At 65.6% G+C, this 57,671-nt stretch carries 51 protein-coding genes (1 of these 51 running past the window's edge); 21 read left to right on the top strand and 30 right to left on the bottom strand.

Annotated elements, in window-relative coordinates:
- The 12 genes from AC1DQR_RS24550 to AC1DQR_RS24495 form a co-directional block, all read right to left on the bottom strand.
- Positions 1 to 662 carry the 5' portion of a glutathione S-transferase family protein gene (locus tag AC1DQR_RS24550; protein ID WP_416048662.1) on the bottom strand. Its footprint begins 274 nt before the window's first position, so 662 of the gene's 936 nt are visible here — the first part of the coding sequence; its start codon is at positions 660 to 662; its stop codon lies beyond the left edge, outside the window.
- Positions 663 to 844: 182 nt separating this feature from the next.
- Positions 845 to 1,666, bottom strand: coding sequence for an SDR family oxidoreductase (locus AC1DQR_RS24545; protein ID WP_150990339.1), 822 nt, complete (start codon positions 1,664 to 1,666; stop codon positions 845 to 847).
- Between the two features lie 4 nt (positions 1,667 to 1,670).
- Positions 1,671 to 2,525 (bottom strand): class II aldolase/adducin family protein, encoded by an 855-nt coding sequence (locus AC1DQR_RS24540; protein WP_477133959.1) that lies wholly within the window; start codon positions 2,523 to 2,525, stop codon positions 1,671 to 1,673.
- 67 nt (positions 2,526 to 2,592) lie between these two features.
- Entirely contained in the window at positions 2,593 to 3,603 is a 1,011-nt protein-coding gene (locus tag AC1DQR_RS24535; protein WP_416048664.1) for an NADP-dependent oxidoreductase, read from the bottom strand.
- A gap of 97 nt (positions 3,604 to 3,700) precedes the next feature.
- A complete protein-coding gene (locus tag AC1DQR_RS24530) occupies positions 3,701 to 5,077 on the bottom strand; it encodes a serine hydrolase domain-containing protein (RefSeq protein ID WP_416048665.1) in 1,377 nt (458 codons plus the stop codon).
- Between the two features lie 97 nt (positions 5,078 to 5,174).
- Positions 5,175 to 5,618, bottom strand: a complete 444-nt coding sequence (locus AC1DQR_RS24525) for a PaaI family thioesterase (RefSeq protein WP_416048666.1) — start codon at positions 5,616 to 5,618, stop codon at positions 5,175 to 5,177.
- A gap of 91 nt (positions 5,619 to 5,709) precedes the next feature.
- Positions 5,710 to 6,492, bottom strand: a complete 783-nt coding sequence (locus tag AC1DQR_RS24520; RefSeq protein WP_174426386.1) for an SDR family oxidoreductase — start codon at positions 6,490 to 6,492, stop codon at positions 5,710 to 5,712.
- 71 nt (positions 6,493 to 6,563) lie between these two features.
- The gene (locus AC1DQR_RS24515) at positions 6,564 to 8,414 is read right to left on the bottom strand and encodes an acyl-CoA dehydrogenase (protein ID WP_477133958.1); all 1,851 of its coding nucleotides are present in this window, start codon (positions 8,412 to 8,414) and stop codon (positions 6,564 to 6,566) included.
- A gap of 200 nt (positions 8,415 to 8,614) precedes the next feature.
- Entirely contained in the window at positions 8,615 to 8,773 is a 159-nt protein-coding gene (locus tag AC1DQR_RS24510) for a hypothetical protein (RefSeq protein WP_416048668.1), read from the bottom strand.
- Positions 8,774 to 8,787: 14 nt separating this feature from the next.
- Complete coding sequence (locus AC1DQR_RS24505) at positions 8,788 to 9,966, bottom strand: acetyl-CoA C-acyltransferase (RefSeq protein ID WP_416048669.1); 1,179 nt, start codon at positions 9,964 to 9,966, stop codon at positions 8,788 to 8,790.
- Positions 9,967 to 10,094: 128 nt separating this feature from the next.
- Positions 10,095 to 10,730, bottom strand: coding sequence for a bifunctional nicotinamidase/pyrazinamidase (gene pncA / locus AC1DQR_RS24500; RefSeq protein WP_416048670.1), 636 nt, complete (start codon positions 10,728 to 10,730; stop codon positions 10,095 to 10,097).
- Between the two features lie 91 nt (positions 10,731 to 10,821).
- A complete protein-coding gene (locus tag AC1DQR_RS24495; RefSeq protein ID WP_174426390.1) occupies positions 10,822 to 12,903 on the bottom strand; it encodes a 3-hydroxyacyl-CoA dehydrogenase NAD-binding domain-containing protein in 2,082 nt (693 codons plus the stop codon).
- Between the two features lie 505 nt (positions 12,904 to 13,408).
- On the opposite strand from AC1DQR_RS24495, the gene AC1DQR_RS24490 reads away from it, so the two are divergent.
- Positions 13,409 to 14,953 (top strand): amino acid permease, encoded by a 1,545-nt coding sequence (locus AC1DQR_RS24490; RefSeq protein WP_416048671.1) that lies wholly within the window; start codon positions 13,409 to 13,411, stop codon positions 14,951 to 14,953.
- On the opposite strand, the gene AC1DQR_RS24485 is transcribed toward AC1DQR_RS24490, so the two are convergent.
- From AC1DQR_RS24485 to AC1DQR_RS24460, 6 genes are all read right to left on the bottom strand, one after another.
- Complete coding sequence (locus AC1DQR_RS24485; protein ID WP_416048672.1) at positions 14,854 to 15,894, bottom strand: threo-3-hydroxy-L-aspartate ammonia-lyase; 1,041 nt, start codon at positions 15,892 to 15,894, stop codon at positions 14,854 to 14,856. The genes AC1DQR_RS24490 and AC1DQR_RS24485 overlap by 100 nt on opposite strands.
- 8 nt (positions 15,895 to 15,902) lie before the next feature.
- Positions 15,903 to 16,808, bottom strand: coding sequence for an amino acid ABC transporter substrate-binding protein (locus tag AC1DQR_RS24480; protein ID WP_416048673.1), 906 nt, complete (start codon positions 16,806 to 16,808; stop codon positions 15,903 to 15,905).
- A gap of 114 nt (positions 16,809 to 16,922) precedes the next feature.
- A complete protein-coding gene (locus tag AC1DQR_RS24475; RefSeq protein WP_416050489.1) occupies positions 16,923 to 18,248 on the bottom strand; it encodes a dicarboxylate/amino acid:cation symporter in 1,326 nt (441 codons plus the stop codon).
- A gap of 465 nt (positions 18,249 to 18,713) precedes the next feature.
- Positions 18,714 to 19,676 (bottom strand): threo-3-hydroxy-L-aspartate ammonia-lyase, encoded by a 963-nt coding sequence (locus AC1DQR_RS24470; RefSeq protein WP_416048674.1) that lies wholly within the window; start codon positions 19,674 to 19,676, stop codon positions 18,714 to 18,716.
- A gap of 28 nt (positions 19,677 to 19,704) precedes the next feature.
- Positions 19,705 to 20,676: an ornithine cyclodeaminase family protein gene (locus AC1DQR_RS24465; RefSeq protein WP_416048675.1), complete on the bottom strand. Its 972-nt coding sequence runs from the start codon at positions 20,674 to 20,676 to the stop codon at positions 19,705 to 19,707.
- Positions 20,666 to 21,307, bottom strand: a complete 642-nt coding sequence (locus AC1DQR_RS24460) for a helix-turn-helix transcriptional regulator (RefSeq protein WP_253931174.1) — start codon at positions 21,305 to 21,307, stop codon at positions 20,666 to 20,668. Before AC1DQR_RS24460 ends, AC1DQR_RS24465 begins: the two co-directional genes overlap by 11 nt.
- A gap of 232 nt (positions 21,308 to 21,539) precedes the next feature.
- Between AC1DQR_RS24460 and AC1DQR_RS24455 the strand changes: the two genes are divergently transcribed.
- Entirely contained in the window at positions 21,540 to 23,039 is a 1,500-nt protein-coding gene (locus AC1DQR_RS24455; protein WP_477133957.1) for a Fic family protein, read from the top strand.
- Positions 23,040 to 23,106: 67 nt separating this feature from the next.
- On the opposite strand, the gene prfH is transcribed toward AC1DQR_RS24455, so the two are convergent.
- Positions 23,107 to 23,721, bottom strand: a complete 615-nt coding sequence (gene prfH / locus AC1DQR_RS24450) for a peptide chain release factor H (protein WP_416048677.1) — start codon at positions 23,719 to 23,721, stop codon at positions 23,107 to 23,109.
- Positions 23,718 to 24,869, bottom strand: a complete 1,152-nt coding sequence (locus AC1DQR_RS24445) for an RNA ligase RtcB family protein (protein WP_416048678.1) — start codon at positions 24,867 to 24,869, stop codon at positions 23,718 to 23,720. Before AC1DQR_RS24445 ends, prfH begins: the two co-directional genes overlap by 4 nt.
- 362 nt (positions 24,870 to 25,231) lie before the next feature.
- On the opposite strand from AC1DQR_RS24445, the gene AC1DQR_RS24440 reads away from it, so the two are divergent.
- Positions 25,232 to 26,605: an esterase-like activity of phytase family protein gene (locus tag AC1DQR_RS24440; RefSeq protein ID WP_477133956.1), complete on the top strand. Its 1,374-nt coding sequence runs from the start codon at positions 25,232 to 25,234 to the stop codon at positions 26,603 to 26,605.
- Between the two features lie 74 nt (positions 26,606 to 26,679).
- On the opposite strand, the gene AC1DQR_RS24435 is transcribed toward AC1DQR_RS24440, so the two are convergent.
- The 6 genes from AC1DQR_RS24435 to AC1DQR_RS24410 form a co-directional block, all read right to left on the bottom strand.
- A complete protein-coding gene (locus tag AC1DQR_RS24435; protein WP_043346656.1) occupies positions 26,680 to 27,393 on the bottom strand; it encodes an ABC transporter ATP-binding protein in 714 nt (237 codons plus the stop codon).
- Positions 27,393 to 28,166, bottom strand: a complete 774-nt coding sequence (locus AC1DQR_RS24430; RefSeq protein ID WP_043346660.1) for an ABC transporter ATP-binding protein — start codon at positions 28,164 to 28,166, stop codon at positions 27,393 to 27,395. The genes AC1DQR_RS24435 and AC1DQR_RS24430 overlap by 1 nt, the downstream gene beginning before the upstream one ends.
- Positions 28,163 to 29,476, bottom strand: coding sequence for a branched-chain amino acid ABC transporter permease (locus AC1DQR_RS24425; RefSeq protein WP_477133955.1), 1,314 nt, complete (start codon positions 29,474 to 29,476; stop codon positions 28,163 to 28,165). The genes AC1DQR_RS24430 and AC1DQR_RS24425 overlap by 4 nt, the downstream gene beginning before the upstream one ends.
- A gap of 10 nt (positions 29,477 to 29,486) precedes the next feature.
- Entirely contained in the window at positions 29,487 to 30,434 is a 948-nt protein-coding gene (locus AC1DQR_RS24420; protein WP_150990296.1) for a branched-chain amino acid ABC transporter permease, read from the bottom strand.
- A 179-nt stretch (positions 30,435 to 30,613) separates the two neighbouring features.
- On the bottom strand, positions 30,614 to 31,852 hold the full coding sequence (locus tag AC1DQR_RS24415; RefSeq protein ID WP_477133954.1) for a branched-chain amino acid ABC transporter substrate-binding protein: 1,239 nt from the start codon (positions 31,850 to 31,852) through the stop codon (positions 30,614 to 30,616).
- A 148-nt stretch (positions 31,853 to 32,000) separates the two neighbouring features.
- Positions 32,001 to 33,626: a 3-(methylthio)propionyl-CoA ligase gene (locus tag AC1DQR_RS24410; RefSeq protein WP_477133953.1), complete on the bottom strand. Its 1,626-nt coding sequence runs from the start codon at positions 33,624 to 33,626 to the stop codon at positions 32,001 to 32,003.
- 316 nt (positions 33,627 to 33,942) lie between these two features.
- Here AC1DQR_RS24410 and AC1DQR_RS24405 point away from each other — a divergent pair, with 316 nt between their 5' ends.
- The 5 genes from AC1DQR_RS24405 to AC1DQR_RS24385 all read left to right on the top strand — a co-directional run bounded on the left by AC1DQR_RS24405 (position 33,943) and on the right by AC1DQR_RS24385 (position 37,975).
- Positions 33,943 to 35,583 carry a protein adenylyltransferase SelO gene (locus tag AC1DQR_RS24405; protein ID WP_477133974.1) on the top strand — a complete coding sequence of 547 codons (1,641 nt, stop codon included), beginning with the start codon at positions 33,943 to 33,945 and terminating at the stop codon, positions 35,581 to 35,583.
- A gap of 137 nt (positions 35,584 to 35,720) precedes the next feature.
- Positions 35,721 to 36,167 (top strand): peptide-methionine (R)-S-oxide reductase MsrB, encoded by a 447-nt coding sequence (msrB, locus tag AC1DQR_RS24400; RefSeq protein ID WP_043346672.1) that lies wholly within the window; start codon positions 35,721 to 35,723, stop codon positions 36,165 to 36,167.
- Between the two features lie 70 nt (positions 36,168 to 36,237).
- Positions 36,238 to 36,777 carry a septation protein A gene (locus AC1DQR_RS24395; RefSeq protein WP_174426400.1) on the top strand — a complete coding sequence of 180 codons (540 nt, stop codon included), beginning with the start codon at positions 36,238 to 36,240 and terminating at the stop codon, positions 36,775 to 36,777.
- 84 nt (positions 36,778 to 36,861) lie between these two features.
- On the top strand, positions 36,862 to 37,176 hold the full coding sequence (locus AC1DQR_RS24390; RefSeq protein WP_416048683.1) for a BolA family protein: 315 nt from the start codon (positions 36,862 to 36,864) through the stop codon (positions 37,174 to 37,176).
- Positions 37,177 to 37,180: 4 nt separating this feature from the next.
- Positions 37,181 to 37,975: a peptidylprolyl isomerase gene (locus AC1DQR_RS24385; protein WP_150990285.1), complete on the top strand. Its 795-nt coding sequence runs from the start codon at positions 37,181 to 37,183 to the stop codon at positions 37,973 to 37,975.
- Positions 37,976 to 38,063: 88 nt separating this feature from the next.
- On the opposite strand, the gene AC1DQR_RS24380 is transcribed toward AC1DQR_RS24385, so the two are convergent.
- Complete coding sequence (locus AC1DQR_RS24380) at positions 38,064 to 38,705, bottom strand: TetR/AcrR family transcriptional regulator (protein ID WP_477133952.1); 642 nt, start codon at positions 38,703 to 38,705, stop codon at positions 38,064 to 38,066.
- A 108-nt stretch (positions 38,706 to 38,813) separates the two neighbouring features.
- On the opposite strand from AC1DQR_RS24380, the gene AC1DQR_RS24375 reads away from it, so the two are divergent.
- Entirely contained in the window at positions 38,814 to 40,481 is a 1,668-nt protein-coding gene (locus AC1DQR_RS24375; protein ID WP_477133951.1) for an acyl-CoA dehydrogenase family protein, read from the top strand.
- A gap of 33 nt (positions 40,482 to 40,514) precedes the next feature.
- Here the strand turns inward: AC1DQR_RS24375 and AC1DQR_RS24370 are convergent, their stop codons facing one another.
- Both AC1DQR_RS24370 and AC1DQR_RS24365 read right to left on the bottom strand, forming a co-directional pair.
- Positions 40,515 to 41,726, bottom strand: a complete 1,212-nt coding sequence (locus AC1DQR_RS24370) for a cyclic di-GMP phosphodiesterase (RefSeq protein ID WP_416048686.1) — start codon at positions 41,724 to 41,726, stop codon at positions 40,515 to 40,517.
- 122 nt (positions 41,727 to 41,848) lie between these two features.
- Positions 41,849 to 42,550, bottom strand: a complete 702-nt coding sequence (locus tag AC1DQR_RS24365) for a helix-turn-helix domain-containing protein (protein WP_416048687.1) — start codon at positions 42,548 to 42,550, stop codon at positions 41,849 to 41,851.
- A gap of 183 nt (positions 42,551 to 42,733) precedes the next feature.
- Between AC1DQR_RS24365 and AC1DQR_RS24360 the strand changes: the two genes are divergently transcribed.
- From AC1DQR_RS24360 to AC1DQR_RS24315, 10 genes are all read left to right on the top strand, one after another.
- Positions 42,734 to 43,900: an NAD(P)/FAD-dependent oxidoreductase gene (locus AC1DQR_RS24360; RefSeq protein WP_416050491.1), complete on the top strand. Its 1,167-nt coding sequence runs from the start codon at positions 42,734 to 42,736 to the stop codon at positions 43,898 to 43,900.
- A 61-nt stretch (positions 43,901 to 43,961) separates the two neighbouring features.
- Complete coding sequence (locus AC1DQR_RS24355) at positions 43,962 to 45,416, top strand: M81 family metallopeptidase (protein WP_416048688.1); 1,455 nt, start codon at positions 43,962 to 43,964, stop codon at positions 45,414 to 45,416.
- Between the two features lie 64 nt (positions 45,417 to 45,480).
- Positions 45,481 to 47,064: an ABC transporter substrate-binding protein gene (locus tag AC1DQR_RS24350; RefSeq protein WP_477133950.1), complete on the top strand. Its 1,584-nt coding sequence runs from the start codon at positions 45,481 to 45,483 to the stop codon at positions 47,062 to 47,064.
- 54 nt (positions 47,065 to 47,118) lie between these two features.
- Positions 47,119 to 48,054 carry an ABC transporter permease gene (locus tag AC1DQR_RS24345; protein WP_174428592.1) on the top strand — a complete coding sequence of 312 codons (936 nt, stop codon included), beginning with the start codon at positions 47,119 to 47,121 and terminating at the stop codon, positions 48,052 to 48,054.
- A gap of 41 nt (positions 48,055 to 48,095) precedes the next feature.
- Entirely contained in the window at positions 48,096 to 48,998 is a 903-nt protein-coding gene (locus AC1DQR_RS24340; protein ID WP_416048690.1) for an ABC transporter permease, read from the top strand.
- A 14-nt stretch (positions 48,999 to 49,012) separates the two neighbouring features.
- On the top strand, positions 49,013 to 50,056 hold the full coding sequence (locus AC1DQR_RS24335) for an ABC transporter ATP-binding protein (protein ID WP_416048691.1): 1,044 nt from the start codon (positions 49,013 to 49,015) through the stop codon (positions 50,054 to 50,056).
- The gene (locus AC1DQR_RS24330; protein ID WP_416048692.1) at positions 50,053 to 51,045 is read left to right on the top strand and encodes an ABC transporter ATP-binding protein; all 993 of its coding nucleotides are present in this window, start codon (positions 50,053 to 50,055) and stop codon (positions 51,043 to 51,045) included. The genes AC1DQR_RS24335 and AC1DQR_RS24330 overlap by 4 nt, the downstream gene beginning before the upstream one ends.
- A 48-nt stretch (positions 51,046 to 51,093) precedes the next feature.
- Positions 51,094 to 52,557, top strand: a complete 1,464-nt coding sequence (locus AC1DQR_RS24325; protein ID WP_416048693.1) for an N-acyl-D-amino-acid deacylase family protein — start codon at positions 51,094 to 51,096, stop codon at positions 52,555 to 52,557.
- A gap of 141 nt (positions 52,558 to 52,698) precedes the next feature.
- Positions 52,699 to 53,022, top strand: coding sequence for a putative quinol monooxygenase (locus AC1DQR_RS24320; RefSeq protein ID WP_253931705.1), 324 nt, complete (start codon positions 52,699 to 52,701; stop codon positions 53,020 to 53,022).
- Between the two features lie 170 nt (positions 53,023 to 53,192).
- Complete coding sequence (locus AC1DQR_RS24315; protein WP_477133949.1) at positions 53,193 to 54,203, top strand: cysteine synthase A; 1,011 nt, start codon at positions 53,193 to 53,195, stop codon at positions 54,201 to 54,203.
- 5 nt (positions 54,204 to 54,208) lie between these two features.
- On the opposite strand, the gene prpR is transcribed toward AC1DQR_RS24315, so the two are convergent.
- Positions 54,209 to 56,242 carry a propionate catabolism operon regulatory protein PrpR gene (gene prpR / locus AC1DQR_RS24310; RefSeq protein ID WP_477133948.1) on the bottom strand — a complete coding sequence of 678 codons (2,034 nt, stop codon included), beginning with the start codon at positions 56,240 to 56,242 and terminating at the stop codon, positions 54,209 to 54,211.
- 287 nt (positions 56,243 to 56,529) lie between these two features.
- Between prpR and prpB the strand changes: the two genes are divergently transcribed.
- Positions 56,530 to 57,438, top strand: a complete 909-nt coding sequence (gene prpB, locus AC1DQR_RS24305; RefSeq protein ID WP_174428721.1) for a methylisocitrate lyase — start codon at positions 56,530 to 56,532, stop codon at positions 57,436 to 57,438.
- A gap of 57 nt (positions 57,439 to 57,495) precedes the next feature.
- A partial coding sequence (locus tag AC1DQR_RS24300; RefSeq protein WP_477133973.1) for a citrate/2-methylcitrate synthase occupies positions 57,496 to 57,671 on the top strand: 176 nt, incomplete at its 3' end.

Genomic DNA, 57,671 nt, shown 5'->3' with positions numbered 1-57,671 from the left:
TGGCCAAAGGCCTTCATACGCGCATACCAGGCTTGCACCGCCGGATACGCATCCAACAGCTTGGCCAGCTCGCTGGCGCGCTGGATGAACCAGACATTGTGGTACAGCGAAAAATCCGCCACCGACAGCTCGGCCCCGGCCACATGCGCCACGCCCGCCTTGAATTGCTGCTCGAGCCGCCCGAAGGTTTCATGCAGCATGGCGATGGCCTCGGGCAGCGGCATGCGCAGCGCATTGGTCTCGCCACGCATGGCCTTGCGATCGGCCGAGAAAGCCTGCATTTGCGTGGGAGTGAGGTGGCCCAGCATGCTTTGCGCGCCGGCCGGCTGGAACAGGTAGGTGACGGCGGCGGTAAACAGCGCGGTATCGAGCCAGCCAGCGACCAGGCGCGCGGTGGCGGCTTGCGCGGCGGGATAAAGCGGGCACGCGGGCGCCGCGCTGTCGATCACCTCGCAGATCAACGCGGTGTCGCAATAGATGTCGGCCCCCACCTGCAGGATCGGGGTGCGGCGGTAGCCGCCGGTCAGCGCCACCACGTCCGGCTTTGGCATGATGGGCGGGATTTCCACCGCTTGCCACGCCAGGCCCTTCGCGCCCATCAGCAGGCGGATCTTCTCGGAGAACGGCGACGTTGCATACTGGTGAAGGATAAGGTCTGCCATGGTGTCGGAATCGCTTGTGTTGCCAGTCTGAAGCCAATCTATTGCCAATCTATAGCCAGATTAAACTCAGCCTGAAATTTCTCTTATGCCTGCTGCCGGTGCGTCGGGCGGATGTCGCCACGGGTATGAGCAAGGCGCGTGCCTGCTATTGCTCGATTTCCTCTGTCACGCTGTCAACCGCACTACCGCCCCGTTTGCTTCAGGGCCTTGAGCGCCATGTTCTCGACCAGGCGCGGCGCCAGCAGCTTAAGCCACAGCCCAAGGCGGCCCTTGCCGGTCATCACCAGTTCGCGCTTGCGCGCGGCCATGGCCGCCAGCATCTGGCGCGCGCATTCCTGTGCGCTCATGGCCCCCTCCTCGCGCAGCCGGCTCTCGCCCAGTGGGCGGCCGTCGGGGCCGAAGCCATTGATGCGCGTATCGGTCGCCACCACGCCGGGGAACACCACGCACACATCCACGCCAGACCCGCGCAGCTCGGCCCGCAGCGCCTCGCAGAATCCCGCCAGCGCGAACTTGCTGGCCGAGTAGGCGGTACGGCCCGGCACGCCGATCTTGCCGGCCAGGCTTGACACCGCCACCATCAGGCCGCCGCGCTCGCGCAGGTGCGGCAGCGCCTCGCGCGTGCACCACATGGCGCCGAAGTAGTTCACGCGCATGACCTGCTCGTAGTAGCTGTAGTCCGATACCTGTTCGAAGTAGCCGTGGGCGGACACGCCGGCATTGTTGACCAGCACGTCGAGCCCGCCATACTGCGCCACCACCGTGGCCACCAGCCGCCGGCAGTCGAACTCATCGGACACGTCGACGCGCCACACGCCGACGTCGGCGGCTGGGTGCTGGCGGCGGATGCGCTCCGCCAGCGCCTGCAGCATGTCGACACGGCGCGCCGCCAGCGCAAGCCGCGCACCCTGCTGCGCCAGCAGCAGGGCCAGTTCGGCGCCAATGCCGTCGGACGCGCCGGTGATCAGCACGACCTTGCCAGTGAATGGAGCAAAGGCGGCCATGACTTCAATCCAGCAGGTCGGGCTGTTCCTTGACGATGCGGGCGTACAGCGGCTGGAACTGGAACCAGCCCGCCTGCGCGGTGCCGACGATCGAGTACGCCTGGCGTGCCGCGGCGTCGGAGATCACCTTCAGCGGCGCATTGGTGCGCGCGGCGGCGGCCTCGGCCAGCAACTGCACCTGGCATGAGCGCTCCATGGTGATGAACCACCAGGCAGCTTCGTCTACCGTCTTGCCCACCGTCAGCAGGCCATGGTTCTGCAGGATCGCGGCCTTGTTGCTGCCCAGCGCGTTGGCGATGCGCTGGCCTTCGTCCAACTCCACCACCACGCCGCCGAAATCGTCATAGAGAGCATGGTCGTTGTAGAAGGCGCACACGTCCTGCGTCAGCGGGTCGAGCGTGCGGCCCAGCGTGGACCAGGCGCGGCCATAGGTGCTATGCGAATGCGCGGCGGCGACCGCGTCTTCACGGGTCTGGTGCACGCGCGAATGGATGGCGAAGGCCGCGGCGTTGACCGGGTAATCGCCCTCCACCACGTCGCCATGGTGATCGCAGCGGATCAGGTTGGACACCTTGACCTGGCTGAAATGCACGCCGAACGGGTTGACCCAGAACGTATCCGGGAACTCGGGATCGCGCGCGGTGATGTGGCCGGCCACGCCTTCGTCGAAGCCGAACTTGGAAAACAAACGGAAGGCCGCGGCCAGCCGCTGCTTGCGGTGCAGGCGCTCCTCTGCCGGCGTATCGAACTTCGGCGGGCGCGGCAGTACGCGGTACTTGGCCTTGACCGCTTCGGACAGGCCGGCGGCCATTTCGTCCTGGTCGGCCTGGGGCTTGGTGCTTTCTGCAGGGGCGTTCATGGAGAATCTCCTTGTTTTTTACCGCTGCCGCGCGCAGGCATCGAAGCGGCGCGCGGCAACTACGGACTTAAACCAGCTTGACCAGTTGCTTGCCGAAATTCTTGCCCTTGAGTAGGCCCATGAACGCTTCCGGCGCGCTCGCCAGGCCTTGCGCAATGCTCTCGCGGAACTTGAGCTTGCCTTGCGCCACCGCGGTGCCCAGCTCTTGCAACGCTTGCGGCCACACGTCCATGTGCTCGGACACGATAAAGCCTTCCACGGTCAGGCGCGACACCAGGATCAGCTGCGGGTTTTTCAGCGGCATCGGCTGGCCATCGTAGCCGGCGATCATGCCGCAGATGGCGATGCGGCCAAAGGCGTTCATGCGGGCCAGCACGGTGTCGAGGATCTCGCCGCCGACGTTCTCGAAGTAGCCATCCACGCCATCCGGGGTGGCTTCCTTGAACATCGTGTACAGCTCCTTGCTGTCCTTGGCCGCCTTGTAGTCAACACAGGCATCGAAGCCGAGTTCATTGACCACGTAGTCGCACTTGTCCTTGCCGCCGGCAAAGCCGACCACGCGGCAGCCCTGGAGCTTGGCCAGCTGGCCCACCACGCTGCCGACCGCGCCGGAGGCCGCGCTCACCACGATGGTCTTGCCGGCCTTCGGCTGGATGATCTTGTTCAGGCCATACCAGGCCGTGACGCCGGGCATGCCGACCGAGCCGAGGTAGGCCGACAGCGGAATATGGGTGGTATCGACCTTCTGGATGCCGAGGCCGTTGGTGACGCCCATTTCCTGCCAGCCGAACATGCCGACCACCTTGTCGCCGACTGCGTACTTGGGGTTCTTCGTCGCCACGATCTCGCCAACCGTGCCGCCGATCATCACGTCGCCCAGCGGCTGCGGGGTAGCGTACGACTTGCCGTCGTTCATGCGGCCGCGCATATACGGATCGAGCGACAGGAAATGATTGCGGACCAGCACCTCGCCTTCGCCGATCTCGGGCACGGGCACCTCTTCCAGGCGGAAGTTGTCAGGGGTCACGGCGCCAGTGGGACGCGATGCCAGGACGATGCGCTTGTAGGTGTTCGACATGATGGCTTCCTTACAGTGAAATGGACAAGGACACTCGCCCTTTGTCGTTCGTTGTGGGTCGTTGCCAGCTAGCGGGTCAGCTTGCCGGCTTGTTTGGTTATTTCATCAATGACAGCGCCAGTGCCCGATACGCGCGATGCGTGACGGGGTCGTTGGCGCCGTTGGCCGCGATGGGATGCGAGGCGTAGCGCACGATGGTGAGTTCCGCCTTGGGATCGACGTAAATACGCTGGCCGTGGATGCCGCGCGCCTCGAACACGCCGTGGTCGTCGTTCGAGACCCACCACATCGAACGGTAGCTCCAGCCGGGCAAGGTGGCATAGCCAGCCTTGGCAAACTTGGCGGGATCGCCGCCGCGGCGGATGTCCGCCACCACTTCGGCCGGGATGACCTGCTGGCCGTTGAAGCGGCCGCCGTTGCGCATGGTCTCGCCAAAGCGGGCCAGGTCGCGCAGCGTGGTGTTCAGGCCACCGCCACCGGACTCGCTGCCGATGCTGTCCACCATGAAGTAGGCATCGTTCTCCGCGCCCATTTTTTGCCAGACGCGCTCGGAAAGCAGCTTGGCCAGCGACTGCCCGGACACGCGCTTGACGATCCAGGCCAGGACTTCGGCATTGACGGTCTTGTAGGCGAAGGCCTGGTCATGCTCGCCTTCCTTCTTCAAGGTGGCCAGGAATTCGTAGAACGTCTTGGGTCCGGCATAGCCGGGCTCGCGCGGCATCATGCCGCCGGCACGGCTGTAGTCCCAGATCTCGGCCTTGGGGTCAGCGTAGTTTTCGGAGTACTTGACGCCCACCGTCATGTCCATGACTTCGCGCACGGTCGCATCGCCGTAGGCGGTGCCCGCCATCTCCGGCAGGTAGCGCGTAACGGGCGCGGCGGGATCTAGCTTGCCGTCCGCCACCAGGATGGCGGCCAGCGTGCCGACGAAGGACTTGGTGACCGACATGGCGATGTGCGGCGTATGGTCGTCCAGCGCGCCGAAGTACTTCTCATAGACGACCCGGCCCTTGTGCATCACCAGGATGCCGTCGGTATAGGTCAGGCCGAGCATGTCGCTGAACGTGCGGCGGGTGCCGTCGGCATCGGTGAACGGCACGCCACCGATATCGCGCTCGGCACGCGGCAGTGCCGAAACCGGGCCGCGCCCGTGCCAGACCGAGGCTGTCGGGACCAGTTCGCGGATATGCGAAAAGCTCCAGCGCGTGCGCGGGAAACCGTTGCTGGCAGGGGTGAAGCTGATGACCTTGGCGGCTGCGGGAGGAAAGCCCTGCATCCAGCCCGCCGCAACGGGATCGGTGGCGGCCGCGTCCGGGAACACCGGCGCGGCAGGTGCCGCAACCGGCGCGCCGGCCGAAGGAACAGGTGCATTCTGGGCTTGGCCCGGCTGATACATGGCAAGGGCTCCTGCGCCGAAGGCGGCGAGCACGGTCAGTTTCAATCGCCGCGTGGCGGCAATCCGTTCAAACAGCATCTTGTCTCCATTTTTTTTGTTTTACAGCTGCTGCGCGCCGCCGGCTCTGGTGACCCTGCCGGTCTTGTGGCTAATATCCCTTCCCTGTCCCGCGGCCTCAGCCGTCCGCGCCGGTATCCGAAGCGCCGCTTGCCGCCCGCTGCGGCGGCAAGCGCTTGACGAACTTGAACGTGCCCGACCCGCGCGACACGGTCTTGCCATCGGCGTCGACGATCTCCGCCTCGCAAAAAGCCATGGTGCTGGTACGGTGCACGCACTGGCCGCGCGCGATGAGCTTGCCGCGGCCAGGTGCCATGAAACTGGTCTTCATCTCGATAGTGACCACCCCGCGGCCATCGGGATCGGCTGCGCGACCGGCGATGGCCATGGCCACGTCGAGCAGCGTCATCAGCACGCCGCCATGAGCCATGTCCCAGCTGTTCTGGTGACGCGTTTCCAGCGCCAGTTCGATCTCGCTGCCCTCCTTGTCCATGCGGGTGCATTGCACGCCGAGATCGGCAAGGAAGGGAATCTTGAGGGGAAATCCGTTGGTTTTGGTCATAGTTGCTAGTGTGGCGAAGACGGTACGGCTGGCCGGCTGGCGAGGCGGAAAGCCCCGCCCTGCATGAGCCAACCGCATTGGAGCATGGACTTTATACCGCGCTCACGCCGCCATCCACCGCCAGCACCTGGCCGGTGATGTGCTTGCCGGCGGCGCTGGCGAACAGCAGCGCAGCGCCCTTCAGGTCTTCGTCGTCACCCAGCCGGTGCAGCGGCACCGACGCGCACATGGCATCCACCCCAAGGCGGTCCAGCGAGCCCTGCGTCATCTTGGAGGGGAAGAAGCCCGGCGCCAGCGCGTTCACCGTGATGTTGTGCTCGCCCCACTCGGCCGCCAGCGTGCGGGTGAAGTTCACCACCGCGCCCTTGGAGGTGTTGTAGGCAATGGTTTCCATCGATCCCGGCGGGTTGCCCGCCAGGCCGGCGATGGAGGCCACGTTGATGATGCGGCCATAGCGGCGCGGAATCATCGACAGCTTGCCGATGCGCTGCGACAGCAGGAACACGCCGCGGATATTCAGGTTCATCACCTTGTCCCACGCTTCCACCGGGTGATCTTCGGCAGGCGCGCCCCAGGTGGCGCCGGCATTGTTGACCAGGATGTCGATATGGCCCAGCTTGGCCAGGGCCTCGTCGGCCAGGCGCACGATATCCGCATCGCGCGCGCCGTCGGCGGCGATCCACTCGGCATCGATGCCAAGCGCCTTGAGGTGGGCTTGCGCCGCTTGCAGCTCATCGGCCTTGCGCGCCGACAGCACGATGCGCGCGCCCTGCTCGCCAAGCGCTTCGGCGATCTGCAGGCCAAGCCCGCGTGAGCCGCCTGTGATCAGCGCCGTCCGGCCCTTCAGGTCGAACAATTGCTGGATGGTGTTCATGGTGTCTCCCGATTTGGTTTGGCGCGCGCGCAGATCGGTACGCGCGCTCGTTCGTCTTGCCTGGATACCGCTCAGAACCAGGCGTCCTGCATGTCCAGCGTGGTGCGGTCCAGCGAGGCCAGCAGGTCTAGCTGCGGGCCCACCTTGGGCAACTCCCAGCGGAAGAAGTACGCCGCCGCAGCCAGCTTGCCGCGATAGAAGTCCTGGTCTTCCTGGCTCTTGGCTCCCGCCAGCGCGGCCTGCGCCACCAGTGCCTGCTCCAGCCACGTCCACGACAGCACGACATGGCCGAAGGCTTCCAGGTAGACCGGGGCGTTGGCCAGCGTCACCGTGGCGTCGCCCGCCGCCCACAACGCCTGCGTGACTTGCGCCACGCGCTTGACGGCGGCGCCCAGCGCCTTGGCGTGGCTGCCCAGCGCTGCATCGCCGCTGGCCAGGGCGCGGCCGATGGTGGCCTGGATCTCTTCGCCCAGCACTTTGAAGGCCGCGCCGTCCTTCATCACCACCTTGCGGCCCAGCAGGTCCAGGCCCTGGATGCCGTGCGTGCCTTCATGGATCGGGTTGAGGCGGTTGTCGCGGTAGAACTGCTCGACGTTGTACTCGCGGGTGTAGCCGTAGCCGCCATGCACCTGGATGGCCAGGTTGTTGGCTTCCAGGCACCACTGCGACGGCCAGCTCTTGGCGATAGGCGTGAGGATATCGAGCAGCAGTGCCAGGCGTTCATGCTCGGCACCCTCCGCAGCACGCTCCTGGTCCACCAGTTGCGCGCAATACAGGTTGAGCGCCAGCCCGCCTTCCACATAGCTCTTCTGCGCCAGCAGCATGCGCCGGATGTCCGCATGCTCCACTAGCCGCACCTGCGGGCTGGCCGGATCCTTGCCGCCGGGGCCGATCGGGCGGCCTTGCGGGCGGTTGCGCGCGTAATCGACCGAATGCAGGTAGCCGGTATAGCCCAGCATGACCGCGCCCAGGCCCACGCCGATACGGGCCTCGTTCATCATATGGAACATGCAGGCCAGGCCCTTGTGGGCCTCGCCCACCAGGTAACCAATGGCCCCCGCCTTGCCGCCCGGTTTGTACTTCATGCCTTCGCCGAAGTTCAGCAGGCAGTTGGTGGTGCCGCGATAGCCCATCTTGTGGTTCAGGCCGGCCAGCACCACGTCGTTGTGCTCGCCCAGGCTGCCGTCGGCGTTGACCAGGTATTTCGGCACGATAAACAGCGAGATGCCCTTCACGCCCGGGATCAGCTTGCCGTCCGGGCCGGGGATCTTGGCCAGCACGAGGTGAACGATATTGTCGGAGAGCTCATGCTCGCCGGCAGAAATCCACATCTTGTTGCCGCGCAGGCGGTATTGCTGGCCGAGCGGCGATTCGCCCTCGTAGTCGGCGCGCGTGGTGATGTCCGACAGGGACGAGCCGGCCTGCGGCTCGGACAGGCACATGGTGCCGAAAAAGCGGCCTTCCATCTCCGGCTTGACGAAGGTCTCCACCTGCGCCGGCGTGCCGTGCGTGAGCAGCAGGTTGGCGTTGCCGATGGTCAAGAAGGGATAGGAACTGGTGCCGACGTTGGCGCCCTTGAAGTAGGCAAAGCCGGCCTTCTCCACCACCACGGGCAGTTGCATGCCCCCGATGTCGTAGTCCTGCCCGGCGGCCATCAGGCCGGCCTCGCAGAAGGCCTTTAGCGCGGTCTTGACCTCGGGGATGATGCTGACAGTCTCACCGTCGAAATGCGGCTCTTGCTGGTCGTTCTTCTTGTTATGTGGCGCGAACAGGTCGGCGGCGATCTTCTCGCAGGTATCGAGCGCGGCGTCGAAGGTCTCGCGGGAATGGTCGGCGTAGCGCGGAATACGGGTCAGCCCTTCGACCTTGAGCCATTCGTACAGCACGAAGTTCAGGTCACGGCGGGAAAGGATCAGCGACATGGCAGGAAACGGCTCCCAGACTGAAAGGGAAAATCAAAGATGCGCGACCCGGCGGCGGCGGCATCAACTGCAAGCCTCGCGGCAAGGATCATCGCTGTCTCCACAACGGCGCGCTCTCATGGCGCACCGCAAATTCTGTATCTCTAAACGGCGCGGGGAAAGAAAAAGGCGCTCGCGCGCCCGTCTCTTACCTGCCGTGCCTAGCTGCCTTCGCCCAGGCGGGCGATCAGCGTGCCGCCGATCGCCGGGCGCAGGTAGTTGATCTTGTACTCGGAGGTCACCACCGCCGCGGCCAGCGCGGCGCCGACCCGCACCGGGAAGGGCTGGCCGGCCAGCACCGGGTCGGCTGAATCGCGCACGGTACCGTGCCGCCTCAGAAGACTTCGAACAGGCCGGCAGCACCCTGGCCGCCGCCGATGCACATGGTCACCACCACGTACTTCGCGCCACGGCGCTTGCCTTCGATCAGCGCATGGCCGACCAGGCGGGCGCCCGACACACCATAGGGATGGCCCACAGCGATGGCGCCGCCATTGACGTTCAGGCGGTCCATGGGGATGCCCAGGGTGTCGGCGCAGTACAGCACCTGCACGGCAAAGGCTTCGTTCAGCTCCCACAGGCCGATGTCGGCAACCGTCAGGCCGGCCTTCTTCAGCAGCTTGGGCACCGCGAACACCGGACCGATGCCCATTTCGTCAGGCTCGCAGCCGGCCACGGCAAAGCCGCGGAACGCGCCCAGCGGCTGCAGGCCGCGGGTCTCGGCCACCTTCGAATCCATGACCACGACCGCCGAAGCACCGTCGGAGAACTGCGATGCATTGCCTGCCGAGACCACGCCGCCGGGCATGGCGGTGCGGATCTTCGACACGGCTTCCAGCGTGGTATCGCCGCGGATGCCTTCGTCGGCCGAGACCGTGACTTCCTTGGTCATCAGCTGGCCGGTCGCCTTGTCGGCCACGCCGGCAAGCACCGTGATCGGCACGATTTCATCGTTGAACTTGCCGGCTTCCAGAGCCGCGAAGGCGCGCTGCTGGCTGCGCACGCCGTATTCGTCCTGGCGCTCGCGCGAGATGTTGTAGCGCTTGGCCACGTTCTCGGCGGTTTGCAGCATGTTCCAGTAGATTTCCGGCTTGTTCTTGGTCAGCCAGTTTTCCTGGATCATGTGGCGGTTCATTTCCTGCTGCACGCAGGAGATGCTCTCCACGCCACCGGCCACGAAGATGTCGCCTTCATCGGCGATCACGCGTTGCGCGGCCATGGCGATGGTYTGCAGGCCGGACGAGCAGAAACGGTTSACGGTGGCGCCGGGCACGGTRACCGGGCAGCCYGCGCGCAGCGCGATCTGGCGCGCGATATTGGCGCCGGTGGCGCCTTCCGGGTTGGCACAGCCCATGAGCACGTCTTCCACTTCGCCGGCGTCGATCTTGGCGCGCGCAATGGCGTGCTGGACCGCATGGCCGCCCAGGGTCGCGCCGTGGGTCATGTTGAAAGCACCCTTCCAGCTTTTGGCCAGGCCGGTACGTGCGGTGGAAACGATGACTGCCTCTTTCATGTCTTGCTCCTCGGTATCTCTGGTATCTGGTGACCTGCGGCGTGCATTCACGTCCGGCAGTGTCATGCAATATGTCGTTGGCTGGGTTCAGCCGTGTCAGCTCGGGTTGGCTTGGCGATTCTTCGGTTTCAGGACAGCAGCGCGGCCGATTGCACGCGTCGCACGCCCGCGGCTTCCAGGTCTTGCCACGCACGCGCCAGCGACCCGTCGAGGTCGATGGCACGGCAGGCATCCTCGACCACGACGGCCTCGAACCCTGCCGCGCGGGCATCCAGCGCGCTCCAGGCAACGCAGTAATCGGTTGCCAGTCCCACGCAAAACACCCGGCGCACGCCACGCTCGCGCAGATAGCCCGCGAGCCCCGTCGGGGTGGCGCGGTCGGCCTCCATGAAGGCCGAGTAGCTATCCACCTCGCGGTGATGGCCCTTGCGGATCACCATCTGCGCATGCTGCATTTCCAGCCCGGCATGCAACGCCGCGCCGTGGGTGCCCTGCACGCAATGCGTGGGCCACAGGACTTGCTGGCCATAGGGCAACGCCACGGTCTGGAACGGCTGCGTGCCGGCATGGTTGGCGGCAAACGAAACGTGATCGGCGGGATGCCAGTCCTGGGTCAGCACCACTCGCGCAAACGCCGTCGCGAGGCGGTTGATCACGGGCACGACTTCATCGCCATGCGCCACGGCAAGCGCGCCGCCCGGCATGAAGTCGTTCTGCACGTCGATGACCAGCAGGCAATCTTCGGGGCCGTCTTGCTTGGCCATGCCGCTACTCCTCGCTTGGTGACCGGTTTGCGATCAGTGATGAGAACCCCGCGCGGCCTGACTGCGCCGCGCGAAATCGCCTTGGCTGTGCTTAGCCGTTGAAGCCCTTGCCTTCGCCAGCCAGCTTGACCAGCAGCGGGGCTGCCTGCCAGGCTTCGCCGTGGTAGCCCTTGGCATAACGCGCCATCGACTGCGCCACATTGAACAGGCCAACCTGGTCTGCGTACAGCATCGGGCCACCGCGGAACAGCGGGAAACCGTAGCCGGTCAGGTAGACCATGTCGATATCCGAGGCCTTGGAGGCAATGCCTTCCTCCAGGATCTTGGCGCCTTCGTTGACCAGCGCGAACACCAGGCGCTCGACGATTTCCTCATCGGAGATCTTGCGGCGGGTAATGCCCAGGTCCTTGGAATGCTGCACGATCATGTCGTTGACCTGCTGGTTCGGGTACGGCTTGCGGTCGCCCGCCTTGTAGTCGTACCAGCCCGCGCCGGTCTTCTGACCATAGCGGCCCAGTTCGCACAGCAGGTCGGCGGTCTTGGAGTACTGGATTTCCGGCTTGTCGATCGCGCGGCGCTTGCGGATCGCCCAGCCGATGTCGTTACCGGCCAGGTCGCCCATGCGGAACGGGCCCATGGCAAAGCCGAACTTCTCGATGGCCTTGTCCACCTGCTCCGGCAGCGCGCCTTCGTCCAGCAGGTAGCCGGCCTGGCGGCTGTACTGCTCGATCATGCGGTTGCCGATAAAGCCGTCGCACACGCCCGATACCACCGCGGTCTTCTTGATCTTCTTGGCGACCTGCATGACGGTTGCCAGCACGTCCTTGCCAGTCTTTTCGCCGCGCACCACTTCCAGCAGCTTCATCACGTTGGCCGGGCTGAAGAAGTGCATGCCGACCACGTCTTGCGGACGTTTGGTGAAGGAGGCAATCTTGTTGACGTCCAGCGTGGAGGTGTTCGAAGCCAGGATCGCGCCCTGCTTCATCACTTCATCCAGTTTCTTGAAGACGATTTCCTTGACGCCCATTTCCTCGAACACAGCCTCGATGACCATATCCGCGTCCTTGATCTCGTCATAGGACAGCGTGGTGGTCAGCAGGCCCATGCGCTGCTCGACCTTCTCTTGCGTGAGCTTGCCCTTCTTGGCGCTGTTTTCGTAGTTCTTGCGGATCGTGGCCACGCCGCGGTCCAGCGCTTCCTGCTTGGTTTCCAGCATGATCACCGGCACGCCGGCGTTCAGGAAGTTCATGGTGATGCCGCCGCCCATGGTGCCGGCGCCGATCACGGCGACCTTCTCGATCTTGCGGGTTGCGGTGCCTTCCGGCACGTCAGGAATCTTGCTGGCGGCGCGTTCGCCAAAGAAGGCGTGGCGCAGCGCGCGCGATTCCGGCGTGGTGATCAGGTACATGAAGCCTTCGCGCTCGGCCTTCAGGCCAGCTTCGAACGGCTTGAGCGAGGCGGCCACGGCATCCACGCACTTCAGCGGCGCCGGGAAGTTCTTGGCGACGGCTGCCACGGTATTGCGCGAGAAAGCGATAAAGCCTTCCGCGTTCTCGTGCTTGACCTTCAGGTCGCGCACCTTGGGATACGGGCCGGGGTTGGCCGCCGCCGTCTTGGCAAAAGCCACGGCCGCGGGCAGCACGTCACCGTCGACGATCTCGTCGAACAGCTTGGTGCCGGCGAATTTCTCGCTGGGGATGGCGTTGCCCGACACGATCATGTTCAGGGCGGCTTCCAGGCCGATCACGCGCGGCAGGCGCTGCGTGCCGCCGGCGCCGGGCAGCAGGCCCAGCTTCACTTCCGGCAGGGCGATCTGCGCGCCCTTCGAAGCCACACGGTAGTTACAACCCAGCGCCAGTTCCAGGCCACCGCCCATGGCGACGGAATGGATCGCCGCCACGACGGGCTTGCTCGARCCTTCCACGACCTTGATCACCGAGTGCAGCGTCGGCTCCTGGGTGGCCTTGGGCGTATTGAATTCGCGGATGTCGGCGCCGCCCGAGAAGGCTTTGCCGGCGCCGGTAATGACGATGGCCTTGACGGCCGCATCGTCCAGCGCACGGGTCATGCCTTCGACGATGCCAAGCCGGGTGCTGAGACCCAGGCCATTGACGGGGGGATTGTCGAGCGTGATGACGGCGACGCCGTCCTGAACCTGATACTGCGCTGTCATGCTGGTTCCTTTGGTAACTAGAACTAGAAGTTGTCTCGGGATTCGAATTCTCGAATTATGTTTTTCCGCGGGGCCCCAAACCACCGCCCGGCCACCAGGGAAGCACTGTGCTAGCCCCCCTCGGCCGATGCCCACCCTATCGCGAGCGGATCAAGCATACACAAAATAGCACGGTCGTTCAATTTCATTTTGGGGCTTCGCTGGCACTCCCATGCGCCTCATTCATGGCGGATCTCGCCGGCGTGCATTCAGGCTGCTAAAAGGTTGCCAAAGGCCATCAAAAAGCTAGGGTAAGCCCGGAGTCTCATGCCCCATGCGGCACATTCGTCCGCCCCTGAGGATTACCTCTAGTCACAGTAGGCGACTTTCCTGACATAAACCGCCGCGACCCTCGGATTTACCCGCATAACCCGGTAAACTCGCGCCCTTTGCCCGCTCGGGCGCCCCATAAGGCGTCGCCCGTGCCGAAGCCGCGGCCCCGCCCGCCGAAGTTCCAGTGACCCTGATGTCTTCTCATCCTCATCCTCACCAGCACCCCGTCGTCGAGCACGACGACCTGCAGCGCAAACTCAAGGCCCGCCACCTGACCATGATCGCCATCGGTGGCGCGGTCGGCACCGGGCTGTTCGTCGCCTCCGGCGCGTCGATCTCCCAGGCGGGGCCCGGTGGCGCACTGCTGATGTACTGCCTGATCGGCCTGATGGTGTACTGCCTGATGACCAGCCTGGGCGAGCTCGCCGTGCATATGCCGGTAGCCGGCTCTTTCGTCACCTACAGCGCGCTGTACGTAGAAGAAGGCTTTGGCTTCGCGCTCGGCTGGAGTTACTGGTTCAGCCTCGCGGTCACGATTGCCGTGGAGCTGGCGGCGGCGCAGCTAGTGATGCAGTACTGGTTTCCGCACGTCTCCGGCGTGGTGTGGAGCGCAGGATTCCTGCTGCTGATGTTTGGCCTCAATGCCTTTTCGGTACGCGGCTTCGGTGAGGCCGAGTACTGGTTCGCCCTGATCAAGGTGGCCACGATCCTGATCTTCCTGGCTGCCGGCCTGATGATGATCTTCGGCATCATGCAGGGCGGCCCTCAGTCCGGCTGGCACAATTTCACGCTGGGCGATGCGCCCTTCGTTGGCGGCATCCCCGCCATGTTCGGCGTGGCCATGATTGCCGGGTTCTCCTTCCAGGGCACGGAAACGGTCGGTGTGGCCGCCGGCGAAGCCGCCGACCCGGCACGCACCATCCCGCGCGCCATCCGCCAGACCTTCTGGCGCATCTTGCTGTTCTACGTGCTGGCGATCCTGATCATCGGCGTGCTGATCCCCTACACCGACCCCAGCTTGCTGCGCAACGACGTCACCGACATCGGCGTCAGCCCCTTCGCGCTGGTGTTCCGCCACGCCGGCCTGGCCTTCGCCGCCGGCCTGATGAATGCCGTGGTGCTGACCGCCCTGCTCTCCGCCGGCACCTCCAGCATGTACGCCTCCACCCGGATCCTTTACGGGCTGGCGGTCAGCGGGCGGGCGCCGCGCGCGCTGGCGCGGCTCTCCGCCAGCGGCGTGCCCTACGTCGCGCTGTTCGCCACCACCGCCGTCGGCGCCCTGTGCTTTCTCAGCTCGCTGTTTGGCGACAAGGCGGTCTACCTGTGGCTGCTGAACACGTCCGGCATGACTGGCTTTATCGCCTGGCTTGGTATCGCCATCAGCCACTACCGCTTTCGCCGGGGGCTGGTGCACCAGGGCTACAAGCCGTCCGACCTGGCTTACCGCTCGCCGCTCTACCCGTTTGGCCCCATCTTTGCCATCGTGCTGTGCGTGGTGATCGTGCTTGGCCAGAACTACCAGGCCTTCTCCGACGTGCGCGGGCGCTGGCTGGAGATTGTCGGCACCTACATCGGCGTGCCGCTGTTCCTGGTTCTCTGGCTTGGCTATCGGCTGGTCAAGAAGACGCGGCTGATCGACTACGAAGATATGCCGTTCAACTGCAAGCGGGCAGCCGAGGCAGGGCCGGCTGTCGCTTCACTGCCAAGGCACGCGTCCACCGACAGCAATGCCGCATAACGCGCCAGATCCACATTGCCACCGCTGATGATGATGCCAACACGCTTGCCCTGCAGCGGTAGCCCCGCATAGCGCGCGGCCGCAAGGCCAAGGCAGCCGGTCGGCTCGGCCACCAGCTTCATGGCCTGCGCGAACATGCGCATGCATTCAAGCAGCGCATGGTCCGGCACGGCGAGGATGTCGGTCACGCCGCGGCGGATCAGCCCGAACGTCAGCGCACCAAGATGCTGGGCGCGCGCGCCGTCGGCAATCGTGTCGGGTGGCTCGATATGCACGATGGCGCCACGGCGAAGCGACTGCTGCCCATGATTGCCGGCCTGCGGCTCGACGCCGTACAGCAGGCAACCGGGCGAGAGCTGTTCTTTCACCAGGGCGGCGCCCCCAAGCAGCCCCCCGCCCCCCTGGCAAACGAACAGGGCATCGAGCGGGCCGGTTTCCTCCAGCAATTCGCGCGTGACCGTGCCTTGCCCGGCAATGACATCGGCATGGTCGTAGGGCGGGATCAGGGTCATCCCACGTTCTTCCGCCAGGCGCCGCGTGATCGCTTCGCGGTCGTCCACCTGGCGATCGTACAAGACCACCTGCGCGCCGCAGGCACGGGTCGCCTCCACCTTGGACGCCGCCGCGTCACGAGGCATCACCACCACCACCGGAATGCCAAGCACCTGCCCGGCAAGCGCAATGCCTTGCGCGTGGTTGCCGCCGGAGAACGCGACCGCACCGCGGCGGCGCTGCCCGGCATCGAAGCGCGCCAGCGCATTGAAGGCGCCGCGAAACTTGAAGGCGCCGGTACGTTGCAGGTTCTCGCACTTGAAGAACAGCTCGGCGCCGACCCAGGCATCCATCGCCGGCGAGCGCAGCACCGGTGTGCGCCACGCGTGCCCGGCCAGCCGGCTCGCGGCGGCCACCACATCGTCATAGGTCGGCAGGGCTACGTGCATCGGCCGACTCACTCCGCCGCCTCGTCGGTGGGACGCTTCCACGCGGCCAGCACCTCGGGCGATGGCGTCAGCGCGAGGTTGATGCCACGCGTGCCGATCGGCTGCTGGAACCAGCGCTTCTGCAATGTCACCACCTCGGGGCCGGCGAAGACCGAGGTCAACGTCTGGTCGACGAGCTGCTTCCATTCCGGATCGGATTTCGGCAGCATCAGCGCGTTGCGCTCCGTGGAAAGCGCCGGCCCGACGACCGTGTATTGCGACGGGGCCTTTGAATTGGCGCGCAGGCCGTACAGCACCACATCATCCAGCACGAAGGCCTGGGCACGGCCGGTCTCCAGCAGCAGGAAGGACTCGTTATGGTCCTTCGCGTACACGTCGTTGTAGGCGTACTGCGTCTTGAGCCGGCGCACGTGGCGATCGCCGGTGGAGCCCGCGCTGGTGACCACGACCTTGCCGCGCAGGTCGTTGAGGGATTGAATGCCGGAATCCTCGCGAACCAGCATGCGGACCACCGACACATAGTGCGATACGCTGAATGCGACCTGCTTCTGGCGCTCGACCGTATTGGTGTTGGGCGCGCAGTCCACGGTCACCAGACCGTTCATCACCGCCGGCACGCGGCTCTGCGCCGTCAGCGGCAGCCAGCGCACCTTCAGGTCCTTCAGGCCGAGCTTCTGGCGCGCGGCCTCGGCCACACGCAGGCACAAATCCACGGCGTAGCCCGAAGGCTGGCCCTTGATGTCGGAGAAAGAAAACGGCAGCGCTCCCTCGCGATAGCCCATCGTGATCGTGCCGGATTCCCGGATCTGCTCCAGGATCGGGCTCTGGGCGCGCGCGGACTGGAGGCTGGCCAAAGCAGCGAGGGCGGTCAGCGCCACGAATGCGCGCGCTGTGAATGAGACAGGAAAGGACATGGCAGGTACTCGGGCAAAGTGCGTAGCGTATTGCGCACTCCGCCCCAGCGAAACAATATCTTTCTCATAAGAGCATGCCCGGCATTCTCATAAGCAAATTGCTTTTCCGTGCGATCAAGCCATGCGCGCCGGGGAAGGTATCGCTGGTGCGACCGGCTCGCCGTGAACGGCGGCCATATCGACGCAGAGCGGGTCGAACTCTTCCTCGGTCCCCAGCTCCCCCTCCCATTTGGCAACGACGGCAGTGGCAATGCTATTGCCCAGGACATTGGTCGCCGTGCGCCCCATATCCAGGAACTGATCGATTCCCATCACCAGCAACAGCCCGGCCTCCGGCAAGCCGAACATCGGCAAGATAGCGGCTACCACCACCAGCGAGCCGCGTGGGACCGCGGCCATGCCCTTGCTGCTGACCATCAGGATCAGCAGCATGGTGATCTGGTGCCCGAGCGACATATGGATATCGAAAGCCTGCGCGATAAAGACCGCCGCGAACGCCTGATACACCATGGAACCGTCGAGGTTGAAGGAGTATCCCAGCGGCAGGACAAAGCCGACCAGGCGCTTCTTCACCCCGAAGCGCTGCAGCCGCTCGATCATCTTCGGGTAAGCCGCCTCGCTGCTGGCGGTGGAAAAGGCAATCATCATGGGTTCGCGGATACCCCTTGCCAGATCGAACATGCGCCCCTTGAGAACCACATATCCCGCGATGAAGAGCACGGCCCACAGGGCCAGCAAAGCGAGATAGAACGCGGCAATGAACTTGCCATAGGTCACCAGTACGTCAAGGCCCTGCACGGTGATGGCCGCGGCAAGCGCCGCAAAGATGCCGACCGGCGCGAACAACATCACCGTATTCGTGATGCGCAGCATCACGTGCATCAGTTCGTCGACGGACCGCTTCAGGAATTGGCCCGAGCCACCGGTCGTCTTGCCCAGCGCAATGCCGAAGAAAAGCGAAAAGATCAGGATCTGCATGATCTCGTTGGTCGCCATGGCCTCGAAGATGCTCTTCGGGAAAATATGCGTGACGAACTCTCTCAAGTTGAGTGCGCTGGTCTTGAGATTCGTGCTTGCGCCGGCGTCCGGCAGAACCATGTTCAGGCTGACACCGGGTTGCGCCAGGTTCACGAACAGCAGTCCGATGCTCAGCGACACGAGTGACGCGAGGATGAACCATGTCAAGGCCTTGGCGCCGATGCGGCCAATCGCCTTGGTGTCGTCCATGCTCGCGATGCCCGAGACCAGGGTCGCAAATACGAGCGGGGCGATGATCATCTTGATCATGCGCAGGAAGATCTCGGTGATGATCGAGAAGTTCCCGGCAATCGTCTTGGCCGCTGCCGCGTCGGCCGCCATGCGGTGACAGGCATAGCCGACGATGACACCCAGGACCATGCTGAGCATGATCCAGCGGGTAAGTTTGTTAGTGGTTTTCAAAGCTTCGCCTCCTGGCCAGTTTCCAATATCGACGCACAGTGCATCCCGCCCATGTCGATAAGACAGATTATCCAACACTAGATAAAACGTCAACACGATGAAAACCCGAAGTGTTTCGGCAAGCTGAGTGCACAGCGCCGGCGACAGGCGCACGCAGGCGCATGCCTTCGGGCAACGGCAGCAAAGCGGAAACAATGGAGGGAATGGCCAGAGCGAGGCCAGGCATGCGATAGCGATACCGAGTGGGGATCCCGGTGAAGGCAAACGCCATCGCGCGCGCAGCCTGATGGACAGGCTCACACGAATGGCGATCGGTAGGAATGGTCGAATCTGTTCCTGGCTGTGATGCCGCCGACCCCGGCAATCACGCCGCCGGGGCCAACGTCACCTGCGCCACGCGGCATGGCCGGGAGGTGCCATGCGCACCGAGCGGCCCGCGCGCGGATCGGGCGCGGATCGGGCCAATCAGCCAGCAAGCAACGCCGCGAACCGGTCGATATCGATGTTCCCGCCGCTGATGAGGACACCCACGCGCTTGCCTTGCAGTTCGGCCTTCATGGCACGCACGGCGGCAAAGCCGAGGCAGCCGGTGGGCTCCACCACCAGCTTCATGCGCGACGCGAAAAAGCGCATACAGTCGACCAGCTCGTCGTCGGTCGCGGTAACGATGTCATCGACATCGCGGCGAATGATCTCGAACGTGTAGTTGCCAAGGTGCTGCGTCTGCGCGCCGTCGGCGATGGTCTTGGGCGTTTCGATATGCACGATCGAGCCAGTGCGGAACGACTGCTGGCCGTCGTTGCCAGCGGCAGGCTCCACGCCGTAGATCTTGCATCGGGGAGACAGCGCGCGCGCGGACAACGCGGACCCGGAAAGCAGCCCGCCGCCGCCAAGGCAGACGAACAGGGCATCCAGCTCGCCGGTTTCCTCGAACAACTCCTTGGCCGCGGTACCCTGCCCGGCGATGACATCCGGGTGGTCATACGGCGGGATCAGCGTCAGGCCCTGTTCCTCGGCCAGCTTGCGGCCGATTGCCTCGCGGTCCTCGGTATAGCGGTCATAGATCACCACCTTGCCGCCGTAGCCCTTGGTCGCGGCAACCTTCGCGGCCGGCGCGTCATGCGGCATGATGATCGTCGCCGGCATGCCGAGCAGGGAGGCCGAGAGCGCGATGGCCTGCGCGTGGTTACCCGAGGAAAAGGCCACCACCCCCGCCCGCCTCTGGCCTTCGTCGAACTTCGACAACGCGTTGAAGGCGCCGCGGAATTTGAAGGCGCCCATGCGCTGCAGGTTCTCGCACTTGAAGAACAGCTCCGCGCCCACTTCCTTGTCCGCGGTGCGCGAGCGCATGACGGGGGTGTGGTGCGCGTAGCCCTCAATCCGCGCAGCGGCGGCTGACACATCATCAAAGGTCGGTAGATTCAGCATGGTCGTAATTCTCGTTTGAGTAAAAAGGCTACCAGGGCCAGTGGATGCTAGTGCCAGCTTGCGCGGTGGCGGCTCGCCGCTGGAGCAGGCGAGCCACGGTCAGGTCCTGCAAGGCCAGGCCTGTCATATCAAAGACGGTGATGTCGGTATCGTGGCGCTCAACTTGCACCTTGCCGCCCAGCACGTCGCCGATTTCCGTGCAAGGCGTATCCGGCGCCCACTGCATTTCGCCGATCTGGCGGGCCTGGGCCCGATCGTCGACGAACAACCGCGCGCGCGCCAGCAGGCCGTCGGGCAACTCGCGCTTGCCACGCGTGTCCGCGCCCACGCAGTTCAGGTGCGTGCCTGGTTGCACGGCTTGCAGGTCGAACAGCGCACCGCCGCCAGGCGTAGCGGTGATGACTACGTCGCTGCCCGCCACTGCCGCATTGCGCTCAGGGGCATGGGAGATCTCACAGCGCTCGGCAAAGGCGCGCTCGAACGCCGCGTCGGGCTGGCCCGTTACCGTAACGTATTGAACCTGCTTGAGCGAGGGCAGCAGCGCAAGGGCAAACGTCAACTGAATCCGCGCCTGCACGCCGGTGCCGAACAGGCACAGGCGCTCGCTGTCCTGGCGTGCCAGCCACTGAAGCCCAAGGCCGCCGGCGGCACCGGTGCGCATCGTGGTGACGGCGTTGCCATCGATCATGCACACTGGCCGCCCGGTTGCCGGATCGATCAGCATGATCGTGGCCTGATGCGGCTCGCCGCCCACCTCGCGGTTGGCCGGCCAGAATCCGGCCGCCTTGAAACCCAGCAGGCCTTGCGACTGGACATCGCCAGACTTGATGCCGAACACGCCACCGGTCGCCAGCGGCTCCCGAACCAGCGGAAAGACACGGCCTTCTCCCTGGCTATGCAGGGCAAAGGCTTCGCTCACCGCCTCCATGGCATCTGCCGGCTGCAGCAGTGACTCGACCTGGTTCTTGTCGAGCAGGAGCAAGCGCGCTTCACTTGGCATAGCTATACACCGTAGCCCGCGACACGCCGAGATGCAGCGCCACGATTTCCATGGCGCGGCGCACCTCCATGAACCCCGCCTCCTTGAGCTCGCGCAGCAATGCACGCCTGTCTTCGGCCTTGAGGGATCGCGGCGTGGTGGCCAGCCGCGCGGCAAACTGGTCGATGCGGGCCCGGATGGCATCTGCGCCTGCCGGGTCGAGCGACTCCTTCATCGCCGCGCCGGCGTCCACGCTGCCAAACTGGCCGAGCACGTTCTGCAAGCTGCGGAACAGCGTCAGGTCGACGTTCATGCACAAGGCTGCCACATAGCCCCCGGCCGAATCCTTGATGCCGATCGACGTGCTCTTGGCCTGCCGCCCGTCGGCGAACTGATTCGCATAATTGGCGATCACCTGCGGATACTCGGGATCGGCGATCCGGGCAAGGCCCAGCTCGGTTGCGGGGTCTCCCACCTGGCGGCCCGACAAGTTGTTATGGATGGCGAGAATGGCGTGCTTGGGGTCCAGCAGATCGTGAACAACCACCTCGCAAAAGGGCGCGAAGGTCTCGCTCAAACCTTGGGCCACCTGCTTGAGTTGCTCAAGCAGCGCTTGCTGCTCGGGCGTGCGTTCTGGTGTGCGTTTTTTCATATAGACAGGTTATCCAAATGTAGACAATTCGTCAATATCAGGTTTGATCACAACACTGACTGGCAAAAATTCGATTCATCATTTAAAAACTGGCAAAAATCATAGTGGACTAAGAAAAAACCTCACCACCACCCTCTGGCCACCATCCAAAAAGTTGCCCATAAGTAACTTCTAACAAAAAAGAAGGTTCTCCATGCAATAATGCGAAAAAACATGGCCCGGTGAGAAAAATATGAGTGCAGTAGGGTATGAGTTTCTTCGTCGAACAGGTGAGTTGACTGCCTTTGCCCTAGCCCAGCCAGCGCGAATACAACCAGTCACGAAGGTGATGCCAGGCAACGGACTGCTCGCCATTCCGGCACAGGTGGCACCACAATCAACGGAGCCACTGGATCACGTTCTGTTCGCCTTGAAGCACGAAGGGGTCAATCTCCAAATCCTGGCTCAAGCGCTCCCAACAATCCCCGCGGCGCAAATGCTTGCAGCGCTGCAACAAACACCTAATGGCCAGTACATCCGGATCGCGGCGTTTCTCTGGGAACACTTCAGTGGCCAGCGGCTTGAGGGTCGGCCGGAGATCACGGTCGGCTATGTGAGCGTATTCGATCCAGCTCGCTATATCACGGGCCCCTCACGGCGCGATGCTCGGTGGCGGGTAGATTTCAACGGACTAGGCTCCCTGGCTTACTGCGCCACGGTCGAGCGCACACCGGCGATCGAGGCGGGGATCGCCTCCGACATCCTGGGGCGTGCCAACGCGTTCCTGAAGAGCCTCGGACCTGCCATGCTTGACCGTGCGCTAGCCTGGGCCTATCTGCATGAAACAGAGGATTCCTATGCGATTGAGCACGAGGCCCCGAGCGAAGACAAGGCTCGTGCCTTTGTCCAACTCCTTCGCCAAGCCCATGAAGGCCAACGCCTTACTGAGGACTACCTGGCAGAATTGCAGTCGTCGACTGTGCTCAACCCGCTCGATCAAGCCGTGCAGTTCCGGGGCGAGCAGAACTGGCTCCGAGGGCCAGGGCGCGGCGCTAGTGGCGTAACGTACGTGCCGCCATGGCCGGAATTGGTCGAGCCACTCATGGACGCGTGGATGGCGTTCGCCAACGACGCACCGAGCCAGACCGACCCCATCGTTGCCGCGAGCATCGCGTCGTTCGGCTTTGTCTTCATTCACCCGTTCATGGATGGTAATGGACGGCTGTCGCGATTCCTCTTTCACAAAGCCCTGTGCACGTCCGGGAAACTGGCGAAGGGACTGCTCCTGCCTGTGTCAGTCGCCATGAAGCGAAATGAGGCGGACTATCTTGTTGCGCTCCAGTCGTACTCACGCCAGGCCCGTGAGCGGGTGAGGGTTACCTGGATCGGCGAAGGCGAATACCAGTTCGAGTTCAAGACGGACGATTCGATCTTTCGCTACTGGGATGCCACGCATTGCGTCGAATTCGGTTTCCGGATGGCGGCGCAGGCACTGGACGTGGAGTTGCGCCAGGAAACGGTCTTCCTTGGGCGCTATGATCAGGTGATGCGGCGGGTGAACGAGCGAATCGACGTCCGCGGCAATGATCTGGCAACGCTGGTGGTCATCTGCCTCGACAACGATGGCGTCATCTCCAAGAAGYGGCGCAAGCGTTTTTCCGATCGCGTTCCGCAAGCCTCGTTCGACGTGATTGAAGCGGCTGTCCGAGAGGTACTGGATGACGCTGGCGACGAGGACACCAACGGCGAATGAAGGCACTGCATCGAGACAGGCACCGGGCGCGGCGTCCGCAATGCAGGCGCCGCGTCATGTGCTTGCCTCAGGCCGGCTCGAAGCGCTCCCCCTTGAATACCCGCACCGGCGTGCCACGCTCCACCTGATGGTGCAGCAAGCGCCGCTGGGCGCGTTGGGCGAGCATGCTCTGGTCCGCCTGCTGCGCCAGCTTGTGCGCAATCAGCAACGTGGCAATGCGCTTGTTGGCATGCTGGCTGCGCTCGGACTGCACCCTGACGCTGATGCCGGTCGCCACATGGATGGCGCGCACAGCCGACTCGGTACGGTTCACGTGCTGCCCGCCTGGCCCGGAGGCCCGGCAGGTCTCAAAGCGGATCTCGCCCGCCAGGGCTGGCGACGGCGCAGCGCAACGCGCCACGCCGATAAACCAGTTCTTGCGCGCATGCCGGGGCCGGTAAGGGCTCTGGCAAGTCCATTGCACCGTGCCCTCCCACTGGCGCGCCAAGTCCGGCGCCGGCTCGCCATCCAGGCTCACCAGCACCGAGCGCAGGGTGCCCGCGCGCTCGCCACCCTCCTCGTCGAGGATCTCGATCTGCACGCCGCAAAGCGTCGCCTCGTGCAGCAGGCGCCGGAGCGCCCGGCTGACTGCCAGGCAGCATTCGGATGGCCCTTGTGCCGCGGAAAGCTGTAGCAGGATCATCGGCAGCACTCCCCGCTGGTCTTGTATGTGAGCACGGGGCGCAGGCGCGCCAGCGGCCTTGCCAGGCCCGCGTCGCAAAGCGCCGCCACCACGCTGTCGATCGGCTTGTAGGCTTGCGGCGCCTCCTCGTAGATCAGTTGCCGGTCGCGGCAGATCACGCGGCTGTCAAAGCGCGTCCGGCTCAGTTGCTCGACGGTAAAGCGCCCCGACAAGCGGCTCTTGCACTCGCCGCGCATCCATTTGCGGCCCGCGCCATGCGCCAGCGACAACAAGCTGCGCGCATCGGCTACCGGCTCGACCAGGTAGCTGTAATCTCCCCGCGAGCCCGGGATCACCACCGGGCCGGCATCGGCCGGCGTGGCGCCCTTGCGGTGCAGCCAGCCGGCAATGCCGTCGATCGTGGCCGCCGCCAGGAAGTTGTGGTCGACATCGAGCACCCGCTCGCCGCCACCATGCAGCCGGTCCAGCATGCGGCGCGCGACCAGCTCGCGGTTGCCCTGGGCGAAACGCAGCGCCTGCGCGTGCCGGGCCAGATAGTCGGCGCCATCCTGGCTGCCGCCGCTCAAGCCACTGTGGCCGAAGCGCTCGATATGGTCTTGCAGGATTGCCTGGCCGAGCCCGCGCGAGCCACTGTGCACCAGCAGCACCAGCCGGCGGCGTTCCAGCCCGAGCGCCGCCACCGCGGCTTGGTCGAGAATCTCGTCGATCTGCTGCACTTCGGCAAAGTGATTGCCCCCGCCGATCGTGCCCAGCGCGTGCTCGTGGCCCACGCCCTGGAGCGACTGGCTGGCCACGACCTGCGCCACGGCCTCGTCCCATGAAGCGTCGAGCGGCCCATCGATATTGCCGAGCCGCTTCTCCAGCTGGTCCGCGCCGATCCTGGTCGCGTCCAGCTCCGTGCGCCACAGCGCCATGCCGCAGCCGATGTCATTGCCGACCAGCGCAGGATAAAACCGGCCGCTGGAGAAAAAGGCCGCGCCCACCGGATATCCCCGGCCAGGATGCAAGTCCGGCATGCCGGCGACTCGCTCCATGCCGGCGAGACTGGCGGTGTGATGAAGTTGTTGGATCGCGTTGCCTTCGATCCACGTGTGGTCCGACGCGATCAGCGATACGCGCTCGGACAGATGCTTGATGCCATTGCCCATATACCATCCAGATAAGAGAAAGAATCTGATGTGGCAGGCCGGAGCCGGGCAATGCAACTCACCGCGCAACGCGATGCCAAGTTGGCAATGCGCTTGCGGGGCGGAACGATTAAACCTGGCGCGGCCTGCAAAGATGCGTCGACGTTTTCATGGTGTGCTCTCCTTTGCAGTGCGGTTGATGAATGAAGGGAAACGATCGTAATGCGCAATGGCGTGCTCTGGCAATGTTGACGATCAGATCAGCGCGTGCGGCTGTTGTCAGACCGAGACACTTATCTGTCACGCGAGCGTCACGCCTTCATCACGCCACCGTCACGTGGCCCATGCATCGTAGCGGTCTTTAGACACCATTCTTCTCCCACATGCGCATCCTCCCGTCCGCGACCGTCATTGCCGTTATCGCCGTCACCGCTGCGGCCTGGGCTTTGCCCGCCGCGGCCCAGGCCACAGCCCCTGCCGCCTACCCCGCCACCCTCGCCGGCCACGCCATCCTGCCCGCGCAGAGCTATATCGCCGCGCCCAAGGACGCGCCGCAGGACCTGCAGGAGAGCGGCAAGTTCACCACCGGCGCGCGCGTGGAAAAGATCGGCGCGGTGGAGGGCCAGTCGAATAACCGGCCGACGGGTGTGTCACTGCCCTTCAAGGGCCAGCCGCTGCAAGGCCATTCCGGCATCAAGCACATGGCGGACGGCAGCTTCTGGGTACTGACCGACAATGGCGCCGGCAGCAAGGCCAACTCGCCGGACTTCATGCTCTACCTGAATCACTACAAGGTGGACTTCAAGAGCGGCAAGCTCCATCGCCTGGGCACTGTGTTCCTGCACGATCCGGACAAGAAGGTGCCCTTCCGCGTCGTCCACGAAGGCACCAGGCAACGCTACCTGACCGGTTCGGACTTCGACACGGAGAGCTTCCAGTTCGCCGGCGGCGCGCTGTGGATCGGCGACGAGTTCGGGCCCTTCCTGATCAAGGCCGACCTGCAAGGCAAGGTGCTGGCCGTGTACGACACGCTGGTCGACGGCAAGGTCGTCCGCTCGCCGGACCATCCCGCCGTGACCACGCCGGGCGTGCCGGGCGGCGCGGTGGACTTCCAGGTCAAGCGCTCCAAGGGCTTCGAAGGCATGGCCTCATCACCGGACGGCAGCAAGCTCTACGCGCTATTGGAAGGCCCCGTGTGGAACGCCGAAGCCAAGGATTTTGAGCGTATCGGCGGCAAGGAAGCCCTGCGGGTGCTGGAGTTCGACACCCAGGCCGGCAAGTGGACGGGCCGCTCATGGAAGTACCCGCTGGAAGCCAATGGCAACGCCATCGGCGACTTCAACATGATCGACGCCAGCACCGGCCTCATCATCGAGCGCGACAACGGCGAAGGCACGGCCGACAAAGCCTGCCCCGAAGGCCAGAAGCGCAACGATTGCTTCTCGGATATCGCCAAGTTCAAGCGCATCTACAAGATCGAACTGAGCGACGCCAACGCGGGCGGCCCGGTGCGCAAGATCGGCTACATCGACCTGCTCAATATCGCCGACCCCGACAAGCTGGCCCGCAAGCCGCTCAACGAAGGCGTGCTCAAGTTCCCGTTCTTCACCATCGAGAACGTGGATGTGGTCGACCCGACCCATATCGTGGTCGGCAACGACAACAACCTGCCCTTCTCCAGCAGCCGCGAGCCTAACAAGGCCGACGACAATGAACTGGTGCTGCTTGAGGTCGGTGAGTTCCTGAGGGCGAAGTAATTGGCCTCAGGGCAGTGCCGGCGCACGAGCCGGCATGGATGGGTGTCCCGGGCTAACGAGGACACCCATCCGGCCTACACTTCCAGCCATTCCTTGCGAATGGCGGCATTGGCCTTGAGGTCCCCGGGGGTGCCCTCGAACACGATATGCCCGTGCCCCATCACATAGACCCGCTGCGAAATATCCAGCGCGATAGCCAGCTTCTGCTCGATCAGCAGCACCGACACGCCACGCTCCTTCAGGACCTTCAGGTAATCGCCCACCAGCGCGACGATCATCGGGGCCAGCCCTTCGGTAGGCTCGTCGATCAGCACCAGGTCGGGGTCGCCCATCAGGGTGCGGCACAGCGTAAGCATCTGCTGCTCGCCGCCGGAGAGCACGCCGGCTGACGTATTCTCACGCTCCTTCAGGCGCGGGAACATGTTGTACATGTCCTGCACCGTCCAGCGAGGCTTTGACTGGCGCGGATTGCGCTTCTCCCCTAGCTGCAGGTTCTGGCGCACCGTGAGCGTGGGAAAGATATCGCGGTTCTCCGGCACGTAGCCCACGCCCAGGTGGGCGATCTCGAAGGTGCGCCGCCCGAGGATCTCTTCGTCGCGAAAGCGCACCGAGCCCTCCGCCTTGACCATGCCGAGGATGGCCTTGGCCATGGTCGAGCGCCCCACCCCGTTGCGGCCCAGCAGCGCGACGATCTCGCCTTCGTCGATATGCGCGTCGACGCCGTGGAGGATATGGCTTTTGCCGTAGTAGGCGTGCAGGCCCTGCACGTCCAGCATGCGCTTGCCCATCAGTGCGCTCCCTCAGTAGCGGGTTCGTCCAGGGTCGTGCCCAGGTAGGCTTCCTTGACCTTGCGGTTGGCGCGGATGGCCTCGGGCGTGTCGGTGGCGATGACCTCGCCGTAGACCAGCACCGAGATCCGGTCGGCCAGCCCGAACACCACGCTCATGTCGTGCTCCACCATCACCAGGGTCTTGCCAACGGTGACGCGGCGGATCAGTTCCACCGCATGGTCGGACTCCGAGCGGCTCATGCCGGCCGTGGGTTCGTCCAGCAGGATCACCTCGGCGCCACCGGCGATGGTGATGCCGATCTCCAGCGCGCGCTGTTCCGCATAGGTCAGCAAGCTGGCCTGGGTGCTATGGCGGTGCTGCAGGCCGATCAGCTCCAGCACTTCGTCCGCCCGCTCGCGCGCGTCGCGCAGCTCGGACAGGCGATGCCAGAACGAGTACTTGTAGCCCAATGACCAGAGCACCGCGCAGCGCAGGTTTTCGAACACCGACAAGCGGTGAAAGATATTGGTGATCTGGAAGCTGCGCGACAGCCCCATGCGGTTGATCACGAATGGCTGCAGCCCGCCGATCTCCTGCCCATTCAGCCTGACCGTGCCCGAGCTTGGCGCGAAGCGCCCCGAGATCAGGTTGAAGGTGGTCGATTTACCGGCGCCGTTGGGGCCGATCAGCGCATGCCGCTCCCCCTTGGGGATGCTCAGGTTAACGCCCCGGATGATCTCGGTCTGGCCGAATTTCTTGCGTACGTCGTTCAGTTCCAGTGCGGCGCTCATGCCGTGCCTCCCGCCATTTCGGCCTGTACCTTGTCCCACGTGGCGCGCACCCGCGCGCGCGCGGCGCGGCAAGCCAGCAGGCCAGCCACCCACAACGCCGCGGCCACCAGCCACGGCTTCACCGTCGCGGCGTCGAAGCCGATGCGCAACAGCGACATCTCCGTCCCGTTGGCGCTGTCCACCTGCACCTTGTAGACCAGCTCCACGGTGAGGATCACCGCGGCGAGCAGCACCAGCCCGGCAGCCGCGGCGCGGCCGTAGTCGGGCAACATGGCGCGCAGCTTGCCGCGCGCGAGCAGCGGCACCTGCATCATCAGCAAGCTGGCGATGCCGCCCGGCACGAACATGACCATCAGCACGAAGAACAGACCAAGGTACAGCAGCCAGGCCTTGGTCAGGTCTGACAGCGCGACCGCGAACAGGATGAACACCACCGCGCCGATCACCGGCCCGAAGAACACGCCCGCACCGCCGATGAAGGCTGCCAGCAGCACCCCGCCGGAGCGCACCGCGCTGACGTTCTCGGCCGACACGATCTCGAAGTTGATGGCCGACAGCGCCCCCGAGATGCCGGCGAAGAACGCCGACAGGATCAGCACCAGGTAACGCACGCGCTGCGTGTTGTAGCCGATGAATTCCACCCGCTCCGGGTTGTCGCGCACCGCGTTGGCAATGCGGCCAAGCGGCGTCTGGGTCCAGGCGTACATGGCGGCCATGGACAGCAGGCACCACACCGCGATCAGGTAGTACACCTGGCGCCCGGGCCCGTAGGTGATGCCGAACACGGGGTCTCCCACCATGCGGTTGGTGGAGATACCGCCCTCGCCGCCAAAGAAATCCGGGAACATCAGCGAGCTGGCAAATACCATTTCCCCGATGCCCATGGTGATCATCGCAAAGGTGGTGCCGGACTTCTTGGTGGTGACGTAGCCGAACAGCACGCCGAAGAAGGCACCGGCCAGGCCGCCAACCACCGGCAGCAGCGAGACCGGCAGCCATACCTTGCCCGCCCCCACCATATTGAGCACGTGGATGGCGATGAAGGCGCCCAGGCCCGCGTACACCGCATGGCCAAACGACAGCATGCCGGTCTGCCCGAGCAGCATGTTGTAGGACAGCGCGAAAATAATCATGATGCCCATCTGGGACATCAGCGTGATGGCGAACCCGCCGGTGAAAAACAGCGGCATCACCAGCATCAGGGCCGCGGTCAGGCCCCAGATCGCCCAGCGTGCCAGGTTCATCGGGCGGTAGCGCATGGTGCTGCCGGTCACAACCGTCTCGCGGCGTTGTTGCATTGTCGTCTCCATGCTCATGCTATCAACCCTCCCTGGTGCCCATCAAACCACGCGGGCGGAAGATCAGCATCACCACCAGCAACAGATACGGCAGTACCGGGGCAACCTGCGCCACCGTGAGCTTCCATAGCGAGGACAGCGGCGTGCTGTCGGTAACCTGCAGGCCGATCGAGCCCAGCAGGCCAGCCAGCGAGGCGTCAAGCGTGACGGCAAAGGTTTGCAGTACGCCGATCAGCAGCGAGGCAATGAACGCCCCCACTAAAGATCCCATGCCGCCCACCACAGCCACCACGAAGATGATCGACCCCACCGCCGCCGCCATCGACGGCTCGGTGATAAAGGCATTGCCGCCGATCACGCCGGCCAGCCCCGCCAGCGCGGCGCCACCACCGAACACCATCATGAACACGCGCGGCACATTGTGTCCCAGCGCCTCGACCATTTCCGGATGCGTCAGCGCGGCCTGGATCACCAGCCCGATGCGGGTGCGGGTGAGCACCAGGTAGATCGCCACCAGCATGGCCAGCGACACCACCATCATGAAGGCGCGGTACTTGGGGAACGAGGAGGTGAATACGGTAAACAGCGGCCCGTCCAGCTCTGCCGGAATGCGGTAGGGTACGGCGGCAAGGCCCCATACCAGCTTCACGCCTTCCTCGATCAGGTAAGCCAGGCCGAAGGTAAACAGCAGTTCTGCCACGTGCCCGTACTTGTGCACGGTGCGCAGCCCGAAGCGCTCCACCAGCGCGCCAGCACCGGCCACCAGCAGCGGCGCGAAGATCAGCGCGGGCCAGAAGCCGATCTTGCTGGCAATGGTGTAGGCAAAGTACGCGCCCAGCATGTAGAAGCTGGCGTGCGCGAAGTTCAGCACGCCCATCATGCTGAAGATCAGCGTAAGCCCGGAAGAGAGCATGAACAGCAACAGCCCGTAGCTGACGCCGTTCAATAGGGAAATGACGAAGAATTCCACAACTTATCCTTCATTCTGACGCACGTGGCCAGTTGGCGGCCACCGATCGGCCGGTCGGAGAACGGGCGCGCGGGTGAGCGCCGCCCACCCGAACGCGGCATGCGCCGCGCCGCGCCGACCGAAGTATGCAGGATCGGGCGGCGCGCCGGAACTGGCCGTGCCATCCGCCGCGCGCAGGCTTAGCCCGGGCGCTTCATCTGGCAGGAAGTCGGCTGCGCTGCCACGTACTGGTCCATCAGCGCATCGGTCTTCCAGCCAAAGCCGGTGTTTTCCTGATCGAACTTGACCTCCTTGCCGTCAACCTTGGTCCAGGTAGCCACCACCAGCGATTGCTGGGCCTGGTGATCCGAGCCGCGCATCTCCACCGTGCCATTCAGGCTCTCGGCCTTGATGCCTTCGAGCGCCTTGGCCACCTTGACCGGGTCCGTCGACTTGACGTCCGTGAACGCCTTGCCCAGCATGGCGATGCCGGTGTACGCGGCCATCACGTAGAAGTCATCGTTGTACTTCTTCTTGAAGCCCTCGATGATATCGCCGCCCTTGAAGCCCTTGTTGTTGGGGTTGTAGTAGCCGACGTACTTGACGTGCCCGGCTTCCGACGCACCCATGGCGGTCGGCACGCCGGTGGTGCCGGCGTAGTAGGTGTAGTAGTTGGTGGTCAGGCCCGCGTCCTTGCCGGCCTTGATCAGCAGCGCAAGGTCGCTGCCCCAGTTTCCGGTGATCACCGTGTCGGCCCCGGAGGCCTTGATCTTGGCCGCATAAGGGGCAAAGTCCTTGACCTGTGCCAGTGGGTGCAAGTCTTCGCCGACGATCTGGATGTCCGGGCGCTTGCGCTTCAGGTAGTCCTTGGCGGCGCGCGCCACCTGGTGGCCGAAGGAGTAGTTCTGGTTGATCAGATAGACCTTCTTGACGCCAGGATCCTTGGCCAGGTAAGTGGTCAGCGCCTCCATCTTCATGTCGGAGTTCGCGTCCAGGCGGAAGTGCCAGTAGTTGCACTTGCCGTTGGTCATGTCCGGGTCCACCGCGGCGTAGTTCAGGTAGATGATCTCCTTGCCCGGATTACGCTCATTGTGCTTGGCCACCGCGTCTTCCAGCGCCAGGCCCACGGAGGACCCGTTGCCCTGCACGATATAGCGGATGCCCTGGTCCACCGCCTGCTTGAGGATGGTCAGGCTTTCCTGTGGCGAGAGCTTGTTGTCAAAGCCAACCACTTCAAACTTGTTCCCGCCCCCCCAGTTCTTCTGGTTGGCGATGTCCGCGACGAACTGCCAGCTCTTSARCTGGTTCTGCCCCACCGGCGCCATCAGGCCGGACAGCGGGTCGATAAAGGCGATCTTCACCGTATCGGCAGCCGCAACCCCGGAACCCATTGCCGCGAAAATGGCCGTGGCGGCCACGAGCGGACGCAATCTGATCATGCTTGTCTCCTTCAGTCTTATTGTTGGCTGTGGTTGATCCCGATTCGCGGTGGCGCTCTCTCCCAAGACCGCGCGCGCCGCAAACCTGTCCTGCAATCGCCGGCATCAACGCCCGGCAAGCATTGGCGGCTCTATGGCCGCCTTGGGGTCAGGCCGCCGGCAGGCGGTAGTCCTTGAACTGCTCGCGCAGCTTGAGTTTCTGCATCTTGCCGGTAGCGGTGAGCGGAATCTCGGTGACAAAGGCAACGTCGTCGGGGATCCACCATTTGGCGACCTTGCCTTCGAAGTACTTCAGCAATTCCTCGCGTGTCACCTCGGCGCCGGGCTTCTTCATCACCACCAGCAGCGGGCGCTCGTCCCACTTGGGGTGATAACAGGAAATGCAGGCCGCCATATGCACCGCCGGGTGGGCGGCYGCCACATTCTCGATATCGATCGAGGAGATCCACTCGCCGCCGGACTTGATCACGTCCTTGCTGCGGTCGGTGATCTGCATGTAGCCGTCGGGGTCGATGGTAGCCACGTCGCMCGTGGGGAACCAGCCATCCACCAGTGGCGATGCGTCGTTGCGGTAGTAGTGCTCGATCACCCAGGGGCCGCGCACGTGCAGGTCGCCGAACGCCTTGCCATCCCAGGGCAGCTCGTTGCCGTCGCCGTCGACGATCTTCATGTCCACGCCGTAGATCACGCGGCCCTGTTTTTCCTGGATCTTCTGCTGTTCGTCTTCCGGCAGGTCGTTGTGGCGCGCCAGCAGCTTGCAGGACGTGCCCAGCGGGGACATCTCCGTCATGCCCCAGGCGTGAATGGTCTCCACGCCGAGCGCCTTGAGCGCGCGGATCATGGCGGGCGGCGCCGCCGAGCCGCCGATCACGGTGCGATTGAAGGTGGAGAACTTGAGATTGTTGGCCTGCACATGCTGCAACAGGCCCAGCCATACCGTGGGCACGCCGGCCGAGAAGGTCACCTTCTCCTTCTCGAACAGCTCGTAGACCGAGGCGCCGTCCAGCTTGGCGCCCGGCAGCACCAGCTTGGCGCCCACCAGCGGCACCGAATACGGCAGGCCCCAGGCGTTGACGTGGAACATCGGCACCACGGGCAGGATCACGTCACGCGCCGAGCAGCCCAGCGCGTCCGGCAGCGCCGATGCGTAGGAGTGCAGCACGGTGGAGCGATGCGAATACAGCGCGCCCTTGGGGTTGCCGGTGGTGCCGGAGGTGTAGCACAGGCTGGAGGCCGTGTTCTCATCGAACTGCGGCCACGTGTAGTTGCCGTCCTGCGCGTCGATCAGGTCCTCGTAGCACAGCAGCGGCACCTTGGCTTGCGCCGGCATGTGCGAGCGGTCGCTCATCATCACCCAGCCCTTCACGCCCGGGCAATGCGCCGCCACGCCTTCGACCAGTGGCAGGAAGGTGGCATCGAAGAACACGTACTGGTCTTCGGCATGGTTGATGATGTAGGCGACCTGCTCGGGGAACAGGCGCGGGTTGACGGTATGGCATACCGCTCCCGAGCCCGATACGCCGTAGTAGATCTCCAGGTGACGATAGCCATTCCAGGCCAGCGTGCCAACACGGTCGCCCGACTGCACGCCCAGCGCGGCGATGGCCTGGGCCAGCTTGCGCGAGCGCAGCTCGCAATCGCGGTAGGTATAACGGTGCAGATCGCCTTCGGTCCGTCGCGAGACGATTTCCGTGCCGCCATAGTGGCGTGCGGCGTGCTTGATGATGGAGGAAATGAGCAGGGGTTCGCTCATCATTTGACCCATCAATGCCATGGAATAGTCTCCTGTAATTTTCGAAATCCGTCAAAAAAACGAACAACCGTTCTATTTTTGGGCCGATTGTTGCCATCCATTGATGAAACGTCAACGGGAATCCGTTGTGCAGCGCCATATCCGGGAGGCCAGCGGGCTGCACCCCGGCCCCATGGCGGTGCGCCAGGGGCGGGATTCAAGGGATATCCGGAAACATTGTGGTGACAACGACGGTCAGAGATGCGAATGACGGCGTGGAAGTACAATAACGCCTGCCATGTTGCACCTCAACATGTCGTTTTCCCTAGCCTGCAAGCGCACTTGCGCGAAATCCGACATGCCGGCGCTGCACCGCCCAGCCACCCATAGTGATGCCCCAGTGAACTCTCCCGAGCCAACCGACGCCCCCCAAGCCTTGCCAGACCCCGCCGGCCCCGCCCCATTGAATGCTGCCGAGCCGCGGCCGCCGTTCACTGCCGTGCCTGGCTTTGCGGAACTCGGCCCGCGCTTCTTTACACGGCTCGCGCCGACGCCGCTACCCTCCCCCAGGCTGGTCAGCGTGTCGGCCTCCGCGGCCGGGTTGCTGGGCTGGGATGCGGATGCCGCAACGCAGCGTAGCTTCATCGAAACTTTTGCAGGAAATCACGTGCCCGAGTGGGCCGATCCCCTCGCCAGCGTGTACTCCGGCCATCAGTTCGGCGTCTGGGCGGGGCAGCTGGGCGACGGCCGGGCGATACGCCTGGCCGAGGCGCGCACCGCCTCCGGCCCCTGGGAAATCCAGCTCAAGGGCGCCGGCATGACGCCCTACTCGCGCATGGCCGATGGCCGCGCCGTGCTGCGCTCCTCGATCCGGGAATACCTGTGCTCCGAGGCGATGCAGGCGCTGGGCGTGCCCACCACGCGCGCCATGTGCATCATCGGCTCCGACGCCCCGGTGCGCCGCGAGACCATCGAGACCGCCTCCGTGGTGACGCGCCTGGCGCCGTCCTTTATCCGCTTTGGCCATTTCGAGCATTTCGCGGCCCGCGAGGACCTCGGCTCGCTGCGCCAGCTGGCGGATTTCGTGATCGACCGCTTCATGCCCGAGTGCCGCGACGACAAGCAGCCCTACCAGGCCCTGCTGCGTGAAGTCTCCCTGCGCACCGCCGACCTGATGGCCAGGTGGCAGGCCGTGGGCTTCTGCCATGGCGTGATGAACACCGACAATATGTCGATCCTCGGACTGACCATCGACTACGGCCCCTTTGGCTTCCTCGATGCGTTCGACGCCAACCACATCTGCAACCATTCCGATTCGCAAGGCCGCTATGCCTACAGCCAGCAGCCGCAGGTTGCGTTCTGGAACCTGCACTGCCTGGCCCAGGCCCTGATGCCGCTGTGGCGAGAGGGCGATGGCAAGGCCGACGCCGAAACCAGCAAAGCGGCCACCGACGCCGCGGTAGAAGCCGCGCGCGCCGCGCTGGATCCGTTCCGCGAACGCTATGCCGCAGCCTTCTTCCAGCAATACCGGGACAAGCTCGGCCTGCGCCCGACGGGCGGCCCCGATGCCGACGACGAGCCGCTACTGACCGACCTGTTCCAGCTGATGCACGCCCAGCGTGTGGACTACACCTTGTTTTGGCGCAACCTCGCCCGCATCTCCTGCGCCGATGGCAGCCAGGATGCCCCGGTGCGTGACCTGTTCCTGGACCGCGCGGCGTGGGATGCCTGGGCCGAGGCCTACCGCGCCCGCCTGCGTGCCGAGAACTCCGTTGACGCCGTGCGCGCCGTGGCCATGCTGGCGGTCAACCCGAAGTACGTGCTGCGCAACCACCTGGCCGAAACCGCCATCCAGCGCGCGCGGGAGAACGATTTCAGCGAGGTGGATCGCCTGCTGGCCGTGCTGTCGCGCCCGTTCGACGAGCAGCCGGAGGCCGAGGGCTATGCCGCGCTGCCGCCGGACTGGGCAGCCGGGCTGGAAGTGAGCTGCTCGTCGTGAAGGCGCGGCGCCACTGCAAGCACTGTAAGGTTTGACAGGCAGGAAACGACCAACTGGCCTTGGGTGACGAAGAGCGGGCTGCGCAACAAGCTGTGCGCCGGCCAAGTCTCCCGGCCAACGAGAAAGGAAAGCCGATTATGACCACGCACAAGACCGAAGCCGAGTGGCGCGAGCAACTCTCCGACATCGAGTACCGCGTTGCCCGCGAAGCCGCCACCGAGCGGCCCTTCACCGGCCGCTACTGGGATCACTGGGAGCGCGGCACCTACCGTTGTGTCGGCTGCGGCACGCCGCTGTTCGAAGCCAGCACCAAGTTCGACGCCGGTTGCGGCTGGCCGAGCTACTTCCGCCCGATCAACGGCGAGGTGATCGACGAGCACACCGACCACACGCACGGCATGGTCCGGGTAGAGGTTCGCTGCAAGGAATGCGGCAGCCACCTTGGCCATGTTTTCGAAGATGGCCCCGCGCCCACCGGTTTGCGCTACTGCATCAACTCGGCTGCGCTAAAATTCGACCAGCGCGACCCCGCCGACCTCAATGCGGGTGACGCCGCGCCGACATCGCCCGACACGCCGCGCTAAGCCCGAACCGCCCGCGCGGCGGTTCGCCGCCAACCAAGCCTTCGACCTTGCGTCGCTCAATCCTGTTCGCATGAAATTCCTGTTCGACCTGTTTCCGGTCATCCTGTTCTTCGTCGCCTTCAAGTTCGCTGGCATCTATGCCGCCACCGGCGTGGCGATCGCCGCCACCGTGGTGCAGATCGGCTGGGTCTGGCTGCGCCACCGCAAGGTCGAGCCGATGCAGTGGGTCAGCCTGGCGATCATCTCGGTGTTCGGCGGCGCCACGCTGCTGCTGCATAACGAGACCTTCATCAAGTGGAAGCCCACCGTGCTGTACTGGCTGTTCGCCGCAACGCTGACCCTGTCGGCGCTGATCTGGCGCAAGAACCTGATCCGCGCCATGCTGGGCAAGCAGGTCACCATGCCGGAAGCCGCCTGGGGCAAGCTCAACGCCGCCTGGGCCGCTTTCTTCGCCGTGATGGGCGTGGTCAACCTCTACGTGGCCTACCAGTTCTCCACCGACGCCTGGGTCAACTTCAAGCTGTTCGGCAGCATGGGCCTGATGCTGGTGTTCATCCTGGCACAAAGCGTCTGGCTGTCCCGCCACATGCAGGAAAACACCCCCGAGTAAGCGCACCGGCGGGCCCTGCCCGCCGCGCCTGCCTCGATTGATCTCCCGGCGCCGGCCGGGCCCCACCAGGATACGCATTCACCGATGGCCGCAGAACCCGCACAAATCGAAGCCCTGCTGCGCGCAGCCCTTTCGCCCTCCCGCATCGAAGTCCGCGACGACAGCGCGCTGCACGCCGGCCACGCCGGCGCCGCCTCCGGCGGCGGGCATTACCACGTCACTATCGTCAGCGCGCAATTTGCCGGCAGCACCCGGGTGGCGCGCCATCGCATGGTGTATGATGCGCTGCGCGATCTATTCCCCGCGCAAATCCACGCGCTGGCGGTGACCGCGCTGACTGACCAAGAACTTGAATCCCGCGAAACCTCCCGCGATTCCTCGAGCAACTCTCAGATCTGATTCCATGAAGACCACAGTCCTCTCGTTCAGCCTGGCGGCTGTGCTTGCCGCTGGCAGCTTGCCCGCCCTCGCCCAGAACGCCGCCGTCGTGAATGGCAAGGCGATCCCCTCGGCCAAGCTGGACAAGCTCGTAGCCGGCACCGGACAGCCTCCCAGCGCAGAACTGCGCGACCGTGCCCGCACCATGCTGATCGACCGTGAGCTGCTGCTGCAGGAAGCCAACAAGCGCGGCCTGACCCAGCGCGACGACCTGCAGGAACAACTGGAACAAGCCAAGCTGAACGTGCTGGCCGGTGCCGTGTTCGAGGACTACGTCAAGACCCACGGCGCCAGCGACGACGAACTGCGCAAGCAGTATGACAAGATCAAGTCCCAGTTCGGCAGCGGCAAGGAATACCACGCCCGCCACATCCTGGTCGAGAAGGAAGCCGACGCGCGCGCCATCATCGCCAAGATCAAGGCCGGCGCCAAGTTCGAAGACATGGCCAAGGCCTCGTCCAAGGACCCGGGCTCCGCAGCCAACGGCGGCGACCTCGACTGGGCCAACAGCAGCAGCTACGTGCCGGAGTTCTCGGCCGCCATGACCGCGCTGAAGAAGGGCCAGATGACCGAAACCCCGGTCAAGACTCAGTTCGGCTGGCACATCATCCAGCTCGACGACACCCGCGACGCCAAGATCCCGACGTTCGAGGAAGTCAAGCCGCAGCTGGTGCAGATGCTGATGGGCGACCAGAACTGGCAGCGCGAGCAGTTCCAGGCCATGATGAAGTCGCTCAAGGACAAGGCCAAGATCCAGTAAGTGGACTCGGGCTTGCCGTGACGGGAAAACCGGCGCCGATGGCGCCGGTTTTCATTTGCGCGAGCGGGATACCGCTGGTTTGCCCCCTTCAGCCCTCCTGCCCGCCAAGCGTTCGCAGGTATCCATGCGCTGCGCCCCGCAGTTGTCGCATCAGCCGCGAGAAATCGATCCCCTCCCCTTCATCGATGCAAGCATGCGAGATCAGGCCATAGACGATGGCCTGCAGCGTCACCGAGGCCTCCTCGACCACCGCGGCCTGCGGCGCGTCGGCCGCGCATAGCAGCGCCCGGCTCCACCCGTTCACAAACCGTGCGTACATCTTCTGGTAGGCCGCGCGCCCCGAGTAATGCCGCTCCAGCAGGTAGATCGGCCCCCAGCGCTCCGGCGTCTCCCGGTGGTGCTCTACGTTGACGGCGATCAGCGCATCCACGATGGCCGCCATCGATTCGCCCCGGCACTGCGCCAGTCCGGCGTCCATCGCCAGCACGATCCGCTTGGCGCGCAGGTGCAGGCATACCTGTGCCAGCTCCTCCTTGCTGCCGAAGTACTCGTAGAACGTCCCCAGCCCCACGCCGGCCAGGTCCACGATGGCGCGGATCGTCACGTGCCCATAGTCCTGCCCGGCCAAAAGCCGAACAAAGGCCTCCTGGATGGCCAGGGAGGTCTGCCATGAGCGCGACTGCACCGGCCTGCGGCGSGGCTTYGCCGGGYCTTTKYGCTGYGGGTTCATGATGCTCCGAAAGCCGAACATGCWGGCTGGCCATTCTATCTAGAATGACCTTTCGAATCTAACGGGTGGCGGCAAGCCCGGCCGCCCGGCCCAAGGAGACAGCCCGCCATGAACGCCACGCACGCCACCCACGCCACCCACGCCACCCACGTCATCACCAACCAGGTCCCGGAGCTCAAGGACTACAACCTCTACACCAGCGACCCCGGCATCCGCCGCGCGGTTGCACGCGCCGGCGCGGGATGGAACGAGGGGGAACTCGAACGCCAGGGCGCGGTGCTCGGTGCCGAGCAAACGATCCGGCATGCCGAAGATGCCAACCGCCATCATCCCGAGTTGCACACACACTCGCGCATCGGCGAGCGCATCGACCAGGTGCGTTTTCACCCGGGGTGGCAGGCGCTCATGACCATTGCGCGCCGCAGCGGGCTGGCCAACCTGCCCTTCGCCGATACGCGCCCCTCGGCCTGGGCGTCCTACGCGGCCTCGCTCTATATGCATAGCCAGATCGAGTCCGGCTCGCTGTGCCCCACCAATATGACCCAGGCCTGCATCCCCGTGCTGCGCAAGGAGCCGGGATTGTTCGCGCAGTTCGGCGACAAGCTGCTGACGCAGGCCTACGACCCGCGCGACCTTCCCATCGAGCACAAACACGCGATCAACGTGGGCATGGGCATGACCGAGAAACAAGGCGGCTCCGACGTGCGCGCCAACACCACGCGCGCCATACCCAGCCGCGGCGAGGGGCGTGGAGCCGAGTACCTGATCACCGGCCACAAGTGGTTCTTCTCCGCGCCGATGTCGGATGCCCACCTGGTGCTGGCGAACACCGAGGCCGGCTCCTCCTGCTTCTTCGTGCCGCGCTGGCGCCCCGACGGCAGCAAGAACCCCATCGAGATCCAGCGCCTGAAGGACAAGGTAGGCAACCGCTCCAACTCCAGCAGCGAAGTCGAGTTCCGCGATGCCTGGGGCATCATGGTCGGCGAGGAAGGCCGCGGCATTCCCACCATCCTGGAGATGGCCACGTATAGCCGGCTTAACTGTTCGCTATCCAGTGCCGGTTTCCTGCGCCAGGCACTGGTGCAGGCCCTGCACTACGCGCGCCACCGCAGCGCCTTCGGCAAGCCGCTGATCCGCCAGCCGCTGATGGTCAGGCTGCTGGCCGACATGGCGCTGGAGGCGGAGGCAGCGATGCTGCTGGCGATGGACCTGGCCACCGCCTTCGAAGCCACCGACGACCCCGCCCGCCTGGCATGGCGCCGCATCCTCACGCCCGCTTCCAAATTCTGGATCTGCAAGCGCGCGGTGGAGATGACCGGCGAGGCCATGGAAGTGTTCGGCGGCAACGGCTATGTGGAAGATGGCCCCATGGGCCGGCTGTTCCGCGAAGCCCCGGTGAACTCGATCTGGGAAGGCTCCGGCAACGTGATGTGCCTGGACGTGCTACGCGCCATCGGCCGCAACCCGGACGACTACCTGCGGGTGCTGGAACACATGAGCGCGGTCGGCGCGGACGAGCCGCGCATCCAGGCCAGCGTGGCGGCATTGCGCGCGGCGCTGCGCCTGCCTGAGGAAGAGCAGCAGGCCGAGGCACGCCGCACCACCACGCGGCTGGTGCTGACCGCCCAGGCCTGCCTGATGCTCCAGCATGCCGACGCAGCCACCGCCGACGCCTTCCTTGCCAGCCGCTTCGACCCCGAATGGGGCGCAGTCATGGGTATCAGCGCGGGCGGGAGCAATGCCGCGCGCATCCTGGAGCTGGCCTGGGCCGCCTGACGCTGGCATGGCATTGCCGCACCGTGGCTGGAATCAAGCCGCGCAGAGCTCCAGCAACTGCTCGTCGCGAAAGCCCCATTGCGCCGGATCCTCGAACCCGACCACGGTGTCCTCCGTCTCGCGCAGATCGAGCGTCTCGGGGCCGAGGTGGGCGGCCTCGCTCACCGAGTAGAACACCTTGACCTGCGGGCGCAGCGGCTCGTTGTCGTTCTGCGCGAAGACCACCGCCAGCCGTCCGGAACGCAAGCGCAGCACCGTGCCCAGCGGATAGATGCCAATGGACCGGGTGAAGGCCTGGAACACGGTACGATCGAACAGCGTATCCACCCGCACCGCCATATACTCCAGCGCCCGCGCTGGCGTCCACGCCTGGTGCCCGGGCCGGTTGGAGGTCAGGGAGTCATAGGCGTTGCACACCGCGGCGATCTTGGCGTGCACGCTGATCTCGTTGCCATGCAGGCCAAACGGGTAGCCGCGCCCGTCGATGCGCTCGTGGTGGTGCATGCAGACATCGAGGGGAATATTGCTGTAGAGCTTGGCCTCATTGAGGACGCGGTAACCCACCGAAGGATGACGCTGCACCATCGCGACCTCGGCGGCGGTCATCTCGCCCTGCTTGTGCAGCACGTGCGTGGGCACGGAAATCTTGCCGATATCGTGCACCAGGCCCGCCAGCCCGAGCTGCTGCACCGCGGCACTATCCAGGCCAAGGGTGCGGCCGAGCGCGATCATCAGCGCGCAAACCGCGAAGGAATGCAGATAGGTGTAGTCGTCCCGCACCTTGAGCCGCGCCAGCGCGATCAGGGCCTGCGAATGGCGGGTCAGCGAATTCGATACGGAGTCGACCAGCATCAGGGCGCCCTCCACCTCCAGCGCCCGGCCCATGCGGGCGTTCGTGAACATCGACCCGACCACCGCCTTGCCGTTCTTCATCACCTCCCGGGCCAGCCCGAACTCCACCTCCAGCGGCACCCCCGACTGCGGCACGGCGCCGGCCGGCTCGTCCGCGACGGGCTTCACGCTCAAGGACCCCGACGCCGCCAGTTGCACGGGCGGCGGCACACCCTTGCCCTTGAGCAGATCGATCCAGACCTCCTCGACCTTGGAGGCGATCATCTGGTCAATCTGCTCCTGGCTGTTCACCAGGAACCGGGAGCGCCAGAAGGGATGCTCCAGCCATGGCCCCCCCACCCTGGCCACGAACATTCCGACTTGAAGCTGTTGGGTCTTGATCCGTTTCAGCATGCCAGCTCCTCGCGTACAGATTGAATAAGGCGTGGCCGCTTAACGGCGAGGAGACGAAATACTTTAGGGCTGACGGGCATTCCCTTGGCCCCGCCCGGGCAGGCAAATAGCACTTCAACGCTTCAACCCTTACCCTGCGGCCGCTTGGCGGCAGGTTTCGGCGCGGCTTCCGCCTCCCCGGCCTGGGCGGACTTCATGAAGCTGCTTTCGCTGGTCATCACGCCGACGATCCGCGCGAGCTGGCGGCTGAGGCTGATGTAGGCGTGGCCCATGCGGGCATCGAAGTACAGCGAGTCGCCGCGCGCCAGATGCACCCGTTCGCCGCCGTCGAAATGCACCTCGATCTCGCCGGAGAGTACGTACACGAACTCCTCCCCGGGATGGCGCGCGAAATCCTCGGGCCCCGCGATACGGCGCGCGTGCACGGTGCTGACCACCGGAATCATCTGCTTTCCCACCGCCTCGGTACCGAGGAATTCATAGGAAAACGACACGCCCCGATAGGTCACGCCCTCGCCGGCCCGCGTCACGACGGGTCCCTGGAATGGCGCAGTCTTCGCGCCGGCGCCCGCGAACATCGAGCCCATATCCATCCGCAGCGCCTTGCCCAGCGCGGCAAAATTCTCGTAGCCCAATGCCAGCTGCCCGCGCTCCGCGCGCGAGATGGTGGTGATCGACACGCCCGACAGCTCGGCCAGATGTGCCAGCGTCCAGCCAAAGGCCTTGCGCGCACTGCGCAGACGCTTGCCAAAGGTCTCGCGGTCGAGCGTGCGCGACTCTTCGCTATCGTCGCTGCCGCGCCCCGGGGCGATGTGTGTTTTCAAGCCTGCGTCCTTTTTTCCGTTGGAGCGGATGCTATCAGACGGCGCAGCCGGGTACATCCCATGCCGCTCACTTTAGTGCAAAATTTGCGTATCCGCAATTTGCATATTCGCAAATTCTTGAATACACTCACTCGCATTCCAAAGCACCAGCGCCCCACGAGCGCGCTCAGCCCCACCACCATCATGCGCACAACTCACGCTGCTTCGCCGATCTCAGCCGACTACCTCGTCATCGGGGGTGGCATTGCCGGCGCGTCCGTCGCGCACTGGCTCGCGCCGCATGGCCGCGTCATCGTGCTCGAGCGCGAGGCCCAGCCTGGCTACCACTCGACCGGCCGCTCGGCGGCACTCTTCATGGAGAGCTATGGCACCCAGCAGGTACGCGCGCTGACCATGGCAAGCCGCGCTTTCCTGCAGGACCCGCCGCCGGGCTTTGCCTCGCATCCGCTGCTCACGCCGCGCGGCGCGCTCATGATCGCCGGCCCCGGACAATTGCCGCTGCTCGAAGCGCACTGGGACGTGCTGCGCGCCATGGACCCCGATGCGCGCCGCCTGAGCGCCGAGCAAGCACGCGAGCGCGTGCCGGCGCTGCGGCCAGAACAGGTGTTGGGCGCCGTGTATGAGCCCAACGCCTCGGACATGGATGTGCATGCCATCCACCAAGGCTATCTGCGCGGCATGCGCCAGGCCGGCGGCAAGCTGGTGTGCGATGCCGAAGCCAGCGCCATTGCGCGCGTGCGGGACCACTGGCGCGTGGAGGCGGGCGGGGCGGTATATGAAGCGCCCGTGCTGCTCAACGCAGCCGGCGCCTGGGTCGACGCCATTGCGCGGCTGGCCGGCGTGCAGCCGCTGGGAATCGAGCCTCGCCGCCGCTCCGCGTTCATCTTCGCGCCGCCCGCGGACATGGACACGGACCACTGGCCCATGGTCTTCGGCGCCGACGAGGACTGGTACTTCAAGCCCGATGCCGGCATGTTGCTGGGCTCGCCGGCCAATGCCGATCCGGTCGAGCCGCAGGACATCCAGCCCGAGGAAATGGATATCGCGCTCGCCATCCACCGCATCGAGGAAGCCACCTCGCTGTCGATCCGCCGCCCCACCCGCACCTGGGCCGGACTGCGCTCCTTCGTCGCCGACGGCGACCTGGTCGGCGGCTTTGACGACGCGGTACCCGGCTTCTTCTGGGTCGCTGGCCAGGGCGGCTATGGCATCCAGACTTCGGCCGCCATGGGCGAAACCTGCGCCGCGCTTGCGCGCGGCTTGCCCGTGCCCGCGCATCCCGCATCGTTCGGCCTGACCGCCGAGATGCTGGGGCCCGCGCGGCTGCGCCGCCTGGCTGGCTCGACCTGAATCGCGTCCCCCCCCAAAATCGCCAATCGCCAATCGCCAAATTGACCAGGAGTTCACCACCGTGCGTGTCTTCAGTGCCTCCCTCGCCACCGAAACCAACACCTTCGGGCCGATGCCGACAGGCCTCGCGTCCTTCAGGGACCGCGGCTACTTCCCGGCCGGCCAGCATCCCGAGCAGATGACGTTCTTCTCCGGCCCGCTGTGGGCCGCCCGGCTGCGCGGCAAGGAGCGCGGCTGGCAGTTGTCCGAAGGCATGGTAGCCGGCGCGCAGCCCAGCGGCACGACCACGCGCCATGCCTACGAAACCCTGCGCGAGGAGCTGCTGGCGGACCTGCGCGCCGCGCTGCCCGTGGACATGGTGCTGCTAGGCCTGCACGGCGCGATGGTGGCCGATGGCTACGACGACTGCGAAGGCGACTTGCTGCAGCGCGTGCGCGCCATCGTCGGGCCGGAGGTGGTGATCGGCGCGGAACTCGATCCGCACAGCCACCTGACGCCGGAGATGGTGGCGCTCGCCGACGTGCTGATCGCCTTCAAGGAATACCCGCACACCGACGTGCTGGAGCGCGCCCTGGAACTGGTCGACCTGTGCGCGGCCAAGGTGCAAGGCAAGGTCCGCCCCGTGGCTGCCGTGGTCGACTGCGAGATGATCGTTACCGTTCATACCTCGCGCGAGCCGGCGCGCGGCTTCGTGGACCGCATCCAGTCGCTGGAAGGCCGCGACGGCGTGCTGTCGGTCTCCATTGCCCACGGCTTCTCGTGGGGAGACGTGCCCGGCATGGGCACCAAGGTGCTGGTCTACACCGATGGCAACCAGGCCCAGGCCGATGCGCTGGCCCGCCAGCTGGCCGACGAGCTGATCGGCATGCGCGAGGCGCTCACGGTGCGCTATCCGGACATCGACACCTCGCTCGACGAGGCCCTGGCCTTCGACGGCGGCCCGGTGGTGCTGGCAGACGGCGCCGACAATCCCGGGGGCGGCGCGGCGAGCGACTCCACCTTTATCCTGCGCCGCATGATCGAGCGCGGCATCGCCAACGCCGCCGTCGGCCCGCTGTGGGACCCGATCGCGGTGCGCATCGCCTTTGACGCGGGTGTGGGCGCGCGCCTGGCGATGCGCATCGGCGGCAAGATCAGCCCGCTCTCGGGTGATCCGCTGGACCTGGACTGCACGATCAAGGCCTTGCTGCCCAACATGGTGATGACCGGCCTGTCGAACACGCCGGTGCAGATGGGCGATTGCGCGCTGGTGGAAGCCAACGGCATCGACATCGTGCTGATCACCCTGCGCAACCAGGCGATGGGCACGGATCTGTTCACGCAACTGGGCTGCGACCTCGCGCGCAAGAAGATCATCGTCGTGAAGTCCTCGCAACATTTCTACGCCTCGTTCTCGACGGTGGCCAGGCACGTGATCTACGCAGGCGCCCCCGGCGCCGTGACGCTCGACCTCACGACGCTGCCCTACCGCAAGGTGCCCCGGCCCAAGTGGCCGCTCGACGCAGCGGCGGCCTGAGCGCCGCGCGCCGGTTCGCAACGGCTACAACCATAACAAAGACAACAAAAAAGGAGACCCGTCCATGAAACTGAATCCCACCCTGCGCACCGCTCTCGCGGCGAGCGTGCTCGCCCTGGCCAGCGTCAGCCTTCCCGTGCTGGCGCAGACCAAGACGCTCAAGGTCGTGGCCCATGCCGACCTGAAGATCCTCGACCCGACTTTCACCACCGCCTACATCACGCGCAACTTCGGCTACATGGTCTACGACACGCTGTTCGCGCAGGACGCGAGCGGCAAGCCACAACCGCAGATGGTGGAAAAGTACAGCAGTGCCAAGGACGGCAAGCAGTGGAGCTTCACCCTGCGCCCCGGCCTCAAGTTCTCGGATGGCAGCGCGGTCACCGCGGCCGACGCCGTCGCATCGCTGCAGCGCTGGGGCGCGCGCGACAGCCTGGGCCGCGCCATGGGTGACGCTGGCGCCGAATGGAAGGCGCTCGACGCCCGCAGTTTCACGCTCACGCTCAAGGAACCCTTTGGCATGGTGCTCGATGCGCTGGCCAAGCCATCGGGCTTTCCGCCGGTGATCCTGCCGGAGCGCCTGGCCAGGATGCCCGCCACCGCGCCGCTGCCCGAGGTGATGGGCTCCGGCCCCTTCGTCTTCAAGCGCGACGAATGGGTACCGGGCAACAAGGCGGTCTTCGTGCGCAACCCGAACTACGTCGCGCGCAGCGAACCGGCGAGCGGTCTCGCCGGCAGCAAGAAGAGCCAGTTCGACCGCGTGGAATGGCTCTACCTGCCGGATGCCAACAGCGCCATCGCGGCGCTCAAGCGTGGCGAAGTCGACCTGGTGGAGCAGGTGCCGCCGGACTACATCGCCCCGCTGCGTGCCGACACCAGCGTCAAGATCGGCTCGGGCGGCGCCTATCAGGGTGTACTGGTGATGAACCAGCTCCATCCGCCTTTCAATAACCCGAAGGTCCGCCAGGCCTTCCTGCAGGCGGTGAGCCAGGAACGCTTCACCGCGGCCATGGGCTATCCACTGGATATGCGCATGAACTACTGCGCCACCTATTTCATCTGCGGCAGCCCCAACGATACGACGGCCGGCGCCGAGCCGTACCGCAAGGCCGACCTGGCGCGCGCCAAGCAGTTGCTCGGCACGGCCGGATACAAGGGCGAGAAGGTGGTGGTGCTGGTGCCCACCGACGTGCCCCAGCTCAACGCCGAGGCCCTGATGGCAGCGCAGACCATGCGCAGCATGGGCATGAACGTGGACATGCAGAACATGGACTGGGCATCCATCGGTGCGCGCCGCGCCAAGCGCGATGCGCCCRAGGCCGGCGGCTGGAGCGTGTACGTGACAGTGGCGGGCGAGTTCGATTCGAATTCGCCGATCACCAACGCTTACCTCAGCGCCGCCTGCGGCAACAGCCTGCCGGGCTGGCCCTGCGACAAGCCGCTCGATGCGCTACGCACCGCCTGGATCCGCGAGACCGTCCCGGCCAAGCGCAAGGAATTGCTCGATGCCTTCCAGAAGCGCGCCTATGAGGCCGTGCCCTATGTGAATGCCGGCCAGTACTCGGCGGCCTTCGCGGCGCGCGCCAGCCTCAAGGGCGTCGACAAGCTGTGGGCTGGCATGCCCACGGTCTGGATGCTCGACAAGTAAAAACGACGAACGACGAACGAAAAACGAAGAACGACCCACCGAGGAGACACGACGATGGGCTACCTGCTCCGACGCCTGGCAGCGACGCTACCCGTGATGGCGGTGGTCGCCATCGTGGTATTCCTGCTGATCCACTTGTCGCCGGGCGACCCGGCCGCACTGATCGCGGGCGACCTTGCCACGGTCGACGACATCGCCAGACTGCGTGGCGCGCTGGGCCTGGACCTGCCGCTGTGGCGGCAGTTCGTGCTGTGGCTCGGCCGGCTCGCCACCGGCGATCTCGGCACCTCGATCTTCACCCAGGTGCCGGTGGCCCGGTTGCTGGCGCAGCGGCTGGAACCCACAGCCTCCATTGCCGCGCTGACCATGCTGCTGACCTTGCTGGTCGCGGTGCCGCTGGGCACGCTTGCGGCCTACCGCGCCGGCAGCTGGATCGACCGGCTGGTGATGCTGTTCGCGGTGCTGGCGTTTTCGCTGCCGGTGTTCCTGGTGGGCTACCTGCTGGTCTATGCCTTCGCCATCCAGCTACCGTGGTTTCCGGTGCAGGGTTATGCGCGCTTGGCCGACGGCATCGGCGAATGGCTGCGCAGCCTGGTCCTGCCCTGCGTCAACCTGGCGCTGGTCTATATCGCGCTGGTGACGCGCATGACGCGCGCCACCGTGCTTGAGGTGCTGCACGAGGACTACATCCGCACTGCGCGCGCCAAAGGCCTGGGCGTGCTGCCGGTGCTGGGCCATGCGCTGCGCAACGCGGCAATTCCGATCGCCACCACCATCGGCATGGGCATCGCACTGCTGATCGGCGGCGTAGTCGTCACCGAGACGGTGTTCGCGATTCCCGGCGTCGGCCGCCTGGTGGTCGACTCGGTGCAGCGCCACGATTACCCGGTGATCCAGAGCGTGCTGTTGATCTCGGCCGGCGTCTACGTGCTGATCAACCTGATGATCGACCTGAGCTACCGCCTGTTCGATCCGCGCATCAAGTACTGACATCCGGTACCAACCCCATCCTTGCCGCGAGACCTGCCACCATGTCCACCTCCCTGCCCGTGACCGATGGCGCCGCCCCCAGCGCGGCGGTGCCTCAGGACACTCCGTTCGTGCTGCCGCGCTGGCACTGGGCGCGCAAGCACCCCACGCTGATCGTCGGCGCGCTGTTGCTGGCCGCGATTGCCGCGCTCTCCATCGGCGCGCCCTGGATCGCCACCTTCGATCCCCAGGATATCGATCCGCTGGCGCGCATGCAGCCGCCTTCGGCCGAGCACTGGTTCGGCACCGACGCGCTGGGCCGCGATGTGTTCAGCCGCGCGGTCTGGGGCGGGCGCGTCTCGATGGTCGTCGGCCTTTCGGTCGGCCTGCTTGCGACCGTCTTTGGCGTGCTGCTCGGCCTCGCTGCGGGCTTCGTGCGCTGGGCCGATTCCTTCGTGATGCGCGTGATGGACGGCTTGATGGCCATCCCCGGCATCTTGCTGGCGATCGCGCTGATGGCCGTCACGCAAGCCAGCCTCACGGCCGTGATCGTCGCCATCACCATCCCCGAGGTCCCGCGCGTGGTGCGGCTGGTGCGCTCGCTGGCGCTCACGCTGCGCGAGCAGCTCTACGTCGAGGCCGCACATGCGGTGGGCACCCGCCTGCCGGTGATCCTGGCGCGCCATGTGGTGCCCAACATGGTGGCGCCGCTGATCGTGCAGGCCACCTTCGTGGCCGCCGCCGCCGTGCTGACGGAAGCGGCCCTGTCCTTCCTCGGCGTCGGCGTGCCCGGGCAGACACCGAGCTGGGGAAACATGATGGCTGAGGGCCGCAACTTCGTGGCGGTGGCGTTCCATATCATCCTTTACCCCGGCATCCTGCTGGCCGCGACGGTGCTGGCGATCAACCTGCTGGGCGACGGCTTGCGAGACGCGCTCGATCCGCGCCTGGCGCGGCAACTCTGAAGGGGGACTCACCAATGACGACAACAATGTCCCGCGTTGCCCTGGCCACCGGGGAGCCGCTGCTCGAAGTGGACGACCTGCACACCCATTTCGACACGCTCACCGGCCCGGCCCGCTCGGTCAACGGCGTCTCGTACACCGTGCGCGCCGGCCAGACGCTTGGCGTGGTCGGCGAGTCCGGCTGCGGCAAAAGCGTGACCGCGCTGTCGATCATGCGGCTGCTGCCCACGCCGCCGGCGCGCATCCGCGGCGCCGTGCGGCTGCGCGGCACCGACCTGCTGCAACTCAGCGAGCGCGAGATGCGCCGCATCCGCGGCAACCGTGTCTCGATGATCTTCCAGGAGCCGATGACCTCGCTGAACCCGGTGCTCACGATCGGCCGGCAGATTACCGAGACGGTGCAGCTGCACCAAGGCGCAAGCCGTGCCGATGCGCTGAAGCGCGCGGTGGAAATGCTGCGGCTGGTGCAGATCCCCGAGCCCGAGCGCCGCGTCAACGARTACCCGCACCAGCTCTCCGGCGGCATGCGCCAGCGCGTGATGATCGCGCTGGCGCTGGCCTGCAACCCCGAAGTGCTGATCGCCGACGAGCCCACCACCGCGCTCGACGTCACCATCCAGGCCCAGATCCTGGACCTGATCCGCCGCCTGCAGAAAGAGCTGGGCATGGGTGTGGTGATGATCACGCACGACCTCGGCGTGGTGGCGGAATGCTGCGACCGCGTAATCGTGATGTACGCCGGGCGCAAGGTCGAGGACGCCAGCGTCATCGACCTGTTCGACCGCCCGCTGCACCCCTACACCCGCGCGCTGATGGCCTCGATGCCCTCGATGAACACCAGCAGCCAGCGCCTGGCCGAAATCCCCGGGCTGGTGCCATCGCCGCAGGAAGCGCGCCGCGGCTGCGCGTTCGCGGCACGCTGCCCGCATGCCGACACGCGCTGCGCGCGCGAAATCCCGCAACTCACGCGCCACGGCGCAGACCATGCTGTCGCCTGCTTCGCGATCGAGGAAGGCCGCATCGAATGCAACCAGCCAGCCCAGGAAGCCATCGCATGAGCACCCCCACTGCCCCGCATTTACCCCTGCTCAAGGTCGACCGGCTCAAGAAGCACTACATCGCGCCGCAGCGCTGGCTGGCACCGCGCAAGCCGCCCATCCAGGCGGTGGACGGCGTGTCTTTCACCGTCGAGCGGGGCGAGACGCTCTCGCTGGTCGGCGAATCCGGCTGCGGCAAGACCACCACCGCCAAGTCGGTGCTGCGTCTGGTCGAGCCCACCTCCGGCTCGGTGCAGCTCGATGGCGAGGAGCTGCTGGGCCTGTCGGCAAACGCCATGCGCCTGCGCCGGCGGGATCTGCAGATCATCTTCCAGGACCCCTACGCTTCGCTAAGCCCGCGCCTGACGGCTGGCGAGATCGTCAGCGAGCCGCTGCGCAACTTCGGCATGCATTCGCGTGCCGAGCGCAGCGAACGCGTGCAGTGGCTGTTCAGCAAGGTCGGGCTGCGCCCGGAGGCGGCCAAGAAATTCCCGCACGAATTCTCGGGCGGCCAGCGGCAGCGGCTGGGCATCGCGCGCGCGCTCGCGCTCAACCCCAAGCTGATCGTTTGCGACGAGCCGGTGTCGGCGCTCGACGTCTCGGTGCAGGCGCAGGTGGTCAACCTGCTGATGGACCTGCAGGCCGAACTCGGCATCGCCTACCTGTTCGTCGCGCACGATCTTGCCGTGGTGCGCCATATCAGCCACCGGGTCGCTGTGATGTACCTCGGCCAGATCGTGGAGCTAGCCGACCGCGACACCTTGTTCAGCGCGCCGCGCCACCCGTACACGGAGATCCTGCTGTCCGCGGTGCCAGTGCCCAATCCGCGCACGCCGGCCCGGCGCCTGCTGCTGCAAGGCGACCCGCCGAGCCCGGCCAGCCCGCCGTCGGGCTGCCGCTTTCACACGCGCTGCCCGCTGGCGCAAGCCGTATGCAAGGAACAGTCACCCGCCCTCACCGAACGGCCCTCCGCCGGCGGTGGGCATCAGGTAGCCTGCCACTTCCGCTGACCCGCTGACCCGCTGACCGACTCGCTGCAAACCAAAAAAAGGAACCCGATGTCCAACCCTGATTCCACGCACTACGACCTGCTGATCTCTGGCGGCACCGTGATCGACGGCAGCAAGGCCCCCCGCTTTGCCGCCGATATCGGCGTGCGCGGCGGCCGCATCGCGGCGATCGGCAACCTGACCGGGCACACGGCCGACCGCACGCTGGACGCGGCGGGCCAGATCGTCTCCCCCGGCTTCATCGATGCGCACACGCATGACGACCAGGCCGTGCTGTCGCAGGCCACCATGCCCTTCAAGGTCTCGCAGGGCGTCACCACCGTGATCGCCGGCAACTGCGGCATCAGCGCCGCCCCGTTGCGCGCGGACATGGACCTGCCCATGCCGCTGAGCCTGATCGACTCGCCGGCCGAGGGCCGCTTCACCACCTTCGCGGCTTACCTCGATGCGCTGCGCGCCACGCCAAGCTCCGTCAACGTGGCGGCGATGGTCGGGCATTCGACCTTGCGCGCGGTCACCATGCCGGCGCTCGACCGGCCCGCCAGCGCCGAAGAGATTGCCGCCATGCGGGCACTGGTCGAGGAAGCCATGCAGGCCGGCGCAATCGGCCTGTCGACCGGCACCTTCTACCCGCCCGCCGCCAAGGCAACGACCGAGGAAATCATCGAGGTCTGCCGGCCACTCAGCGCGCGCAAGGCGCTGTACGTGACGCATATGCGCGACGAGTCCGACCATGTCATGCAGTCGCTGGAAGAGACCTTCCGCATTGGCCGCGAGCTCGACGTGCCGGTGGTGGTGTCGCACCACAAGGTGCAGAACACGGCGAACTTCGGCAGGAGCCAGGTCACGCTGCCATTCATCCGTGAAACCATGAAGCACCAGTGCGTCTCGCTCGACTGCTACCCGTACACGGCCGGCTCCACCATGATCCGCACCGACCGCGGCATGCTCGAAGGCCGGGTGCTGATCTCCGCCAGCCAGCCGCACCCCGAATGCGCGGGCCGCGATCTCGACGACATCGCCAGGGAATGGGGCGTGGCCAAGGACGAGGCGGCGCGCCGCCTGCAACCCGGCAGCGCGGTCTACTTCCTGATGGACGAAAACGACGTCCAGCGCATCCTCGCCTTCGACGACACCATGATCGGCTCCGACGGCATTCCCGTTGGCGAAAGCCCGCATCCGCGCCTGTGGGGCACCTTCCCACGCGTACTCGGCCACTATTGCCGCGAGATCGGGCTGTTCCCGCTCGAAACGGCGGTCTGGAAGATGACCGGGCTGACGGCGCGCAACTTCGGCCTGCATCAGCGCGGCACGCTGGAGGTGGGCCACCATGCCGATATCGTCGTCTTCAATGCCGAGAACGTGCGCGATGCCGCCAGCTACGAAACCCCCACCCGCCCGGCCGAAGGCATCGACACCGTGATCGTCAACGGCGCCATTACCTGGCAGCACGGCGCGCACAGAGGCGCGCGCAACGGGCAGGTCATCACACGGCAGGCACGGCAGGACTAGCCGGCGCGATGGATTGCCAGCCGGCCCCTGCCGGGGCCGCTGGCCGCACCGCTATCGCCCAGGCGGGGACTTGTCAACCCGTCTAAATTATCCGGCCAATGCCCTCGGACATTCAGCCCAGGGCCCCGCCGCACGGCTACAATGGCGCGCCACACGCTTGCCGTTCACACCATGTCCACAACGTACACGCTTGTCGGAATTGCGCGCGCCAAGGCTCACCGCCGTGAGGTCCTGGTTGCCAAGCTGGCCGCACTGCGCCTGCGCGGCGCCATGGAACCCGGCTGCCTGCGCTACCACGTGGGAGAAGACGCCGAGGATGCCGAGGTGTTTGTGCTCTATATGGAGTGGAATTCCAGGCATGCGCTGGAATCGCACCTCAACAGCGAATATGTGCGTGACTTTCACGCCACCCGACAGGAATTTCTTGAGGGCGACATCAATTTCCGGTGGCTGAACGCTGCCTGACGGCCACCCTGGTGCCGCTATCCCAAAGTAACGTAAAGCCCGCTTTTCCAGCTGAAGCCGAACCCGTCCGCGATGCGGGTTTCCCGGCACGCCTTGTCATTCCCCCAACGCCGATCTATCACTTTGAGTGACGCTCCAACACATCCGGAGCGCAACACCCGGAGTGCATCATGGACGTCAAGGATGGATTCGTCGGCACCATCGGCCATACACCGCTGATCCGGCTGGCAGGCTTGAGCGAGGAGACCGGCTGCGAAATCCTCGGCAAGGCTGAGTTCCTGAATCCGGGCGGCTCGGTCAAGGACCGGGCGGCGCTCTACATCATCCGCGACGCCGAGCGGCGCGGCGCGCTCAAGCCCGGCGGAACCGTGGTGGAAGGCACCGCCGGCAATACCGGCATCGGCCTGGCGCATCTCTGCGCCGCGCGCGGCTACCGCTGCATCGTGGTGATCCCCGACACCCAGTCCCCGGAAAAAATGGACCGCCTGCGGCTGCTCGGCGCCGAGGTGCACCCGGTGCCCGCAGCGCCCTACGCCGACCCCAACAACTACCAGAGGGTGGCCGGACGCCTGGCCCAGGAGACGGAAAACGCCATCTGGGCGAACCAGTTCGACAACCTGGCCAACCGCCAGGCGCACTACGAAACCACTGGTCCGGAAATCTGGCACGACACCGCCGGCAAGGTTGATGCCTTTGTCTGTGCCACCGGCACTGGCGGCACGCTGGCCGGCGTCGCGCGTTTCCTGAAGGAGAAGGAGCGCAACCCGCCCGTGCGCATCGTGCTGGCCGATCCGCACGGCAGCGGGCTGTATGACTTCGTCAAGCACCGCGAGGTCAAGGCCAAGGGCAACTCCATCACCGAGGGGATCGGCTCCAGCCGCGTCACGGCCAACCTGGCGGACACCCCGATCGACGATGCGGTCCGGATCGACGACCAGGCTTGCGTCGACATGGTTTACCGGCTGCTGCGCGAGGAAGGCTTATGGGTGGGTGGTTCGTCCGGCATCAACGTGGCGGCGGCGGCCTGGCTGGCCCGCGAGATGGGGCCGGGCCACACCATCGTTACCCTGCTGTGCGACCGCGGCGACCTGTATGCCGGGCGCCTGTTCAATGCGGACTGGCTGGCGGCCAAGGGGCTGACGCCGCAGCCCGTCGTGTCACGGCACGCGGCGCAGCCGTGACACGGCTACGGCGCCTCTTTCAGGCGCCGCCACAGGGTCGTGGCGCTGATGCCTAACTGATGGCACGCGGCGGCACGGTTGCCCCCGCATTCCGCCAGCACGCGCCGGATATGCTCGGCCTGACTGGCGCGCGCCACGCCTGCGAGCGAGCCGGCCTCAGTCGAATCGTCACCTCCCGTACCTCCCGCACTACCCTTAGCCGCCGCGCTGCGCAAGCCGCCAGCCAGCGGCGCAGGATCACCTTGCGGCTCCGGGCCAAACAACTCCGGCGCCGCCGCCTGCAATTCATTAAGCAAATCCCGGGGTGCCAGCTTGCGCCCCGCCACCAGCACGGCAATGCGTTCGGTCACGTTTTCCAGCTCGCGGATATTGCCCGGCCAGGCATAGCCCGCCAGTCTCGCCCGCACCGCTTGCGGCAGCGGCTGCGGCGCCGGCTGCCCCAGGCGCTCCTGGGCACGGCGGTACAGCAGTTCCGCCAGCTCGGGCAGGTCGCCGGCGCGCTCGCGCAGCGGCGGCATCTCGATGCGCAGGATATTGAGGCGGTAGTAGAGATCCTGGCGGAAGCTGCCCTGCCGGACCAGTTCGCCCAGGTTGCGGTGCGTGGCGGCGATCACCCGCACGTTGACCGGCACGGCATCCAGGCCGCCGATCGGCAGTACCTGTTTTTCCTGCAGCACGCGCAGCAAACGGGTCTGCAGCGCGGGCGGCATATCGCCCACCTCGTCCAGGAACAGCGTGCCATTGTGGGCGGACTCGAACAAGCCCGCCTTGCCGCCGCGGCGTGCGCCGGTAAAGGCGCCCTCTTCGTAGCCGAACAGCTCGCTTTCCAGCAGGGTCTCGGGGAACGCCGCGCAATTGACCGCCACGAACGGGAATACGCGGCGCGGGCTGGCGTCGTGCATGCCCTGGGCCAGCACCTCCTTGCCGGTGCCGCTTTCACCGCCCACCAGCACGGTGGAATCCACCGCCGCATAGCGCCGCGCCAGTTCGCGCAGGTGATGCATGGCCGGGGATGCGCCAGCGAGGTCGTCCAGGCTGTAGCGCACGCCAGCCGGCCGCGCGCGGCTGCGCGAGCGCAGGTTGCGGTCGACCCGATGGATGGCATTGGCATCCTGCAGCGTCAGCACCGCGCCGGTGGCGCCGCTCTCGGTGACGATGGGGATGCGGTTGACCACCACCATCTTGTCGCCAAGCTTGTGGATGGCTTCGAGCTCCTTGCTGCCGCTTTGCATCACGCCATCGAGCGAGAGCGCGGGGGCCAGCGCTTGCAGCTTGCGGCCCAGCGCGGCGGCCGGCGCCGTGCCGAGAAAACGCTCCATGGCCGGGTTGTAAGTCTGGATGCGCCCGTCCGCGTCGACCGCGGCCACGCCTTCGTTCAGGTGAGCCAGGATCGTGTTGACGTAGTCGCGCCGGCCGGACTCGATGCGGCGCAAGCGAGCCGCTTCGATCACATCCTCCAGCGCACCCCGCACGGAATTGCCTGAGTACAGGAACACGCCGATCAGGCCGATCTTGTCCGCCAGGTCGGTCACCATGCCCGGCCCCACCACCACCTTCACGCCCTCTTGCTTGAGGGCCTTCACGCGGGCGGCGGCATCGTCCTCGGTCAGGTACGTGTAGGCCGGGATGGACAGCGAAAAAGACCGCACGAATTCGTCCACCTCCGGATAGGTGGCGGCGTGTGTCACCAGCGCCACCTTCGGCGAGATGCGCCGCGCCGTCGCCAGCGCGCTCATGACATCGAAGCCGGTCACCTTGACCAGCACCACGGGCACATCGACGTGCTGGCGCAGATAGGCGCCATTGGAGCCGCCCGCCACCACGGCATCGAGCCTGCCCTCGCGCGCTTCGCGGGCGACGGCGCTCGCCGCCGCCGCGTAGCCTTTGCCCACGATGCGGAACTCGGCCTGCGCGGCGTAGGCCGGGATCAGGTCGGCAAAGGCCCGGGACAGGCGGCTGATGCCGATCGCCCAGATCCGCGGGCGGGCCGGCGTGGCGGCGCCGGTGGGGGGAATGGGCGGGAGGATGCCAGATTGCATGGAGACGGAAAACGCTGCAGATACGCCGGATGGCGCTAATGTTGAGATTGTGCGCCCCTACGGATTGCATTTCAATATTGAAATTCCGTTCTTTCAGTTTTGAAATTCATCACGCATCAGCGACGCCACGCGGGGGCCGGCCGCGAAGCCTCGGGAATCGCCGCCAGCCCAGGCCTGGCAAGGGCGCTGCCCTACGCCCGCGCCCCTGCGTGAGGCCCGATGCGCGGCCAAAAACAGGCTGGCACACCCCTTGCGCTTATCAGCCGTCCACTCCTAAAGCGATGATCATGACCTTCTCCACTTCCGACCTCGCCCGCTCCGCCGGCGCCCGCTTCCGCCAGGCCCTGGCCGATGAGCATCCCCTGCAGGTCGTCGGCACGATCAATGCCAACCATGCSCTGCTGGCCAAGCGCGCGGGCTACCGCGCCATCTACCTGTCTGGCGGCGGCGTGGCCGCGGGCTCACTCGGCCTGCCGGACCTGGGCATCTCCAACCTGGACGACGTGCTGACCGACGTGCGCCGCATCACCGACGTGTGCGATGTGCCGCTGCTGGTCGACGTGGACACCGGCTTTGGCGCCTCCGCCTTCAACGTGGCGCGCACCACCAAGTCGCTGATCAAGTTCGGCGCGGGCGCAATGCATATTGAAGACCAGGTCGGCGCCAAGCGCTGCGGCCACCGCCCTGGCAAGGAAATCGTCTCGCAGGGAGAAATGGTCGACCGCATCAAGGCGGCCGTCGATGCCCGTACCGATGAGAACTTCGTCATCATGGCCCGCACCGACGCGCTGGCCGTGGAAGGCCTGGACAAGGCCATCGAGCGGGCCGTGGCCTGCGTGGAAGCCGGCGCCGACGCCATCTTCCCGGAAGCCATGACCGACCTGGCCATGTACCGCAAGTTCGTTGACGCCGTGAAGGTGCCGGTGCTGGCGAACATCACCGAATTTGGCGCTACGCCGCTGTTCACCACCGAGGAACTGGGCGGTGCCGGCGTGTCGATGGTCCTCTACCCGCTGTCGGCCTTCCGCGCCATGAACAAGGCCGCCGAAAACGTGTACGCTGCAATCCGCCGCGACGGCACGCAGCAGAACGTGGTCGATACCATGCAGACGCGCGCCGAGCTGTACGAAAGCATCGGCTATCACGCCTATGAGCAAAAACTGGACGCCCTGTTTGCCCAGGGCAAGGCCAAGTAAGCACATCAGCAGCACCCGAACAGCACACGAGCACAGCAACCCCAAGGAGACTCCCCCATGTCCGAAGCGCAACCGCTAGCCGCCCCGAAGCCGAAGAAATCCGTCGCCCTGTCGGGCGTGACCGCCGGCAATACCGCGCTGTGCACGGTCGGCCGTACCGGCAACGACCTGCACTACCGCGGCTACGACATCCTCGACATCGCCGAGACCTGCGAATTCGAGGAAATCGCCCC

It is taken from the genome of Cupriavidus sp. 05L411 (assembly GCF_056398045.1).
The sequence above is the reverse complement of the archived record's forward strand: the minus strand, read 5'-3'. Positions and strand labels throughout refer to the sequence as shown.

Bases quoted from the DNA above. Each gene is read 5' to 3' on its own strand.
- AC1DQR_RS24545 (WP_150990339.1), bottom strand. From the start codon at position 1,666: ATGGCCGCCTTTGCTCCATTCACTGGCAAGGTCGTGCTGATCACCGGC.
- AC1DQR_RS24540 (WP_477133959.1), bottom strand. From the start codon at position 2,525: ATGAACGCCCCTGCAGAAAGCACCAAGCCCCAGGCCGACCAGGACGAA.
- AC1DQR_RS24535 (WP_416048664.1), bottom strand. From the start codon at position 3,603: ATGTCGAACACCTACAAGCGCATCGTCCTGGCATCGCGTCCCACTGGC.
- AC1DQR_RS24530 (WP_416048665.1), bottom strand. From the start codon at position 5,077: ATGCTGTTTGAACGGATTGCCGCCACGCGGCGATTGAAACTGACCGTG.
- AC1DQR_RS24525 (WP_416048666.1), bottom strand. From the start codon at position 5,618: ATGACCAAAACCAACGGATTTCCCCTCAAGATTCCCTTCCTTGCCGAT.
- AC1DQR_RS24520 (WP_174426386.1), bottom strand. From the start codon at position 6,492: ATGAACACCATCCAGCAATTGTTCGACCTGAAGGGCCGGACGGCGCTG.
- AC1DQR_RS24515 (WP_477133958.1), bottom strand. From the start codon at position 8,414: ATGTCGCTGATCCTTTCCCGCCGTGACCTGAACTTCGTGCTGTACGAA.
- pncA (WP_416048670.1), bottom strand. From the start codon at position 10,730: ATGGCCAAGCAAGACGGCCCCGAAGATTGCCTGCTGGTCATCGACGTG.
- AC1DQR_RS24490 (WP_416048671.1), top strand. From the start codon at position 13,409: ATGTCTTCTCATCCTCATCCTCACCAGCACCCCGTCGTCGAGCACGAC.
- AC1DQR_RS24485 (WP_416048672.1), bottom strand. From the start codon at position 15,894: ATGCACGTAGCCCTGCCGACCTATGACGATGTGGTGGCCGCCGCGAGC.
- AC1DQR_RS24480 (WP_416048673.1), bottom strand. From the start codon at position 16,808: ATGTCCTTTCCTGTCTCATTCACAGCGCGCGCATTCGTGGCGCTGACC.
- AC1DQR_RS24470 (WP_416048674.1), bottom strand. From the start codon at position 19,676: ATGCTGAATCTACCGACCTTTGATGATGTGTCAGCCGCCGCTGCGCGG.
- AC1DQR_RS24465 (WP_416048675.1), bottom strand. From the start codon at position 20,676: ATGCCAAGTGAAGCGCGCTTGCTCCTGCTCGACAAGAACCAGGTCGAG.
- AC1DQR_RS24460 (WP_253931174.1), bottom strand. From the start codon at position 21,307: ATGAAAAAACGCACACCAGAACGCACGCCCGAGCAGCAAGCGCTGCTT.
- prfH (WP_416048677.1), bottom strand. From the start codon at position 23,721: ATGATCCTGCTACAGCTTTCCGCGGCACAAGGGCCATCCGAATGCTGC.
- AC1DQR_RS24445 (WP_416048678.1), bottom strand. From the start codon at position 24,869: ATGGGCAATGGCATCAAGCATCTGTCCGAGCGCGTATCGCTGATCGCG.
- AC1DQR_RS24440 (WP_477133956.1), top strand. From the start codon at position 25,232: ATGCGCATCCTCCCGTCCGCGACCGTCATTGCCGTTATCGCCGTCACC.
- AC1DQR_RS24435 (WP_043346656.1), bottom strand. From the start codon at position 27,393: ATGGGCAAGCGCATGCTGGACGTGCAGGGCCTGCACGCCTACTACGGC.
- AC1DQR_RS24430 (WP_043346660.1), bottom strand. From the start codon at position 28,166: ATGAGCGCCGCACTGGAACTGAACGACGTACGCAAGAAATTCGGCCAG.
- AC1DQR_RS24425 (WP_477133955.1), bottom strand. From the start codon at position 29,476: ATGGAGACGACAATGCAACAACGCCGCGAGACGGTTGTGACCGGCAGC.
- AC1DQR_RS24405 (WP_477133974.1), top strand. From the start codon at position 33,943: ATGCCGGCGCTGCACCGCCCAGCCACCCATAGTGATGCCCCAGTGAAC.
- msrB (WP_043346672.1), top strand. From the start codon at position 35,721: ATGACCACGCACAAGACCGAAGCCGAGTGGCGCGAGCAACTCTCCGAC.
- AC1DQR_RS24395 (WP_174426400.1), top strand. From the start codon at position 36,238: ATGAAATTCCTGTTCGACCTGTTTCCGGTCATCCTGTTCTTCGTCGCC.
- AC1DQR_RS24390 (WP_416048683.1), top strand. From the start codon at position 36,862: ATGGCCGCAGAACCCGCACAAATCGAAGCCCTGCTGCGCGCAGCCCTT.
- AC1DQR_RS24385 (WP_150990285.1), top strand. From the start codon at position 37,181: ATGAAGACCACAGTCCTCTCGTTCAGCCTGGCGGCTGTGCTTGCCGCT.
- AC1DQR_RS24375 (WP_477133951.1), top strand. From the start codon at position 38,814: ATGAACGCCACGCACGCCACCCACGCCACCCACGCCACCCACGTCATC.
- AC1DQR_RS24370 (WP_416048686.1), bottom strand. From the start codon at position 41,726: ATGCTGAAACGGATCAAGACCCAACAGCTTCAAGTCGGAATGTTCGTG.
- AC1DQR_RS24360 (WP_416050491.1), top strand. From the start codon at position 42,734: ATGCGCACAACTCACGCTGCTTCGCCGATCTCAGCCGACTACCTCGTC.
- AC1DQR_RS24345 (WP_174428592.1), top strand. From the start codon at position 47,119: ATGGGCTACCTGCTCCGACGCCTGGCAGCGACGCTACCCGTGATGGCG.
- AC1DQR_RS24340 (WP_416048690.1), top strand. From the start codon at position 48,096: ATGTCCACCTCCCTGCCCGTGACCGATGGCGCCGCCCCCAGCGCGGCG.
- AC1DQR_RS24330 (WP_416048692.1), top strand. From the start codon at position 50,053: ATGAGCACCCCCACTGCCCCGCATTTACCCCTGCTCAAGGTCGACCGG.
- AC1DQR_RS24325 (WP_416048693.1), top strand. From the start codon at position 51,094: ATGTCCAACCCTGATTCCACGCACTACGACCTGCTGATCTCTGGCGGC.
- AC1DQR_RS24320 (WP_253931705.1), top strand. From the start codon at position 52,699: ATGGCGCGCCACACGCTTGCCGTTCACACCATGTCCACAACGTACACG.
- AC1DQR_RS24315 (WP_477133949.1), top strand. From the start codon at position 53,193: ATGGACGTCAAGGATGGATTCGTCGGCACCATCGGCCATACACCGCTG.
- prpR (WP_477133948.1), bottom strand. From the start codon at position 56,242: ATGCAATCTGGCATCCTCCCGCCCATTCCCCCCACCGGCGCCGCCACG.